47 protein-coding genes, 2 tRNA genes and 1 rRNA gene (1 of these 50 running past the window's edge) are annotated in these 57671 nt (G+C 61.5%); 20 read left to right on the top strand and 30 right to left on the bottom strand.

Annotation, left to right across the window (positions count from 1 at the left end):
* The 6 genes from ACSBQV_RS21620 to ACSBQV_RS21595 form a co-directional block, all read left to right on the top strand.
* Nucleotides 1-523 carry the 3' portion of an autoinducer 2 ABC transporter substrate-binding protein gene (locus ACSBQV_RS21620; RefSeq protein WP_033636379.1) on the top strand. 464 nt of this gene lie to the left of the window's left edge, so the window shows 523 of its 987 coding nt (coding positions 465-987); its start codon lies beyond the left edge, outside the window; the stop codon is at nucleotides 521-523.
* 105 nt (nucleotides 524-628) lie between these two features.
* Nucleotides 629-2128 (top strand): sugar ABC transporter ATP-binding protein, encoded by a 1500-nt coding sequence (locus ACSBQV_RS21615; protein WP_028128101.1) that lies wholly within the window; start codon nucleotides 629-631, stop codon nucleotides 2126-2128.
* Nucleotides 2121-3110, top strand: a complete 990-nt coding sequence (locus tag ACSBQV_RS21610; protein WP_015379367.1) for an ABC transporter permease — start codon at nucleotides 2121-2123, stop codon at nucleotides 3108-3110. Before ACSBQV_RS21615 ends, ACSBQV_RS21610 begins: the two co-directional genes overlap by 8 nt.
* A gap of 1 nt (nucleotide 3111) precedes the next feature.
* Nucleotides 3112-4065 carry an ABC transporter permease gene (locus tag ACSBQV_RS21605; RefSeq protein ID WP_016930441.1) on the top strand — a complete coding sequence of 318 codons (954 nt, stop codon included), beginning with the start codon at nucleotides 3112-3114 and terminating at the stop codon, nucleotides 4063-4065.
* Between the two features lie 10 nt (nucleotides 4066-4075).
* Entirely contained in the window at nucleotides 4076-5713 is a 1638-nt protein-coding gene (locus ACSBQV_RS21600; protein WP_042785537.1) for an FGGY-family carbohydrate kinase, read from the top strand.
* Nucleotides 5713-6312 carry a KpsF/GutQ family sugar-phosphate isomerase gene (locus ACSBQV_RS21595; RefSeq protein WP_099784602.1) on the top strand — a complete coding sequence of 200 codons (600 nt, stop codon included), beginning with the start codon at nucleotides 5713-5715 and terminating at the stop codon, nucleotides 6310-6312. The genes ACSBQV_RS21600 and ACSBQV_RS21595 overlap by 1 nt, the downstream gene beginning before the upstream one ends.
* Nucleotides 6313-6340: 28 nt before the next feature.
* On the opposite strand, the gene rsmJ is transcribed toward ACSBQV_RS21595, so the two are convergent.
* The 4 genes from rsmJ to ACSBQV_RS21575 form a co-directional block, all read right to left on the bottom strand.
* On the bottom strand, nucleotides 6341-7087 hold the full coding sequence (gene rsmJ, locus ACSBQV_RS21590; RefSeq protein WP_099784600.1) for a 16S rRNA (guanine(1516)-N(2))-methyltransferase RsmJ: 747 nt from the start codon (nucleotides 7085-7087) through the stop codon (nucleotides 6341-6343).
* Nucleotides 7088-7095: 8 nt separating this feature from the next.
* Nucleotides 7096-9138, bottom strand: coding sequence for an oligopeptidase A (prlC, locus tag ACSBQV_RS21585; RefSeq protein ID WP_033645356.1), 2043 nt, complete (start codon nucleotides 9136-9138; stop codon nucleotides 7096-7098).
* A 118-nt stretch (nucleotides 9139-9256) separates the two neighbouring features.
* On the bottom strand, nucleotides 9257-9718 hold the full coding sequence (locus ACSBQV_RS21580) for an HIT family protein (protein WP_033651785.1): 462 nt from the start codon (nucleotides 9716-9718) through the stop codon (nucleotides 9257-9259).
* 16 nt (nucleotides 9719-9734) lie between these two features.
* Nucleotides 9735-10139: an ASCH domain-containing protein gene (locus ACSBQV_RS21575; RefSeq protein ID WP_072626786.1), complete on the bottom strand. Its 405-nt coding sequence runs from the start codon at nucleotides 10137-10139 to the stop codon at nucleotides 9735-9737.
* A 134-nt stretch (nucleotides 10140-10273) separates the two neighbouring features.
* Between ACSBQV_RS21575 and ACSBQV_RS21570 the strand changes: the two genes are divergently transcribed.
* Both ACSBQV_RS21570 and gorA read left to right on the top strand, forming a co-directional pair.
* The gene (locus tag ACSBQV_RS21570) at nucleotides 10274-11116 is read left to right on the top strand and encodes a 23S rRNA (adenine(2030)-N(6))-methyltransferase RlmJ (RefSeq protein ID WP_033636386.1); all 843 of its coding nucleotides are present in this window, start codon (nucleotides 10274-10276) and stop codon (nucleotides 11114-11116) included.
* 130 nt (nucleotides 11117-11246) lie between these two features.
* Nucleotides 11247-12599, top strand: a complete 1353-nt coding sequence (gene gorA / locus ACSBQV_RS21565; RefSeq protein ID WP_047026523.1) for a glutathione-disulfide reductase — start codon at nucleotides 11247-11249, stop codon at nucleotides 12597-12599.
* A gap of 77 nt (nucleotides 12600-12676) precedes the next feature.
* Here the strand turns inward: gorA and ACSBQV_RS21560 are convergent, their stop codons facing one another.
* From ACSBQV_RS21560 to ACSBQV_RS21550, 3 genes are all read right to left on the bottom strand, one after another.
* Nucleotides 12677-13195 carry a DinB family protein gene (locus ACSBQV_RS21560; protein ID WP_099784598.1) on the bottom strand — a complete coding sequence of 173 codons (519 nt, stop codon included), beginning with the start codon at nucleotides 13193-13195 and terminating at the stop codon, nucleotides 12677-12679.
* A 67-nt stretch (nucleotides 13196-13262) separates the two neighbouring features.
* The gene (locus ACSBQV_RS21555) at nucleotides 13263-14114 is read right to left on the bottom strand and encodes a PhzF family phenazine biosynthesis protein (protein WP_099784596.1); all 852 of its coding nucleotides are present in this window, start codon (nucleotides 14112-14114) and stop codon (nucleotides 13263-13265) included.
* Nucleotides 14115-14144: 30 nt separating this feature from the next.
* Entirely contained in the window at nucleotides 14145-14777 is a 633-nt protein-coding gene (locus ACSBQV_RS21550; RefSeq protein ID WP_099784594.1) for a LysE family translocator, read from the bottom strand.
* Between the two features lie 149 nt (nucleotides 14778-14926).
* Between ACSBQV_RS21550 and ACSBQV_RS21545 the strand changes: the two genes are divergently transcribed.
* The 3 genes from ACSBQV_RS21545 (at nucleotide 14927) to ACSBQV_RS21535 (ending at nucleotide 18710) form a co-directional block, all read left to right on the top strand.
* Entirely contained in the window at nucleotides 14927-16294 is a 1368-nt protein-coding gene (locus ACSBQV_RS21545; RefSeq protein ID WP_099784592.1) for a PLP-dependent aminotransferase family protein, read from the top strand.
* Between the two features lie 140 nt (nucleotides 16295-16434).
* Nucleotides 16435-16929 (top strand): molybdopterin-dependent oxidoreductase, encoded by a 495-nt coding sequence (locus ACSBQV_RS21540; protein ID WP_033645359.1) that lies wholly within the window; start codon nucleotides 16435-16437, stop codon nucleotides 16927-16929.
* Nucleotides 16926-18710, top strand: a complete 1785-nt coding sequence (locus ACSBQV_RS21535; protein ID WP_099784590.1) for an ATP-binding response regulator — start codon at nucleotides 16926-16928, stop codon at nucleotides 18708-18710. Before ACSBQV_RS21540 ends, ACSBQV_RS21535 begins: the two co-directional genes overlap by 4 nt.
* On the opposite strand, the gene ACSBQV_RS21530 is transcribed toward ACSBQV_RS21535, so the two are convergent.
* The 4 genes from ACSBQV_RS21530 to ACSBQV_RS21515 all read right to left on the bottom strand — a co-directional run bounded on the left by ACSBQV_RS21530 (nucleotide 18700) and on the right by ACSBQV_RS21515 (nucleotide 27373).
* A complete protein-coding gene (locus ACSBQV_RS21530; protein ID WP_099784587.1) occupies nucleotides 18700-19551 on the bottom strand; it encodes a helix-turn-helix domain-containing protein in 852 nt (283 codons plus the stop codon). The two genes, ACSBQV_RS21535 and ACSBQV_RS21530, sit on opposite strands and share 11 nt — an antisense overlap.
* A gap of 456 nt (nucleotides 19552-20007) precedes the next feature.
* A complete protein-coding gene (locus ACSBQV_RS21525) occupies nucleotides 20008-23112 on the bottom strand; it encodes an autotransporter outer membrane beta-barrel domain-containing protein (protein WP_434991531.1) in 3105 nt (1034 codons plus the stop codon).
* Between the two features lie 118 nt (nucleotides 23113-23230).
* Nucleotides 23231-26254, bottom strand: coding sequence for an autotransporter serine protease (locus ACSBQV_RS21520; protein ID WP_099802983.1), 3024 nt, complete (start codon nucleotides 26252-26254; stop codon nucleotides 23231-23233).
* A gap of 480 nt (nucleotides 26255-26734) precedes the next feature.
* On the bottom strand, nucleotides 26735-27373 hold the full coding sequence (locus ACSBQV_RS21515; protein WP_033645365.1) for a TetR/AcrR family transcriptional regulator: 639 nt from the start codon (nucleotides 27371-27373) through the stop codon (nucleotides 26735-26737).
* Nucleotides 27374-27636: 263 nt separating this feature from the next.
* Between ACSBQV_RS21515 and ACSBQV_RS21510 the strand changes: the two genes are divergently transcribed.
* On the top strand, nucleotides 27637-28854 hold the full coding sequence (locus tag ACSBQV_RS21510) for a Tm-1-like ATP-binding domain-containing protein (RefSeq protein WP_099784581.1): 1218 nt from the start codon (nucleotides 27637-27639) through the stop codon (nucleotides 28852-28854).
* Between the two features lie 90 nt (nucleotides 28855-28944).
* Here the strand turns inward: ACSBQV_RS21510 and spy are convergent, their stop codons facing one another.
* Nucleotides 28945-29436 carry an ATP-independent periplasmic protein-refolding chaperone Spy gene (gene spy, locus ACSBQV_RS21505; protein ID WP_033645367.1) on the bottom strand — a complete coding sequence of 164 codons (492 nt, stop codon included), beginning with the start codon at nucleotides 29434-29436 and terminating at the stop codon, nucleotides 28945-28947.
* A gap of 542 nt (nucleotides 29437-29978) precedes the next feature.
* Here spy and pdeR point away from each other — a divergent pair.
* Nucleotides 29979-31973 (top strand): cyclic di-GMP phosphodiesterase, encoded by a 1995-nt coding sequence (gene pdeR, locus ACSBQV_RS21500; protein WP_033645368.1) that lies wholly within the window; start codon nucleotides 29979-29981, stop codon nucleotides 31971-31973.
* A gap of 16 nt (nucleotides 31974-31989) precedes the next feature.
* On the opposite strand, the gene ACSBQV_RS21495 is transcribed toward pdeR, so the two are convergent.
* On the bottom strand, nucleotides 31990-32856 hold the full coding sequence (locus ACSBQV_RS21495) for a crotonase/enoyl-CoA hydratase family protein (protein WP_033652699.1): 867 nt from the start codon (nucleotides 32854-32856) through the stop codon (nucleotides 31990-31992).
* Nucleotides 32857-33198: 342 nt separating this feature from the next.
* Between ACSBQV_RS21495 and yhjD the strand changes: the two genes are divergently transcribed.
* The 3 genes from yhjD (at nucleotide 33199) to ACSBQV_RS21480 (ending at nucleotide 36739) form a co-directional block, all read left to right on the top strand.
* Nucleotides 33199-34218: an inner membrane protein YhjD gene (gene yhjD, locus ACSBQV_RS21490; protein ID WP_099784579.1), complete on the top strand. Its 1020-nt coding sequence runs from the start codon at nucleotides 33199-33201 to the stop codon at nucleotides 34216-34218.
* A gap of 329 nt (nucleotides 34219-34547) precedes the next feature.
* Complete coding sequence (locus tag ACSBQV_RS21485) at nucleotides 34548-35870, top strand: MFS transporter (protein ID WP_016930463.1); 1323 nt, start codon at nucleotides 34548-34550, stop codon at nucleotides 35868-35870.
* A gap of 101 nt (nucleotides 35871-35971) precedes the next feature.
* Entirely contained in the window at nucleotides 35972-36739 is a 768-nt protein-coding gene (locus ACSBQV_RS21480) for a CDP-diacylglycerol diphosphatase (RefSeq protein WP_033652698.1), read from the top strand.
* On the opposite strand, the gene ACSBQV_RS21475 is transcribed toward ACSBQV_RS21480, so the two are convergent.
* Nucleotides 36740-38779 (bottom strand): AsmA family protein, encoded by a 2040-nt coding sequence (locus ACSBQV_RS21475; protein ID WP_099784575.1) that lies wholly within the window; start codon nucleotides 38777-38779, stop codon nucleotides 36740-36742.
* Nucleotides 38780-38870: 91 nt separating this feature from the next.
* Nucleotides 38871-39662 carry a cyclic-guanylate-specific phosphodiesterase gene (gene pdeH, locus ACSBQV_RS21470; protein WP_033645372.1) on the bottom strand — a complete coding sequence of 264 codons (792 nt, stop codon included), beginning with the start codon at nucleotides 39660-39662 and terminating at the stop codon, nucleotides 38871-38873.
* A 236-nt stretch (nucleotides 39663-39898) separates the two neighbouring features.
* Here pdeH and ACSBQV_RS21465 point away from each other — a divergent pair, with 236 nt between their 5' ends.
* Complete coding sequence (locus tag ACSBQV_RS21465) at nucleotides 39899-40834, top strand: sugar kinase (protein ID WP_099784572.1); 936 nt, start codon at nucleotides 39899-39901, stop codon at nucleotides 40832-40834.
* Between the two features lie 54 nt (nucleotides 40835-40888).
* Here ACSBQV_RS21465 and ilvC read toward each other — a convergent pair whose 3' ends face one another.
* Nucleotides 40889-42364: a ketol-acid reductoisomerase gene (ilvC, locus tag ACSBQV_RS21460; RefSeq protein ID WP_033636408.1), complete on the bottom strand. Its 1476-nt coding sequence runs from the start codon at nucleotides 42362-42364 to the stop codon at nucleotides 40889-40891.
* Between the two features lie 168 nt (nucleotides 42365-42532).
* On the opposite strand from ilvC, the gene ilvY reads away from it, so the two are divergent.
* Nucleotides 42533-43423, top strand: a complete 891-nt coding sequence (gene ilvY, locus ACSBQV_RS21455) for an HTH-type transcriptional activator IlvY (RefSeq protein WP_004929971.1) — start codon at nucleotides 42533-42535, stop codon at nucleotides 43421-43423.
* Between the two features lie 10 nt (nucleotides 43424-43433).
* On the opposite strand, the gene ACSBQV_RS21450 is transcribed toward ilvY, so the two are convergent.
* The 10 genes from ACSBQV_RS21450 to ACSBQV_RS21405 all read right to left on the bottom strand — a co-directional run bounded on the left by ACSBQV_RS21450 (nucleotide 43434) and on the right by ACSBQV_RS21405 (nucleotide 53808).
* Entirely contained in the window at nucleotides 43434-44135 is a 702-nt protein-coding gene (locus ACSBQV_RS21450; RefSeq protein ID WP_099784570.1) for a DUF2461 domain-containing protein, read from the bottom strand.
* Between the two features lie 21 nt (nucleotides 44136-44156).
* A complete protein-coding gene (locus ACSBQV_RS21445; RefSeq protein ID WP_099784568.1) occupies nucleotides 44157-44735 on the bottom strand; it encodes a hypothetical protein in 579 nt (192 codons plus the stop codon).
* Nucleotides 44735-45730 carry a hypothetical protein gene (locus ACSBQV_RS21440; protein ID WP_434991529.1) on the bottom strand — a complete coding sequence of 332 codons (996 nt, stop codon included), beginning with the start codon at nucleotides 45728-45730 and terminating at the stop codon, nucleotides 44735-44737. Before ACSBQV_RS21440 ends, ACSBQV_RS21445 begins: the two co-directional genes overlap by 1 nt.
* Before the next feature lie 112 nt (nucleotides 45731-45842).
* A complete protein-coding gene (ilvA, locus tag ACSBQV_RS21435) occupies nucleotides 45843-47387 on the bottom strand; it encodes a threonine ammonia-lyase, biosynthetic (protein ID WP_099784566.1) in 1545 nt (514 codons plus the stop codon).
* Between the two features lie 5 nt (nucleotides 47388-47392).
* Nucleotides 47393-49243 carry a dihydroxy-acid dehydratase gene (ilvD, locus tag ACSBQV_RS21430; RefSeq protein WP_033649965.1) on the bottom strand — a complete coding sequence of 617 codons (1851 nt, stop codon included), beginning with the start codon at nucleotides 49241-49243 and terminating at the stop codon, nucleotides 47393-47395.
* A gap of 107 nt (nucleotides 49244-49350) precedes the next feature.
* The gene (locus tag ACSBQV_RS21425; RefSeq protein WP_033645378.1) at nucleotides 49351-50277 is read right to left on the bottom strand and encodes a branched-chain amino acid transaminase; all 927 of its coding nucleotides are present in this window, start codon (nucleotides 50275-50277) and stop codon (nucleotides 49351-49353) included.
* 23 nt (nucleotides 50278-50300) lie between these two features.
* Nucleotides 50301-50558, bottom strand: coding sequence for an acetolactate synthase 2 small subunit (gene ilvM, locus ACSBQV_RS21420; protein WP_038874702.1), 258 nt, complete (start codon nucleotides 50556-50558; stop codon nucleotides 50301-50303).
* Entirely contained in the window at nucleotides 50555-52201 is a 1647-nt protein-coding gene (ilvG, locus tag ACSBQV_RS21415; RefSeq protein WP_099784564.1) for an acetolactate synthase 2 catalytic subunit, read from the bottom strand. Before ilvG ends, ilvM begins: the two co-directional genes overlap by 4 nt.
* Before the next feature lie 142 nt (nucleotides 52202-52343).
* Complete coding sequence (gene ilvL / locus ACSBQV_RS21410) at nucleotides 52344-52442, bottom strand: ilv operon leader peptide (RefSeq protein ID WP_013814970.1); 99 nt, start codon at nucleotides 52440-52442, stop codon at nucleotides 52344-52346.
* 133 nt (nucleotides 52443-52575) lie between these two features.
* Complete coding sequence (locus ACSBQV_RS21405; protein WP_033645380.1) at nucleotides 52576-53808, bottom strand: MFS transporter; 1233 nt, start codon at nucleotides 53806-53808, stop codon at nucleotides 52576-52578.
* A 341-nt stretch (nucleotides 53809-54149) separates the two neighbouring features.
* On the opposite strand from ACSBQV_RS21405, the gene ACSBQV_RS21400 reads away from it, so the two are divergent.
* A complete protein-coding gene (locus ACSBQV_RS21400; protein WP_099784562.1) occupies nucleotides 54150-55673 on the top strand; it encodes a YifB family Mg chelatase-like AAA ATPase in 1524 nt (507 codons plus the stop codon).
* Nucleotides 55674-55701: 28 nt separating this feature from the next.
* Here the strand turns inward: ACSBQV_RS21400 and ACSBQV_RS21395 are convergent, their stop codons facing one another.
* Entirely contained in the window at nucleotides 55702-56040 is a 339-nt protein-coding gene (locus ACSBQV_RS21395) for a DUF413 domain-containing protein (protein WP_004929946.1), read from the bottom strand.
* 119 nt (nucleotides 56041-56159) lie between these two features.
* Between ACSBQV_RS21395 and hdfR the strand changes: the two genes are divergently transcribed.
* Entirely contained in the window at nucleotides 56160-56987 is an 828-nt protein-coding gene (hdfR, locus tag ACSBQV_RS21390; RefSeq protein ID WP_033645382.1) for an HTH-type transcriptional regulator HdfR, read from the top strand.
* 269 nt (nucleotides 56988-57256) lie between these two features.
* Here the strand turns inward: hdfR and ACSBQV_RS21385 are convergent.
* The 3 genes from ACSBQV_RS21385 to rrf all read right to left on the bottom strand — a co-directional run bounded on the left by ACSBQV_RS21385 (nucleotide 57257) and on the right by rrf (nucleotide 57670).
* Nucleotides 57257-57332 (bottom strand) — tRNA-Trp (locus ACSBQV_RS21385).
* Between the two features lie 51 nt (nucleotides 57333-57383).
* Nucleotides 57384-57460 (bottom strand) — tRNA-Asp (locus tag ACSBQV_RS21380).
* A 94-nt stretch (nucleotides 57461-57554) separates the two neighbouring features.
* A 5S ribosomal RNA gene (gene rrf, locus ACSBQV_RS21375) occupies nucleotides 57555-57670 on the bottom strand.
* Nucleotide 57671: the final 1 nt, after the last annotated feature.

Below are 57671 nucleotides of genomic sequence, written 5' to 3'. Positions count from 1 at the left end.
GATCTACGTCGGCTCGCTGACTGTGCCGCTGCACAACGCCTGGGCCGATTCCGCCATCAAATACCAGAAAGAAAAATACCCGGACATGTTTGAAGTCACCTCGCGCTTGCCGGTGGCGGAAAGCATCGACAAATCCTACGCCACCACGCTGGATCTGATGAAAACCTATCCGCAAATGAAGGGCATCATCGGCTTCGGTTCGCTCGGCCCGATCGGCGCCGGCCAGGCGGTGGCCAAGAAACGCGCCAAGGACAAAATCGCGGTGGTGGGCATCGCCATGCCGGCGCAGGCCGCTCCTTACCTGATGCGCGGCGACATCAAGAAAGCGCTGCTGTGGGATCCGAAAGACGCCGGTTATGCGCTGGTGACGGTGGCCGACCAGCTGCTGCAGGGCAAAGAAGTGAATAAGGACCTGTCGATCGAGGGCCTCGGCAAAGCCGACGTCGATATGGAACACAAAGTGATTCGGTTTAATAAGATTTTGGAAGTGACCAAAGACAACGCCCAATCGCTCGGATTCTGATTTTTCGCGTAATTTCGCCACACCGGGAAAGTAGTTAAACCCTCGTAGGGGCGCAGCGTTGCTGCGCCCAGGGCTTCGGCCGCTACGCAAGCACAGGTTAACGTTATGACAGCCTCCCCCGCATTTATCACCCTGGAGAATATCAGCAAGCGATTCCCAGGCGTGCTGGCATTAGACCAGATCAACCTGACGCTGAATAAAGGCGAAGTGCACTGCCTGGCCGGACAAAACGGCTGCGGCAAAAGCACCATCATTAAAATCATCTCCGGCGTCTATCAGCCGGAAAAAGGCGCCAATATTTCGCTGGAAGGCAAACTCTTCCACGCCCTGACGCCGCAGCTGTCCGGTTATTACGGCATACAGGTGATCTACCAGGACCTGTCGCTGTTCCCTAACCTGACGGTAGCGGAAAACATCGCCATCCACCGTTACCTGCCCGGCGGCCACTTCTGGGTGCGCAAGCGGGTGATGCGCCAGACGGCGCTGGACGCCATGGCGCGGGTCGGCGTACACATCGATCCCGATAAAAAAGTGGAAAAACTGTCGATCGCCGATCGGCAGCTGGTGGCGATTTGCCGCGCCATCGCCGCCGAAGCGCGCTTGGTTATCATGGACGAACCGACCGCCTCGCTGACCCGCCAGGAAGTCGACGGCCTGCTGCGGGTGGTCAACGAGCTGAAAGCAGCCGGCATCTGCGTGGTGTTCGTCAGCCACAGATTGGATGAAGTGATGGAAGTCGCCGATCGCATCAGCGTGATGCGCGACGGCAAGCTGGTGGGCACCTGGCCGGCCAGCGAACTGGACAGCCATGAACTGGCGTTCCTGATGACCGGCCAACGCTTCCATTACAGCCCGCTGCCCCCGCTGCCGCCGGCCGAACAGGCGCCGCTGCTCGAGGTGCGCAACCTCAGCCGCGGCGAAAAATACCGCAACGTCAATCTGGCGCTGCGCGGCGGCGAGATCGTCTCTATCGTCGGCCTGCTCGGTGCCGGCCGCACCGAACTGTGCCTCAGCCTGTTCGGCATGACGCGGCCGGACAGCGGCGAAATCCGCATCGAGGGCCGGGCGGTGCAGCTGCACAACAACCGCGAAGCGGTGCGCCACGGCATCGGCTATGTGTCGGAGGATCGTCTGACGCAGGGATTGATCATGGAGCAATCGATCTACGACAACACCATCGTCACCGTCTTCGATCGGCTGCATACCTCGCTCGGGCTGCTGGATCACGCCAAGGCGACCGAGCTGGTTAACCGGCTGATCCGCGATTTGAACATCAAGGTGTCCGACAGCGCATTGCCGGTGAAAACCCTGTCCGGCGGCAACGCCCAGCGCATCGCCATCGCCAAATGGGTCGCGACCCAGCCGAAGATCCTGATCCTCGACTCGCCCACCGTCGGCGTCGACATCGCCAACAAAGAGGGGATCTATCAGATCGCCCGCGATCTGGCGCAGCTGGGCATGGCGGTGCTGATGATCTGCGACGAGATCCCGGAAGCCTATTACAACAGCCATCGGGTGATGGTGATGCGCAAAGGCGAGCTGATCGCCGAATTCGCGCCGCACCAGAGTACCGAACAACAGATCGCCGAGGTGGTGAATGGATAAGTCATTATTGGCCCGCCTGGCCGGGCGGCACGAGTTTTATCTCGGCCTGCTGGTGCTGCTGCTGGCGATCGGCCTGAGCGCCGGCACCGATGAGTTTCTGACGCTCGGCAACCTGACCGACGTCGCCACCAGCTACGCCATTCTCGGCATCCTGGCCTGCGGGCTGTTCGTGGTGCTGATCGCCGGCGGCATCGACATATCGTTCCCGGCGGTCACCGCCATCGCGCAGTATGTGATGGCCAGCTGGGTGATCCAGCACGGCGGCAGCTTCCCGCTGGCGTTCGCCCTGGCGATTGGCGTCGGCCTGCTGCTCGGGCTGGTGAACGGTTTCCTGGTGTACTGGCTGAAGGTGCCGGCGATCATCATCACCATCGCCACCCTTAACCTGTTCTACGGCCTGCTGGTGTACGCCACCAACGGCACCTGGCTGTACGGCTTCCCGGACTGGTTCATGAACGGCATCAACTGGTTCTCGTTCCAGGGCGCCGACGGTTACGACTACGGCCTGACGCTGCCGCTGCTGTGCCTGCTGGCGACCATCGTCGTCACCGGCGTGCTGATGAACCGCACCCGGCTGGGGCGCCAGATCTACGCCATGGGCGGCAACCGCGACGCGGCGTCGCGCCTGGGGTTGAACCTGCTGCGGCTGCACTTCTGCGTCTACGGCTATATGGGCATTCTGGCCGGCGTCGCGGCGGTGGTGCAGGCGCAGATCACCCAGTCGGTGGCGCCCAACTCGCTGCTCGGCTTCGAGCTGACGGTATTGGCGGCGGTGGTGCTGGGCGGCACCAGCATGAGCGGCGGCCGCGGATCGTTGACCGGCACCCTGCTCGGCGTGGTGCTGCTGGCCTTCCTGCAAAACGGGCTGACGCTGCTCAGCGTCTCGGCCTATTGGCACCAGGTATTCAGCGGCGCGATCATTTTGATCAGCATCAGCACCACCGCCTGGAACGAAAAACGCAAGCTGCTCAAGGAGATTTGACATGACGCAGTTAACTCGGTTGATCCCAAACGATCGGATCATTCGCCTGCAGGGCGCGATCATCATCGCGGTGGCGCTGCTGTTCGCCGGGCTGCTCGGATCGCGCTTCTTCAGCCTCGGCAACTTCCAGTCGATCGCCTCGCAGCTGCCGATCCTCGGCCTGCTGGCGCTCGGCATGGGCATCACCATGCTGACCGGCGGCATCAACCTGTCGATCATCGCCGGCGCCAACGCCTGTTCACTGGTGATGGCGGCGATCATCGTCAGCCATCCCGACCAGCCGCTGTTCCTGGCGCTGGCGCTGTTGGCCGGCCTGCTGGTGGCGGTGGCGATCGGCGCGCTCAACGGCGCGCTGGTAGCCTGGATAGGCGTCTCGCCCATCCTCGCCTCGCTCGGCACCATGACCCTGATCACCGGCCTGAATATTCTGCTGTCCAACGGCGCGGTGATCTCCGGCTTCCCGGCGGCGATTCAATTTCTCGGCAACGGCGCCGTGCTCGGCGTGCCGGTGGCGCTGATCCTGTTCCTGCTGGTGGCGGTGGGTCTGTGGCTGCTGCTGGAGCACACCACGCTGGGGCGCAGCCTGTACCTGATCGGCTCCAACGAGCAGGCCACCCGCTTCAGCGGCGTGAACACCGCGCGGGTGCAGATCGCGGTGTATATCCTGTCGGCGCTGCTCGGCTGGGGCGCCGCGCTGCTGATGATGGCCAAGTTCAACTCGGCCAAGGCCGGCTACGGCGAATCTTATCTGCTGGTGACCATTCTGGCCTCGGTGCTGGGCGGCATTAACCCGGACGGCGGCTTCGGCCGCATTCTGGGGCTGGTGCTGGCGCTGATCGTGCTGCAAATGTTGGAAAGCGGCCTCAATTTGCTGGGGGTCAGCAGCTACCTGACCATGGCTCTGTGGGGCGGCGTGCTGATCCTGTTTATCGCGTTACAGAATCGAAAAGCCTGAGGAGAAAATAATGGCGAGCTATTTTATTGGCGTAGATGTGGGCACCGGAAGCGCGCGCGCAGGCGTATTCGATCTCAATGGCCGCATGGTCGGCCAGGCCAGCCGGGCCATCGATCTGTACCGGCCGAAGGCGGATTTCGTCGAGCAGTCGTCGGATAACATCTGGCAGGCGGTGTGCAATGCGGTGCGCGACGCGGTCAACCAGGCCGACATCAACCCGATCCAGGTCAAAGGGCTGGGCTTCGACGCCACCTGTTCGCTGGTGGTGCTGGATAAAGAAGGCAAACCGCTGACCGTCAGCCCCTCCGGCCGCACCGAGCAGAACATCATCGTGTGGATGGATCACCGGGCGATCGCCCAGGCCGAGCGCATCAACGCCACCAAACACCGGGTGCTGGACTTCGTTGGCGGCATCATTTCGCCGGAGATGCAGACGCCGAAACTGCTGTGGCTGAAGCAACACATGCCCACCACCTGGGCCAACGCCGGTTACCTGTTCGATCTGCCGGACTTCCTCACCTGGCGCGCCACCCAGGACGCCACCCGCTCGCTGTGCTCGACGGTGTGCAAGTGGACCTATCTCGGCCACGAGCAGCGTTGGGACAAGAGCTACTTCCAGCAGATCGGGCTGGAAGACGTGCTTGAACACGACGCCGCCAAGATCGGCAGCGACGTTAAAATGATGGGCGAGCCGCTGGGCCACGGCCTGACTCAGCGCGCCGCCAGCGAGATGGGCCTGATCGCCGGCACGGCGGTGAGCGTATCGATCATCGACGCCCACGCCGGCACCCTCGGCACGCTGGGCGCCACCGGCGTCTCCGGCGAGGTGGCCGACTTCAACCGCCGCGTCGCGCTGATCGGCGGCACCTCCACCGGCCATATGGCGATGTCGCGCACCGCGCGCTTTATCGGCGGCGTCTGGGGGCCGTATTATTCGGCGATCCTGCCGGAATACTGGTTGAACGAAGGCGGCCAGTCCGCCACCGGCGCGCTGATCGACCACGTCATCCAGTCGCACCCGTGCTATCAGGATCTGCTGGCGCAGGCGAAAACTCAGGGCCAGACCATCTATGAGGTGCTGAACGCCATTCTGCGCCGCATGGCCGGCGAGCCGGAGAACATCGCCTTCCTGACGCAGGACATTCACATGCTGCCGTACTTCCACGGCAACCGCTCGCCGCGCGCCAACCCGACGCTGACCGGCATCCTGACCGGGCTGAAGCTGTCGCGCACGCCGGAGGACATGGCGCTGCACTACCTGGCCACCATTCAGGCCATCGCGCTCGGCACCCGCCACATCATCGAAACCATGAACCACAGCGGCTACAGCATCGACACCATCATGGCCAGCGGCGGCGGCACCAAGAACCCGATCTTCGTGCAGGAGCACGCCAACGCCACCGGTTGCGCCATGCTGCTGCCGGAGGAGAGCGAAGCGATGCTGCTGGGCGGCGCGATGATGGGCACCGTGGCGGCCGGCGTGTTCGACACCCTGCCGGAGGCGATGAGCGCCATGAGCCGCATCGGCAAGACGGTGACGCCGCAGACCAACCAGATAAAAAGCTACTACGATCGCAAATACCGGGTGTTCCACGAGCTGTACAACGACCACATGAAATACCGCCGGTTGATGCAGGAGGAGGCGTGATGCAGCAAGAGTGGCGGCAGGCCGTGCAGGGCTGGCAAACCTACAGCCAGGAGCTGGCGCAGCTGAGCGAGCGCCTCGACGCGCGCACCTGGCAACGGCTGCTGGCGCTGCTGGCCGACTGCCGCGGTAAAATCGCCGTCACCGGCGTCGGCACCTCGGGGATTGCGGCGCGCAAGATAGCCCATATGCTGGCCTGCGTGGAGCGGCCGGCGGTCTACCTCGACGCCACCGGCGCGGCGCACGGCGATCTGGGTTTTCTGCGCGCCGACGATCTGCTAATCCTGATCTCGCGCGGCGGCAATTCCGACGAGCTGACCCGCCTGCTGCCGACGCTGCAGGCCAAGGGGGTGACGCTGATCGCGGTGACGGAAAACCCGCATTCCGCCATCGCGCAGGCGGCGCAGCTGACGATCGCCACCGGGGTGCAAAAGGAGATAGATCCGCTGAACATGCTGGCCACCACCTCAATTGTGCTGGTGTTGGCGATCTTCGACGCCGCCTGCGCCTGCCTGATGACGCGCAGCGGTTACGATAAGGACACCTTGCTGGCGGTGCATCCGGGCGGCGGCGTGGGGAAAAGTTTGCGGGAGGAAAACTGAGGGCCCGACACCGCGGGCCCGGCAGACATTACAGCGGCATGTAGATGTCGAAACGGTGGCTTTTGGTCAGCGTGGCGGCGTGCGCCGGCACGTCGGCCAGCGGCGGCGCGTAGTCCGGGCGTTTCACCACCACGCGCTTGGTCGCCAAACGGCGCGCCGGTTCCAGCAGGCCGTCGGCGTCATCGTCGCTGCCCACCAGCGATTGGAACACCCGCATCTCTTTCTTCACCAGCGCGCTTTTCTGCTTGTGCGGGAACATCGGATCGAGATACACCACCTCGGGGCGCGGGCTGAGATCCGCCAGCGCCGTCAGGCTGGAGGCGTGCAGCAGCGTCAGGCGCTCGCGCAGCCACGGGCCGATTTCCGCATCCTGATAGCCGCGCTGCAGGCCGTCGTCCAGCAACGCCGCCACCACCGGATTGCGCTCCAGCATCCGCACCCGGCAGCCCAGCGCCGCCAGCACGAAGGCGTCGCGCCCCAGCCCAGCGGTGGCGTCCACCACGTCCGGCAGGTAGCTGCCCTTGATGCCGACCGCCTTGGCCACCGCCTCGCCGCGGCCGCCGCCGAAACGGCGCCGGTGCGCCATGGCGCCGGTGACGAAATCGACGTAGATCCCGCCGAGCTTCGGCTCGTCGCGCTTGCGCAGCTCCAGCCGCTGCGGGGTCAGTACCAGCGCCATCGGCGCGTCGTCGTCGGACGTCAGCCGCCAGCGCTGCGCCAAAACAGACAAGGCGCCTGGATCGGCGCCTGCTTCACACAATAAACACACGCTCACGTGTCGGGTTATCCTTTAATGCCGTAATGGCGCAGCATAGCATCCAGCTGCGGCTCGCGGCCACGGAAGCGTTTGAACAGCGCCATCGGCTCTTCCGAACCGCCGCGCGACAGGATGTTGTCGAGGAAGGATTTGCCGGTCTCGGCGTTGAAAATCCCCTCTTCTTCGAAGCGCGAGTAGGCGTCGGCCGACAGCACTTCCGCCCACAGGTAGCTGTAGTAACCCGCCGCGTAGCCGCCGGCGAAGATGTGGCTGAAGGCGTGCGGGAAGCGGCCCCAGCTTGGCGAAGGCACCACCGCCACCATTTTCTTCACTTCCGCCAGCGTCGGCAGGATCTGCGCGCCTTTCTCCGGGCTGTATTCGAAGTGCATGCGGAAATCGAACAGACCGAACTCCAGCTGGCGCAGAATGAACAGCGCTGCCTGGTAATTCTTGGCCGCCAGCAGCTTGTCGAGCATAGCCTTCGGCAGCGGCTCGCCGCTCTGGTAGTGGCCGGAGATAAACGCCAGCGCTTCCGGCTCCCAGCACCAGTTTTCCATAAACTGGCTCGGCAGCTCGACCGCATCCCACGGCACCCCGTTGATGCCGGAGACGCCGGCGGTATCGATCTGCGTCAGCATGTGGTGCAGACCGTGGCCGAACTCGTGGAACAGCGTAGTCACTTCGTTATGGGTGAACAACGCCGGCTGGTCGCCCAGCGGGCGGTTGAAGTTGCAGGTCAGGTAAGCGACCGGTTTTTGCAGCGTGCCGTCGGCCTTGCGCAGGCTGCCGACGCAGTCGTCCATCCAGGCGCCGCCGCGTTTGTTTTCGCGGGCGTACAGATCGAGGTAGAAGCTGCCGCGCAGCTCGCCGTCGGCGTCGAACAGATCGAAGAAGCGCACGTCCGGATGCCAGGTATCCACGTCTTTACGCTCTTTGGCGGTGATGCCGTAGATGCGTTTCACCACTTCGAACAGCCCTTCCACCACACGCTGTTCCGGGAAGTACGGGCGCAGCTGCTCGTCGCTGATGGAGAACAGGTGCTGCTTCTGTTTTTCGCCGTAATAGGTGATGTCCCAGGCGTCGAGCTCGTCCACGCCATAGTGCTGTTTGGCGAAGGCGCGCAGCTGCGCCAGCTCCTGCTCGGCCTGCGGGCGGGCGCGCTTGGCCAGATCGCTCAGGAAGCCAATCACCTGCTCCGGGCTTTCCGCCATCTTGGTCGCCAGCGACTTGTCGGCGTAGGTGTCAAAGCCCAGCAGCTGAGCCAGCTCATGGCGCAGCGCCAGCGTTTCCGCCATCACTTCGCTGTTATCCCATTTGCCGGCGTTCGGCCCCTGATCGGAGGCGCGGGTGGCGAAGGCGCGGTACATCTCTTCGCGCAGCGCGCGGTTGTCGGCGTAGGTCAGCACCGGCAGGTAGCTCGGCATGTCCAGCGTCAGCAGCCAGCCGTCCTGCTCTTTGGCCTGCGCCATCGCCTGGGCCTGCGCCAGGGCGCTTTCCGGCAGGCCGCTCAGCTCGGCTTCGTCGGTAATCAGTTTGCTCCAGCCCATGGTGGCGTCGAGCACGTTATTGCTGTAGGTAGAGCCCAGTTCGGACAGGCGCGCGACGATCTCGCCGTAGCGCTGCTGTTTGTCCGCCGACAGGCCGATGCCCGACAGCTCGAAATCGCGCAGCGCGTTGTCCACCGCCTTGCGCTGCGGCACGCTCAGCGTCTCGAACGCCGCGCCCTCTTTCAGGCTGCGGTAGGCCTGGTACAGCCCTTCGTGCTGGCCGACCCAGGTGCCGTACTCGGACAGCAGCGGCAGCGCCTGCTCATAGGCGGCGCGCAGCTCCGGGCTGTTTTTCACCGAGTTCAGGTGCCCGATCGGCGACCAGATGCGCGACAGGCGATCGTCCGACTCCGCCAACGGCTGACACAGATTGTCCCAGGTGAACGGCCCCGGCTGCGCGACCACGCGCTCTACCGCGGCGCGGCAGTCCGCCAGCGCGGATTGCACCGCAGGCACGATATCTTCAGGGCGGATCGCCGAGAACGGCGGCAGGGAAAACGGGGTCAGCAACGGATTTGTCATAGGGCAGTCCTGATTAGCGTTGGGGCCCGCCGCGAGGGCGAGCCTTAAAATGCGTATGAATCTCTAACATGGAGCCGGGCAACAGGAAAATCAATGCCCGGCGTTGATCGTTCGTGCCTTAAACGGCGCATTGGCGAATGCGGGCGGCCAGCGCCGCCAGCTGTTCGTCGTCGGCGCGCGCGGCGTCGTGGGAGGAAATGTAGCCTTCGTAACGCGTGAAAAACTTCGGCGAGGTCGATTCGATCGGCCGCCACTGCTCCAGCGACGCAGTGCCGTGCAGCGGGATCAGTTTGGCGTGCACATGGTCGACGCCGTAGCCCTCGAACACCATGCCGCAGCGGCCGACGTCGTCGAACGCGCGATCCAGCTGCTTTGCTACCCGCTTGGTCGCCAGCATCAGCGCGCTCAACACCTCGTCCGGCAGGTCAAACGCGTAGCTCGGGTGGTGCGCCTTGGGGATCACCACGCTGAAGCCGTCGGTGTTGGGAAAGATGGACAGGAACGCCAGATGGTCGTCGTCTTCCCAGATTTTATGGCACGGCGCCTTGCCCGCCACGATGTCGCAAAAAATGCAGCTCATCCTTTCTCCTTGTGATTCACAGCGTTTCAACCCGTTCGAATTCTTCGAATACCAGCCACATGTCCGGCGCAAAGCTCCCCTCGCGGGTAAAGAATGCCTGATGCCCCTCGCGCCAAAATGCCAGGCTTTTGTCGCCTTCGCCCTCTTTGGCCGCCATCTCGGCGGTCACCTGGTCGTAGCGCACCAGGCGCAGCGCCAGGGTTCTGATCACGCAGGCCGGTTCGCCGCGGCCATCAAGAACGATGCTGTAATCGCCGATCCTCGGGGTTTGTTCCCGACGATAGCTCGCATAGGAACTGCAGGTGGCGGTTTTATCCCCGCTCAACACCAACCCCAGCAGTTCGTCGGCTAACACGGGGCCGTCGCCGAACGCCCAGCGCGCCGCGTCGGGGTAATTCGCCAAAATCGCCTGTTTGCTCATCGTCCTGTCCCTTTCTGTGCGCGTCTGCAGTAACGGAGTCCGGTTTTTCCCGGCCAGACAGTTTATACTGTGCAGATTATAAGCCTTATTGCATTGAATGCTCCGTCTGCGAGCACAAGGAACCGCCACCCGTCATGTTAAGTTATCGCCACAGTTTCCACGCCGGCAACCACGCCGACGTGCTCAAACACACCGTTCAGAGCCTGATCATCGAGTCGCTGAAGGAAAAAGAGAAGCCGTTCCTGTATCTGGATACCCACTCGGGCGCGGGCCGTTATCAGCTCAGCGGCGAACACGCCGAGCGCACCGGCGAATACCTGGAAGGCATCGGCTTGCTGTGGCAACGCGACGATCTGCCCGAGGAGCTGGCGGCCTACATGAGCGTGGTGCACAACTTCAACCGTTCCGGCACGCTGCGCTACTATCCCGGTTCGCCGCTGATCGCCCGCCAGCTGCTGCGCCCGCAGGATAAAATTCACCTGACCGAGCTGCACCCGAGCGATTACCCGCTGCTGCGCAGCGAGTTCCAGAAAGACGAGCGCGCCAAAGTGCAGCGCGCCGACGGCTATCAGCAGCTGAAATCCCAGCTGCCGCCACCGTCGCGCCGCGGCCTGATCCTGATGGACCCGCCGTATGAAATGAAGACCGATTACCAGGACGTGGTCAAAGGCATTCAGGAAGGCTACAAGCGTTTCGCCACCGGCACCTACGCGCTGTGGTATCCGGTGGTGATGCGCCAGCAGATCAAACGCATGCTGCGCGATCTGGAAGCCACCGGCATTCGCCGCATCCTGCAGATCGAGCTGGCAGTGAAACCCGACAGCGATCAGCGCGGCATGACCGCCTCCGGCATGATCGTCATCAACCCGCCGTGGAAGCTGGAACAGCAGATGAAAAACGTGCTGCCGTGGCTGCACAAGGTGCTGGTGCCGTCGGGCATCGGCCACCATCTGGTCAACTGGGTGGTACCGGAATAATCCCCGGCAGGGCGCGCTTTGCCGCGCCCTGCGTCCGCCTATCGCAGCCATCGACGCAATCTTTGCGACAAACCCCGGTCAGGCGTTAAACTCTTACCCTCTTCAAATTCACAACTCATGGAAATCCCAGATGACGAAACATTACGATTATCTAGCAATTGGCGGCGGCAGCGGCGGTATCGCATCGATCAACCGGGCAGCCATGTACGGCCAAAAGTGTGCGCTGATTGAAGCCAAAGAGCTGGGCGGCACCTGTGTAAACGTGGGTTGTGTACCGAAAAAAGTCATGTGGCACGCGGCGCAGATCGCCGAGGCCATCCATCAGTACGGCCCGGACTACGGCTTCGACACCACCGTCAACGCCTTCGACTGGAAAAAGCTGGTCGCCAACCGCACCGCCTATATCGACCGCATCCACAACTCCTACGATAACGTGCTGGGCAAGAACAAGGTTGACGTGATCAAAGGGTTCGCGCGCTTCGTGGATGCGCACACCGTGGAAGTGAACGGCGAAATCATCACCGCCGATCACATCCTGATCGCCACCGGCGGCCGCCCGAGCCATCCGGCTATTCCGGGCGCGGAATACGGTATCGACTCCGACGGCTTCTTTGAGCTGGACGCCATGCCGAAACGCGTCGCCGTGGTGGGCGCCGGCTATATCGCCGTGGAGATCGCCGGCGTGCTGAACGCGCTGGGCGCGGAAACACACCTGTTCGTGCGCAAGCACGCGCCGCTGCGCACCTTCGATCCGATGATCGTCGACACCCTGGTGGAAGTGATGAACACCGAGGGGCCGAGCCTGCACACCGAATCGGTGCCGAAAGCGATCGTCAAGAACGCCGATGGCAGCCTGACGCTGCAGCTGGAAAACGGCAAGGCATTCACTGTCGACTGCCTGATTTGGGCCATCGGCCGCGAACCGGCGACCGACAACCTGAACCTCGGCGTGACCGGGGTGAAAACCAATGAGAAAGGCTACATCGACGTCGATAAGTTCCAGAACACCAACGTCAAAGGCATCTACGCGGTGGGCGACAACACCGGCGCGGTAGAGCTGACCCCGGTCGCCGTGGCCGCCGGCCGCCGCCTGTCCGAGCGCCTGTTCAACAACAAGCCGGACGAGCACCTGGACTACAGCAACATCGCCACCGTGGTGTTCAGCCACCCGCCGATCGGCACCGTCGGCCTGACCGAGCCGGAAGCCATCGAGAAATTCGGCGCGGACAACGTGAAGGTGTACAAGTCCTCCTTCACCGCCATGTACAGCGCCGTGACGCAGCACCGCCAGCCGTGCCGCATGAAGCTGGTGTGCGCGGGTAAAGAAGAGAAAATCGTCGGCCTGCACGGCATCGGCTTCGGCATGGACGAGATCCTGCAGGGCTTCGCGGTGGCGGTGAAGATGGGCGCCACCAAGAAGGACTTCGACAACACCGTGGCTATCCACCCGACTGCGGCGGAAGAGTTCGTCACCATGCGCTGAGGCGCAACTTCGCCGGGTTCCGGCGCGTAACAGGCCAGGCGCGAAAGCGTCTGGCTTTTTTATTTATCTCGCTCGCCTCACGGCGCCCGGCGGTAATGATCGCGCAGAAACACCGGCAAATCGTTCGCCGGTGAAGCAAAGGGCACCTGATAGAGCATATCGCCGACAAAACCGCGATGATAGGTCGCGTGGTTGACGACATGCAGCACGATTTCCTGCCGCGTCATCCGGCCTTCCCCCCCGCCGACGAACGCGAAATGCACCACCTGCGCCAGCGCCTCCGGCGACCAGCTGTCCACCTGTTCGATATACCAGCGATCCATCGCCTCCACCGCTCGCCGCAAGTCGTCAAGCGCCGGTGTCCGCTCGGTGTTGCGCGCCGTATAGCCGTGCTTGCGGCCTTGCAGATGGTGTCTGAAGATATCGTCCACCACGTACACGTGATTCAGAGTGTGCACCATATTGCCGAAACGGGTCGGGCGCGGCCGCAGCGCTTCGCCCTCCGGCAAGGCCGCCACGCAGTCAAAGGTCAAGGCATTCGCCCAGGCTTTGTAACGCACCAGCATTTTCAAGGTATCGATGGCCGTTGCAGACATACTGTTCACTCCTTATCGGATGAAAATCGAGATTCCGTTCAGCCGCACGCGGGTGCGGCGGCGCGTGCTACGCCGTGCCAATCCCATGCAGCCGACCTTCGACCTGAGTGCGCGTATTGCCGCCCACCCAAATCCGGCCGCTCTCGTCGCGGGTGACATGCACGCGCCCGTTGCGCCCACGACAGCGGCCCTGAGCGGCGATATAGCCGCCGCTGACCACGCCGCTTGCAAACAGCCACTGAGCCAGCGAGGCATTGAGGCTGCCGGTGACCGGATCTTCGACGATAGCGCCAAGGTGATCGCTCAAAAAAGCGCGAACTTCGAAGGCTGCGTCACCATCGGCATGTGGGCCGACGACGCCAATGTCCACTCTGCACGGCCAGCTTCTCGCCGGCGTCAGGGAAAGCACCCGTTCGGCGCTGGCCAGCCGGATCCCCAGCCACCCCGGACCGTTATCGATCCAGGCGGCATCGAGCGCCTCCTCAGGCGCGATCCCCAAAAACCGCAGCGCGTCGGCCAACGCCGCTTCTGAGGGCGCCCCGGAGCGAATCAACGGCGGCGCGGCAAAACACAGCCGTCCGGCCTCGCGGCGAATGCTCACCAAGCCCGCCCCGCACTCCTGGATGATCTCCGCCTCATTGCGCGGCATCCCCTCCGCAGTGAGCCAGGCATGACAACTGCCCAGCGTCGGGTGCCCGGCAAACGGCATTTCACGATCCAGCGTGAATATCCGCACCCGGTAATCCGCCTGGGGATGCGTCGGCGGCAGCAAAAAGGCCGTCTCCGACAGGTTGAACCAACGCGTCAAGCGCTGCATGTCCTCCGTCGACAACGCTCCGGCGCCCGTGATCACCGCCAACGGATTGCCGGCGAGCGGCCCGGCGCCAAAGACATCCACCATCTGCATGCCAAAAACCATCGCTTCTCTCCTCAGGTTAACGCCGGGCGTTCATGACCCCCGCGATATCAACAGCTCCAGGCCCGCCAAAGCGAACAGCAGCGCAAGCATTCCTTCAATCCAGCGCCTCACCCGGGTGTAAAACGCGATCATCGGCGCCGTTGAGAACAGCAGGGCATAACCCCCGAAAATCGTCACGCCGAGCAGCGCGCAGCCGCCGATAATCGCCGGTAAAACGTCTTCAGGCGCGCCTTGCCGCAATCCCAGCGACATGATCGCCATCCAGGACATGATGGCCTTGGGATTGCCGAGGTGCATCAGCACGCCCTGCCGATAAAGCGCCCGATAAGGCCGCGCATCGCGCCCTGCGGCCATGCCCGGCGTCGCGGCGGACGTCCGTAACGCCGACTTTCCGGCGCGCAGCGCCAGATACAGCATATACACGCCGCCAACGATTTTGATGGCCCACAGCGCCTGCGCATATGTGGCCAACACGGCGGAAAGGCCGGTCGCCGCCAACATCGCCCAGCACAGCGATCCGGTCATCACGCCGGCGGCCAGCACCAATGCGGGCCTGCGGCCTTCACGCATCGCCACGCCCATGATCGCCATGTTGCTGGGGCCGGGGCTGGCGGTAGCGAGGAGATAGGCGCCGTAAACCAACGCAAGCTGACTGACCATCATGGAAAAATCCCCTCTGTCGCCCCTGCGGGCGGACCGTTGCCGCAGTGGGTAAACGCCTGACACCAACATAATGTGTGTTACACTTTTCGCCTATTTAAATAGTGTCACGTGACACTATATTCTTTATATTCTTTCTCCGGAGTGCGACCATGCGGCTTCAATCCCCCTGGCAACCCCGCCTGGCCAACGTGGAAGCCACTACCGTCGAACGGCTGGTGCTGGCGTTGGCTGACGATATTATCGAGGGCAAGCTGCAAGGGGGCGATCGTTTGCCGGCTCACCGTCCCCTCGCCTGGCAATTGGCGATCGGTCTGGGCACGGTGACCAAAGCCTACGCCATCCTGGAACGACGCGGGCTGGTCCGCAGCGTGAAGGGGCGCGGGATGTTCGTGGCGATCCGCCGCGCCCGTGAAGAACGTGAAATCGATCTCTCGTCCAATGTGCCGCCGGCGATGCTGACTGACCGTTTGCTGGCGCGCACGCTGGCCGGCATCGCACGGAAAATGGATGCGGATCATCTGAACCTCTATTCCCCTCCGACCGGGCACTTGGAACATCGGCGTCTGTTGGCGCGCTGGCTGGAAAACGCCGGCGTCACGATCGATCCGTCGCATCTGGCGCTGACCAGCAATGCCCGTCAGGCGATTTCGCTGGCGTTTGACCTGGCCTGCGGGCCACGCGGCACGATACTGACCGAGAGGCTGACCTACCCCGGCGCGATCGCGCTGGCCCGACGTAAAGGCCATCGCCTGATCAGCGTGGAGATCGATGCGCAAGGCATGGTGCCGCAGGCGCTGGCGAGCGCACTCGAGCGTGTCTCCTCCGGCCATACCGCAGTCTATCTGACGCCGACGCTGCATAACCCGACGACCGCCACCATGAGCGCCGAGCGCAGGCAGGCTATCGTCGAGATATGCCGGCGGGCGAATGTCTGGATCATCGAGGATGGCGTCTACGCGCTGGGTCACTCTGCGGCGCCTGCGCTCGCGGCTTTAGCGCCCGAGCGGGTGTTCCATGTCAACGGTTTGTCGAAAACGCTCGGCCCCGGATTGCGGATCGGCATGCTCACGCTGCCGCCCGGTGCGCGCAAGGCCGCGGAGGAAGCTTTGCAGGAGATTCCCTTCGCCCCGTCGCCACTGTCTTGCGCGGTGGTAGAGGAGTGGCTGTCCAGCGGCGTGCTCGCCTCAGTGCCTCAGGCCCTGCGTCACGAGGCGCAACGCAGAGCGCAACTGGCCGCCTCTTTGCTCGGCACCCACCCATGCGTGCATCACCCCGACGCCTACCATGTCTGGCTGCCGATGCCGCGTGAGGCCGCCGAACGCCTGGCCGCCGCCGCCGCGTTGGCGGGCGTTAAAGTGACGCCACCGGCCGCGGTCATGGTCAATGGCGGCGAAAGTGAGTCGGGCATTCGCTTGTGCCTGGGCTCCCCCTCGCTCGCCATGCTGACGGAAGGCCTGACTCAGCTGGCGGGGCTGTTGGAAGATAGCCGGATGGCTGACGAATCGGGGGACGAGTGAGGCACATGACGCGATCGGGCCGACGGGTCTTTTTGTGCTCTTCACCATTCTCTTCGCACCCGCCCGCTTTTTCTGCCATTATTCTGCCTGATAAATTAGCGGGACTGATACAAACCTCCCCGCGCCTCTGGAGAACGCCGATGCTGTTCAAACTATGCAAAACCCTTGCGATGGCCTGCGTGGCCCTGATTATCGCCCAGAGCAGCGCGCTCAGCTTTACCCTGGAAGTGGCGGGCAAGATCGACAACGTGACCGATCCGGTCAAAAAAAGCTATCTGTTCACCGATAAACAGCTGTTGGCGATGCCGGTGCACAGCATCACGACCTCCACCTCCTGGACGCCGCAGAGGAAGTTTGAAGGGATTTCGGTGGCCGACATCCTGGAGCGCGTCGGCGCCAAGGGCGAGACGCTGACCTTCTACGCGCTGAACGATTATTACATCGACGTGCCGTTGTCCGACGTCAAGAAGTACAACATGATCCTGGCCTACAAGATGGACGGGGAGATGCTGAAGCTCAGAAACTTCGGCCCGCTGTTCCTGGTTTATCCGCGTGACGCCGCCGGGCCTGAGCTGAACTCGCCGTTGTACAACTCGCGCTTTATCTGGCAAGTCGACAGGATCGTGATCAAATGAAGCTGACGACCTTTAAGAACGGCAGCAGGCTGGCGATACCGGCCATCTTCGCCGCGCTGTTTCTGGTGGCTTCGACCGTCACGCTCTATTACTACAGCGCCACCCTGTCGAAGAAAGGGCTGTATGCCATCGCCGGCACGCAGGAGAACTACTCTTGGTCGATCGCCAAGTTCTCCATCAAGCTGGCGGAATTCGACACGTTCGTCGAGCAGCAGAGCCATGCGCCGCAGGTGGACAACGACAACCTGCGGCTGCGGTTCGAAATCCTCTATTCGCGCTTTTACGTGCTGGAAACCGTCTCCGAATCCACGCAACCGCTGTACGCCGAGCCGGGCTACCCGGAAGTGGTCAAGCAGATGCGCCTGCAGATGGATCGCATCGATAAACTGCTGGATAACCCGAAAATCGACTTCAATCAGGTTTTCGCGGCCATGAGGGCCATTAAGCCTTACGCCATCGAAATGGCCAACCTGACCGACCACGCCGAGGTGAAGCAGCGCACCGCCGCCTATGAGGACTACATCGAGAAACGGCACATCATTTTCTATGGGCTGGTGATTGTCATGTTCTCGGTGATCGCGCTGATCGCCATCACCCTGATCGTGTTCCGTCAGCAGCGGCTGACCATTCGCCAGCAGGCCAAGGCGATCGAGGCGGAGAAAGCGACCCGCACCAAAAATGCCTTCCTCGGCGCCATCGGCCACGAGCTGCGCACCTCATTGCAGAGCGTGATGTCGGCCATCGACGTGCTGGTGAATACCCGGGTATCGGCGGAGCATGCGGACACCTTCCAGCGGCTGGAGACCGCCGCGCAGCAGATCGAAAGCCAGATGAAAGATCTGACCGACTACGCGCACCTCGACAGCGGCATGATGGAGCTGCGCATCGTGCCGTTCGACGCGCAGAAGCTGATCGCGGAGACCGCCAACGAAATCGCTACTTTGACCCGCAAAGAGCAGGTCAAGCTAAGCTGTGAGGTGGAGTGCAGCCACCTGTTGGTGCATTCCGACCCGCTGCGCATCCGGCAGATTATCGTCAACCTGCTGACCAACGCCTACAAATACACCGAAAGCGGCAGCATTACGCTGCACAGCTGTCTACGCCGTCAACCCGGCGGCAGTTCGCTGATTATCGAAGTGACCGACACCGGCATCGGTATCGAAAAAGACCAGCTCGATCAGATCTTCAAACCCTTTACCCAGTTGGATCAGTCGCATACCAAGCAATATGCCGGCGTGGGGATGGGGTTGGCGATCGTGCACGGCCTGGTGACGCTGCTCGACGGCACCATCACGGTGTACAGCGAAATCAAGAAGGGCAGCACCTTTATCGTCAGTATTCCGGTGCAGATCAGTGAAGAAGAACGCGCCGACGAGCCCGCCGCCGCCAATACCTCTCTGCAGCAGAAACCGCAGCAGGTGCTGGTGGTGGATGACAACAAGTCGGTGGGTGACGCCTTTGCGGCGTTGCTGGATAAGCTGGGTTACCAGCACGAACTGTGCGACTCGCCGGAGCGCGCGCTGCAGAAACTGCTCAGACGCCCTTACGACGCGCTGTTGCTGGATCTGCAGATGCCGGGCATCGACGGCGCCGCCCTGGCCAGGCAGCTGCGCAATCGTCGCGGCCCCAACCGCCATGTGCCGATCATCGGCATCAGCGCCTACACGCCGGAGCAACTCACGGCGGATCAGCGTGCGCTGTTCGACAACTACCTGATGAAGCCGGTTCGGCTGGATGCGCTGTCGAACGCGCTGGCCGAGGTGTTCCCCGCTAAAGATTAAAACAGCGTTGCAGTGCGGCTTCGATCACATGGAGCCGCACCGGTTTTTCATAAGGGCCGAGCACATCGTACTCGCGCATCGCCTGAGCGATTTCCGATTCGCGTCGATCGGTGCCCAGCTCACCGGTCAGCACCAGTACCGGCGCGTCCGGGTTGTCGGAGGCGCGGATGGTGGCGATACAGCGATCCGCCGTTTCTTCACCGATCAGCCAGTCCACCACGTAACCGTCGAACAGGCTTTGCTGCAACGCCTGACAGAAGCTGTCGACGTCGTAAAACGCCACCGCGTTGAAACCGCAGCCGCCAAGATACTTGGCCAACTCATCGGCCGCCTGATGCGAATCGTCCAATACCGCAATGCTCAGACGCTCGTCGTCGCCATAGCCGGGCCGGATTTCGATCAGTTCGACGCTATAACGCGGCCCTGCCGGCGCCTCATCGGCGCGATAGATATGCCATTGCCCCTCGATGCGCAGCGCCACAAATTCCGCCGGCCGCCCGGCGGGAAGCTCGTCGCCGATGTGCCCGACGCAAGGCATCGCGACCCCTGCCACAAAAAAGATGGCATCGCGCGCCATGTTCGGTTCGGCCGCCTCGTGTTCGGCGCTCAAATCGGCGATCGCCGCCGGCGTTTCTCCGAGCGCGGCCGCGACGCTGTTGATCTGTTCCAGCGTCCAGGGGCTTTGCCCTTTCAATTTGCGGTGCGCATGTGAAAAACTCAGATCCAAGATGCGGCTGAGCTCTCGGGCATGCTGACGTTTTCCAATCCCGTAATGTAAAAACAGCTCTCTGACCCGATTGGCAATCGACTGTGAATCGAATTTTTGGTGATTGTTATCCATTTGTTCCTTCGATTTTTTTTACTGATTTATCAGTCGTTTTGATTATTTCTGCTGAAAAAGCCACATCTAAAACTAGCATCCCATGCAATTATGCGTTAAAAACGTTGCTTGACATACCATGTTGCATCGTCAAACATGGTATCAAAAGAGACATACAGCAATACACTATAAAAAAACAACACCAGCACGTTTTTTAATAATAACCATAGTAACACCAGGGAAAATTTGTTCCGTTGCCGCTACTGAGACGATGTCCACATCGCTCGGACTGCATAAGCAAAACGGGGCTTGAGCCTTTAGCGCTAATCTGTTTTACCCACTTTTGAGCCGGGATCCGTCAGGGTCCCGGTTTTTTATTGTCCTGACGCCGCGCCATCATACGTTCTCCCCCCACCGCCGCAAATAAAAACGGAGCCGGCATGCCGGCTCCGTTGTCGTTGTAATGACCGCTGAACGTCAGAAGCGCCAGGTGAAGCCGGCGTTGACGCTATTATCCTGATGGTGCTGCGACAGCAGCCCGCCGTAGCCCAGCGACAGCGAGGCGTTTTCGTTCACCGCCACTTCCGCCCCCGCCTTCAGCACCATGCCGTCACGCGATACCGGCACGCTGTCCACCACGAACGGCGCGTTGCCGCCGTTGAACCGCAGTCCGGTGCCACGCGCCAGCCCGCCGTACTGGTGTTGCCACCCCAGCTCGCTGCGCAGCGCCACCGTCGTGCCCGGGGTCACCTGCCACGCGGTGTCCGCGCGCAGCCCCAGCGTCGACACCGTCGCGTCGGTGTGCTGCTTGTCGCCGCGCAGCGCCGCCGCGCCGCCGCTTTCCGCGATGCCGTTGTTTTCGAAGTTCACGTACGCCAGGTTGACGAACGGCTCCAGGTTCAGCCACTCGCCCTGCACGCTGTAGCCCGCTTCCGCGAACAGCTGTTCGGTGCGCGCACTGTACTTCGCCGTGTCACGGTCCGCCTGCATCCCGTAGTTCACCGACCGTTTGGTGTCGATGCGGTGCCAGGTGTAGCCCGCCCCGCCACGCAGCGCCAGCGCCCCGAACTGCTTGTCGCCGTACGCCGCCAGGTGGTAGTTGTCGCTGTCCGCCTTCGACCCGTAGCCGCCGTGCAGCGAGGTGCGGGTGTAGCCGGTCGCTACCCCCAGCCGCCAGTCGGCCGCCGCCGCCGAGTCCAGCCCCACCAGTACCCCGTAGGTCGAGGCCTGATAACCCGTGGCGTTGGCGTCGCCCGACGCGTGGTCCCACGCCCCCAGCAGCTGCGCCCAGGCGCCGTCCTCGTCCGCCTTGATGGCCGACGAGCTCGCCAGCCCTTCCGCCTGACGCAGCCGCCCGTTCAGCGCCTCACGCAGGTAGCGGCTGTCGTTCACCAGCGCCGACGCGATATCCGCATGGATTTGCCCCGACAGCTGACGAAACGCCTGCCGCGCCTCGCCCGCCGTGCCGCTGTTGAGAACGCTTTCGTACACCGGGTTGCCCGCCGCCAGCGCATCCGCCGCCGCCGCCACCGCCCGCTCGTTCGGCGTCTGCGCCACGCTGGCGAAGCTTGTGCCGTTGCGCCCGACGCTCAGCGTCACTCCGGCCGGCTGGTAGCTCAGCCCGGTGCCGAGGAACAGGTAGTTCGGCGCCACCGAGTCAAACTGCCCGCTCACCCCCTGCTGCGCGCTCAGGATGGTGTACTGCTGGCCCAGCAGGCTGCGCACCTCGCTTTGCGTCAGCAGGTTGGCGCTGTTCTCCAGCGTCACCGCCACCTCGCCGCCGCCGATCGTCGCCGATCCGCTGCTCTGGATCCGATCGCTCTGGCCGTTCGGCCCCACTTCCACCGCGTAGCGCGAGCCCGGCTCGAAGCTGACGTTGCCCGCCACGTTCAAGGTGCCGATCGAGTTGCCCGGCGCCACGGTGCCGCCGCGGCGGGCGATCAGCGAACCGACCGTGCCGCTGCCGCCGACGATGCCGCCGCTCTGCACGCTGACGTCCGAGGTGACCGAGCCGTTGATCGCCAGCCGCCCCTGATTGACCAGCGTCGGGCCGGAATAGGTGTTGGCGCCGGTCATGACCAGCGTGCCCATCCCTTCCTTGGTCAGGCCGCCGTGGCCGGAGATGTTATTGGAGTAAACGTCCAACTCACAGCTGATATCGTCACACTTCCTGGCATGCAACGTACCGGCATCCACCTCGGCGCCCAGTCCCGGAATATTGACGACAAACTGGGTCGGGCCGTAGGCCACGCCCGTCGGATCCGGGATGCGGAACTCTGCGGGAATATCCTCGACGGTATAGAACATGCCCGGGCCGTTGATGGCCTTGCCCAGGTTGATCATCCCCCAGCCGTAGAGCGCGTCGATGCCCGGCGCGCCCATGTCGGTGGCGGTGGTTTTCAGCACGTCGGCAATCTGCGCCGAGTTCATGTACGGGAAGCGCTGCAGCAACACCGCCACTGCGCCGGTGACGTGCGGGGTCGCCATCGAGGTGCCGTTTTTATTGCCGTAGTCCGACACCAGATTGGCCGGATCGGAACCGTTGGCCACGGTGCTGTAGATTTTGCTGCCCGGCGACGAGACGCAGAAGCTGGCGGTATAGCCGCAGCGGGACGAGAAGCTGCTGATGGTGTAAGGCACGCTGTTGGCCGATGCCGCATCCTGCGCCACGCTGGCGACCGACAGCCAGTTCGGTGCGATGTCCGGCACGAAGTAGGCCAGCCCGCTGATCACATCCGGTTGGTTGTAATTGCCGTCGTTACCGGCGGCGAACAGCACCAGAATATTTTTGCGCGCCGCGTCGATGGCGCCCTGATAGCCTGCGCCGGCCAGGCTACCGAGCAGCGGCTTGACCTGATCGAATTGCTCCTGCGCATCCTTCAGCTCGAAGTGCAGCGCGTTAGGATCGCGGCCGCCGTCGGACAGGAAATCGGGAATGCTGACGCCCCAGCTGTTGTTGATCACCCGCACGCCGCTCTTGATCATCGCCTGCCAGCCGGCATTGGTGACGGCGCCGTCCAGGCCGAGGAATTCGCCGTACGCCGGGCCATCGTTGTCGTTATCGACGCTGATCACCTGCGAATCGAAGGCCACGCCGTGCATGCCGACGCCGTCGCGATTCGCCGCGCTGATCCCCGCAACATGCACCCCGTGATTGCTCAGCATGCCCTGCGAACCGCTGTAGAAGTGGAAGGTGCCGTCGAAGTAAAAGCGATCGCCGGCGTTAATTCCCGGCCGGTGCGGATCGGTATAGGCGCGGTAGCCCTCGGTGACGACGTTGATCAGTTTGCCGTCGCCGGCGAATTCGGGATGGCGGTTAACCGGAGTGTCGAAAATGCCCACCTTTTGCCCTTTGCCGGTGTAGCCGGCGGCGTAGGCCTCATCGGCGTGGATCGCCCCCAACCCCCAGTTGGCGTTGAATTCAGCGCTGCGCCAGCTGGCCGGATCGCCGGGTTGGCCATTCACCTCGTGCGGCGCCGCCTGCGCATACCCTGCCAGCGCCATGCAGCAGACCAGCGCGTTCAGCCGCCACGGCGAGCGACGAACGTTTCCTTTGCTATCAAAACCCATTGTTGTTGTCATTTCCTTACCTTTTGCTTGTTATTGGCCGACGCCCCAGGTGCGCCGGGTTCTCATTAGCAGGATGTGAAAAAGGAACCGCCCGCAGGCGGTTCCCGTACAAGGATTGAGTCGATGTTGCTTAGAAGCGCCAGGTGAAGCCGGCGTTGACGCTATTATCCTGATGGTGCTGCGACAGCAGCCCGCCGTAGCCCAGCGACAGCGAGGCGTTTTCGTTCACCGCCACTTCCGCCCCCGCCTTCAGCACCATGCCGTCACGCGACACCGGCACGCTGTCCACCACGAACGGCGCGTTGCCGCCGTTGAACCGCAGCCCGGTGCCACGCTCCAGCCCGCCGTACTGGTGTTGCCACCCCAGCTCACTGCGCAGCGCCACCGTCGTGCCCGGGGTCACCTGCCACGCGGTGTCCGCACGCAGCCCCAGCGTCGACACCGTCGCATCCGTGTGCTGCTTGTCGCCGCGCAGCGCCGCTGCGCCGCCGCTTTCCGCGATGCCGTTGTTTTCGAAGTTCACGTACGCCAGGTTGACGAACGGCTCCAGGTTCAGCCACTCGCCCTGCACGCTGTAGCCCGCTTCCGCGAACAGCTGTTCGGTGCGCGCACTGTACTTCGCCGTGTCACGGTCCGACTGCATCCCGTAGTTCACCGACCGTTTGGTGTCGATGCGGTGCCAGGTGTAGCCCGCCCCGCCACGCAGCGCCAGCGCCCCGAACTGCTTGTCGCCGTACGCCGCCAGGTGGTAGTTGTCGCTGTCCGCCTTCGACCCGTAGCCGCCGTGCAGCGAGGTGCGGGTGTAGCCGGTCGCTACCCCCAGCCGCCAGTCGGCCGCCGCCGCCGAGTCCAGCCCCACCAGTACCCCGTAGGTCGAGGCCTGATAACCCGTGGCGTTGGCGTCGCCCGACGCGTGGTCCCACGCCCCCAGCAGCTGCGCCCAGGCGCCGTCCTCGTCCGCCTTGATGGCCGACGAGCTCGCCAGCCCTTCCGCCTGACGCAGCCGCCCGTTCAGCGCCTCACGCAGGTAGCGGCTGTCGTTCACCAGCGCCGACGCGATATCCGCATGGATTTGCCCCGACAGCTGACGGAACGCCTGCCGCGCCTCGCCCGCCGTGCCGCTGTTGAGAACGCTTTCGTACACCGGGTTGCCCGCCGCCAGCGCATCCGCCGCCGCCGCCACCGCCCGCTCGTTCGGCGTCTGCGCCACGCTGGCGAAGCTCGTGCCGTTGCGCCCGACGCTCAGCGTCACCCCGGCCGGCTGGTAGCTCAGCCCGGTGCCGAGGAACAGGTAGTTCGGCGCCACCGCGTCAAACTGCCCGCTCACCCCCTGCTGCGCGCTCAGGATGGTGTACTGCTGGCCCAGCAGGCTGCGCACCTCGCTTTGCGTCAGCAGGTTGGCGCTGTTCTCCAGCGTCACCGCCACCTCGCCGCCGCCGATCGTCGCCGATCCGCTGCTCTGGATCCGATCGCTCTGGCCGTTCGGCCCCACTTCCACCGCGTAGCGCGAGCCCGGCTCGAAGCTGACGTTGCCCGCCACGTTCAAAGTGCCGATCGAGTTGCCCGGCGCCACGGTGCCGCCGCGGCGGGCGATCAGCGAACCGACGGTGCCGCTGCCGCCGACGATGCCGCCGCTCTGCACGCTGACGGCCGAGGTGACCGAGCCGTTGATCGCCAGCCGCCCCTGATTGACCAGCGTCGGGCCGGCATAGGTGTTGTTACCGGTCAGCACCAACGTGCCGATGCCCTGTTTGGTCAGGCCGCCGTGGCCGGAGATATCGTTGCTCCAGACGTCCAGCCCGCACAACACATCGCTGCAGACGCGCTCGGTCGGTTTGCCCTTGTCCAGCACCGCGCCGACGCCCGGCAGATCCACCACGAACTGGGTCGGGCCGTAGGCCACGCCCGCCGGATCCGGAATACGGAACTCCGCCGGAATATCCTCGGCGGTCACCAACATGCCTGGCCCGTTGATAGCCTTGCCCAGGTTGATCATCCCCCAGCCGTAGAGCGCGTCGATGCCCGGCGCGCCCATGTCGGTGGCGGTGGTTTTCAGCACTTCCGCCACCTGCGCGCCGCTCAGATACGGGAAACGCTCCATCAGCACCGCAACGCTGCCGGCCACGTGCGGCGCCGCCATCGAGGTGCCGCTGTATTTGGCGTAGCCGGTCGTCAGATTCTCCACGCTGGTGCCTTCAATCACCGAGCTGTATACCCGGGTGCCCGGCGCCGAAACGCAGAAGCTGGCGGTGTAGCCGCAGCGGGAAGAGAAGGTGCTGATGCTGTAGTCGCCGCTATTAGAGGGGTCCTGCAAGCTGGCGACCGACAGCCAGTTCGGTGCAATCTCCGGCACGAAATAGGCCAGGCCGGCCATGGCGTCCGGGTTGTTGAGGTTGTAATCGTTACCGGCAGCGAAGATGGTGACCACGCCGCTGCGCGCCGCGTCGATCGCGCCCTGATAGGCGCCGCCGGGCTTGGTGCCGAGGATCTGTTTGATCTGATCGAACTGCTTTTGCGCATCGTCGACGGTGAAATGAGGGTAAGCGGGATTCTTGCCCCCCTTGGCGAATTTATCGGTAATGCCGATACCCCAGCTGTTGTTGATGATGCGCGCGCCGCTGGCCACCAGCGCATCCCAACCGGCCTGGTACACCGCGCCGTCGTTGCCGAGGATGATGCCGTCCTCCGGGCCGGGATCGCCGTTTTCGGCGCTGATGATCTGCGCATTGAACGCCACGCCGTGCATGGCGCCGCCGTCGCGGCTGCCGGCGGCGATGCCGCCCACGTGGGTACCGTGCGAACCGAGCGTGCCATCGGAATCCACGCTCGGCGTACCGTCATAGCGGAAAGTGTCGCCTTTTTTCACCGGAATATAGGGATCGGTGTATTCGCGGATGCCTTCGGTAACCAGATTGATCACCTTATTCTCACCGGCAAACTCCGGGTGCTTGGCGTAGACCGGCTGATCGAAAATGCCAAGTTTGATGCCTTTTCCGGTATAACCGGCGGCGTAGGCCTGGTCGGCGTGGATCGCCCCCAGCCCCCATTCCGCGTTGAACTCACTGCTGCGCCAGCTGGCCGGATCGCCCGCTTTGCCGTTCTCTATATAGCTGGAGGCCTGCGCGCCGCCGATCGCCGTCAGGCAGATCAGCATCGCGCTCCATTGTGCGCGATGAACGCCGATTTCAGGCCAGCCGAAGGCCGCCCGAGCGGATTTAACTCCTCTAAGTTTCTTCTCCATCCCAGATACCGTCCGTTGTTGTTTGCAAATGTTTTATAAGATTTTTTGTGTAACAGTTTGGTAACACCAAATAAATAAAGCACAACAATCTCAAGTGCGCTTAATGTGTCACTCGGCAGTTCGGTGGGCGGAGAGAACGTTTCAGGGATGAATCAGACGGGGGACGATAAGGAAAGAGAATGATCTCGCTCAGCGCTGAGGCAGTATTTATTCGCAGAGGATAATTAAATTAATACAATGATAAATAATGACATTTAATTAAAAGGCAACCAAAGAAAGCGTCGCCTGAAAAGTGCTTAACAGGCGCTTTTTATCACTTTTAATTATAACTTTTGCCAATATTTACTCAGTGAATTATGCTGGTTTTTCACTCAGACAGCGGCAAAAATTGGATTATCCTGCTGATGTTTTTTTGCTGTTCATCGCATCCTCTTCCGCCTGACGCAGGATGGCTTTGGCCATCCATTGCGTGACATCCTGGATACCCTCAAGCTCCAGCCCCCAGATATCTTTCAGCACCAGGAACACCTCAGAACCGTAAATCAGCGAGAAAGCATGAATCACTCTCTGTAAAGAATCTGGCGGCAGTTTACCCTGCAACGGCTCTACCGCCAGCGCCAGCAGCCGCTTGCGGTTGCCGCGCACGAACTTTTCGCCCGGCGTGGCGTGCGCCCACTGCTGCAAAGAGAGCTGCAATGCAGCGCGCAGCGCCCCTTCGTGTCGCTCCATCTGAGGATAGGCCAACGTCAGCAACTGCTGGATGCGCTTCAGGGCATCATCGTCCTGCGGGCGCCACGCCAGAATAGGCCCCAGACTTTCCGCCACCACCGCAGTAATTAATGCGCTTTGGGTCGGGAAATAGCGGTAGGCGGTCGCGCGCGATACCTGCGCATGCGCCGCCAGATCGGTGATCGATGGAAACGCGCCCTCGCCATACAGCGTCATTGCGCTGGCCAGCAACAAACGATGTGTTTTCGCCCGGGCGGAGGTCAGAGAAAGGTCGGACGGGGTGGGAAAAGCATTTATCGGCACTTAAACCTCATACATCTGTACACGCTTGCGCGACAGGCGAGACGCCACTGCCGACAGGTTGACGACAAAGGGTTGGCCGCGCAAAAAGCTCAAAAATGAGACAGGAGTCCCATTTTGCACTGAGCTGCCCTTGCAAAAATGATACTGCCGTCTCATTATATAAATACATTAATCAATTTAATTTAAATGCCAACACCAGGGCACCCAAAAAAAAATAATATATTAATTTTTAAATAAAAATTAGAAACACCCCGGAAAAATCCATGAAAGATACTTCAAATTTTGTCTATATTGCTACCACAGCAGATACGAAAGGACAAGAGTTGGAGTATGTGCGGCGGCTGATTGCCAGCCTGAATTTACCCACGCGAACCGTCGATCTCTCCACCCGAAGCTTGCCGTTTGACTCCCCGGCCGATATCGGCCCAGAAGAGGTCGCTCGCCACCATCCGGCGGGCGCAGGCGCGGTCTTTCTAGCCAGCCGCGGCCAGGCAATCGCCGCCATGGCGACCGCTTTCGAACGTTTTATCCTGACGCGCCGCGATATCGCCGGCCTGCTTGGCCTGGGCGGCTCCGGCGGCACCGCCATCATCACGCCGGCAATGCAGCAGTTGCCGATTGGCCTGCCGAAATTGATGGTCTCGAGCATGGCGGCGGGAGACGTTTCCGCCTATGTCGGCGCCAGTGATATCAGCATGTTGTATTCGGTCACCGATCTCGCTGGCCTGAACCGTATCTCGCGCCGGGTGCTGGGCAATGCGGCGCGCCAGATAGCCGGTGCAGTCCGCTTCGCCGCCGTCGATCATCACGACGACAAGCCCGCAATCGGCCTGACGATGTTTGGCGTCACCACCCCCTGCATTCAGGCGCTGGTTGCCGACCTTGCACCGCAATGGGACTGCCTGACGTTTCACGCGACCGGCAGCGGTGGCAGAGCGCTGGAAAAACTGATCGATAGCCGGCAACTGCACGGCGCCATCGATTTGACCACCACCGAAGTGACCGATTACCTGTTTGGCGGTGTGCTACCCTGCAATGCAGATCGTTTCGGTGCTATCGCGCGTACCGGCATCCCGTGCATACTCTCCTGCGGCGCGATCGACATGATCAACTTCGGCGCGCTGAATACGGTGCCGGCTCGCTACGCGAACCGCCTGCGCCATCATCACAATCCGCAAGTGACGCTGGTACGCACCAGCCCGCGGGAAAATGCGCTAATCGGACATTGGATTGGCGAGAAAATCAACGCCTGCGCGGGCGAAGTGCGCTTCGTGATCCCGGCGGGCGGCGTGTCGGCGCTGGATGCCCCTGGGCAACCGTTCTGGGATCCCGCAGCGCTGGCCGCCTTTACGCAAACGCTGGAGGAGACGGTGCACGCCACCCATAAGCGCCGGTTAATAAAAACGCCTTACCATATTAACGATCCGCACTTTGCACAGGCCGTTGCCGAACAGTTCCGACATATTGCCGGTGGGGAATGATAATCACTCGCTGCCGGGCCTGCCGGTGATAACGCCGAAAAAAAAGCCAGACAAATAGTCTGGCCCTTTTTTATTTACCGCGAGCGTATATTACTGACCGGAGGACATCTGCTCCTTCATTTTATTCATATGGTCCATCATCTTTTGCTCACGTTTCTGATAATTCTCATTGTATTGTTTTTTCTGCTCAGGGGTCAGCAGGTTATACATTTTATTTTCCGCCTTGGCGCGTTCCAGCATGCGTTCGGATTGCGCTTTGCCGATCGCGTCAATTTGCGCCTTCGCCTTCGCTTCATCGAAGCTGTCGGAAGCGACCAGATTATGCAGCGCCTGGCGTTCCTCTTTCATGCCCGGACCGCGTTTCGAGTGCGACTCTTTCATGATATCGCGCATTTGCTGGCGCTGCTGCTCGGTCAGGTTCAGCCCGGCGAACGGGCCGCCTTTACCTTCACCCTTGTGATGCATCATTTTCATCGGCGCCGCATCCGCAGCCGGGGCCGCCGTCGTATCAGCGGCGAATGCCGCAGAAGCAGAACCCAGAGCCAGCGTGGAAGCAATAAATAAAGCCGTCAATTTACGCATAATCATTTCCTTAAAAATTTTTCTTCATCAGGAGCGCTGTACGTTAACAGGCTCATTCGTTCGTCGAAGATAATAATAGGCTGATAAAATTCAAGTAATGCGAGGGTGTGTAAACTTTTTAAAACCCGTCACGGGTTTATTCACCAATTATGAGAAAACTATGAAGAAGGCGTTTATTTGATGGAAATTTTAATTTCCCGGCAAAAATCTCCCCGACAGGGTTATTTTTCAGCCGCCCTCTCACCGCTATAATTTACTCGCCCACAAGACAACCTTGCATCAACCGTTTTTCGTTAGCGGGGAGGCCGGTACAAACTTCGCACGACCCGATGTTCTCCTCCTACACTTTAAGGCAACCGGTCGCCGGGCGGCGCGTACACCGCAAAACTAATCATTGCTTATAGAATAGTTTCCATTACCCGCCCCGCCTGTGAAAACCTGTTATATGATGCACAGACGCGCACGGCGACCACTTTCGGGCCCACAGGCCGCCAGCGGTTCTTCGTGCTGACCGGCCGCCCGTGCTCTTTTGAGGAATCATCATGTCCGCAGACCAAGGCCCTGAGCTTCTTAACGCCCACTTCGGCACCCAGAGCCCCCACTGGCGGCTGGCGTTTGACAGCAATGCCCTGGAGCTGTCCGCCGTTAAGGGCAAAGCCCACGTCGCGGTGGCGCTGAGCGCCATGGACGCGGCGAAAATTCGCCGTTTGACCGGCGTGACCGCCAGCCTTGAACTCACCATCACGCTGGCCGGCGAACCGCTGCATCTGCATCTGGTCGGGCGCCGCGTCAATAACCTCGAATGGGCGGGCACCGCGTCCGCGTTCAGCGATACCCAATCCGTGGCGCGCGATCTGGTGCATGGGCTCTCCTTCGCCGAGCAGGTGGTGTCCGAAGCCAACTCGGTGATCGTGATCGTCGACCAGCACGGCCGCATCCAGCGCTTCAATCGGCTGAGCGAGGAGTACACCGGGCTGCACGAACACGAGGTGATCGGCAAGAACGTTTTCCAGCTGTTTATGAGCCCGGAAGAAGCCGCCGCCTCGCGGCGCAACATCGCCGGCTTCTTCCGCAACGGCTCTTCGTATGAGGTGGAACGCTGGGTAAAGACGGTCAAGGGCGAGCGGCTGTTCCTGTTTCGCAATAAGTTCGTGCACAGCGGCAGCGGCAAAAACGAGGTGTTTCTGATCTGCTCAGGAACCGACATCACCGAAGAGCGTCGCGCGCAGGAACGGCTGCGGGTGCTGGCCAACACCGATATCATCACCGGCCTGCCGAACCGTAACGCCATCCAGGACAAGATCAACCACGCCATCGCCACGCGCGGCGAAGAGAGTTTCGGCCTGGTGTACCTCGATCTCGACAACTTCAAAAAGGTCAACGACGCCTACGGCCATATGTTCGGCGATCGGCTGCTGGTTGAGGTCTCGCTGGCGATCCTCGGCTGCCTGAGCCCGGATCAGGTGCTCGCCCGCCTCGGCGGCGACGAATTTTTGGTGCTGGCGCCTCAGACCGATCGCGAACGTTTGCAAACGCTGGCGCAGCGCATCATCGATCGGCTGAAGACCCCTTTTCGCATCGGCCTGATCGAAGTGTATACCGGCTGTTCGATCGGCATCGCGCTGTGCCCGGAGCACGGCAACGATCTCGACAGCCTGATCCGCAGCGCCGATACCGCCATGTACGTCGCCAAGGAGCACGGCAAACGCACCTATACCGTCTTCTCGCCGGAGATGAACAAGCGCGTCGCCGAATACATGTGGCTGGACACCAACCTGCGTAAAGGGTTGGAGCAAAATCAGCTGGTATTGTATTACCAGCCTAAAATCGACGCGCGCAGCGGTGAAGTGCACAGCGTGGAAGCGCTGGTGCGCTGGGATTCGCCGGAGCGCGGCCTGATCCCGCCGCTGCAGTTCATCTCCTACGCCGAGGAGTCCGGCCTGATCGGCCCGCTGGGCCAATGGGTGTTGCAGACCGCCGCCTGCCAGGCGGCGCAGTGGCGAGAGCGGGGATTGAATCTGCGGGTGGCGGTCAATCTCTCCGCCCGGCAGCTGGCCGACGACGGCATCGTCAACGATCTGCTCGGGGTGCTGCGCCGTCACCGCATGGCCCCTTGTCTGCTGGACTTCGAGTTGACTGAAAGCAGCCTGATTGAAGACGAAAACCGCGCGCGCGTGCTGATCACCCGGCTACGCGAGCTGGGCGCGCAGGTGCATCTCGACGACTTCGGCACCGGCTATTCGTCGCTGGCGCAGCTGGCGCGCATTCCGCTGGACGCCATCAAGCTGGATAAAAGCTTCGTGCGCGGGGTGAATTTCAACCCGGTTTCGCAATCGCTGGTGCGCGCGATCGTCGCGGCGGCGGAGGCGCTGGCCTTCCGCGTGATCGCCGAAGGGGTGGAGACCGAGAGCGAAAATCAGTTCCTCGACGAGGTCGGCGTGGACGAAAAGCAGGGCTTTCTGTTTGCGCGGCCAATGCTCCCGGAACAGCTGGAGCATTGGCTGCAGTCCTATCGCCCGCGCTCACCTTCCGCGTGAGGCGGGCGCGTTAACGTTAGCCGGCACGACGCAGGTTCAGGGTGTGGCGATCCTGCAACATCACCAGCCGCTCGATGTAGGCGCGATCTTTTTCCTCAATGGTGAAGGCCGAGTGCACCCAATCCTCGGTAATGTCCATCAGCTCGGAACGCGTCAGCTGCAGCACGCGCTGACGCGCCCGCAACATGGCGCGCATGCCGTTGAGCTTCGGCCGGATGGTATCGATGAAAGTGCGCGTCGCCATGTAGGCGTCGCCGGGCTGGAACAGCTGATCCACCAGCCCACGGCTCTCGAACCACTCTGCGGTGTGCGACTCGCCGCCCCAAATCAGTTCTTCGGCCAAGCGCATGCCCGCCTTGCGCGCCACCAGCGAGTAACCGCCCATGCCGGGAAACAGGTTGAACGCAATCTCCGGGAACCCCATGCGCGCATTGTTCTGCGCCAACACGAAATGGTGCGCCAGCGCCGCTTCAAAGCCGCCGCCCAGCGCGCTGCCTTCGACCATCGCAATGCTGACCGCGCCGGTATCGAAACCGCGCGCCGCCGCATGCACGCAGTCGATGCAGGCACGCGCGTAGGCCATCATCGCCTCGCGTTTGCGGTTCTTGATGGCTTCGGCGAAGAACTGCAGATCGCCGCCGACGTTAAACATGTTCGGCACCAGCGAGCCGGTGACCCAGAAATCGAACCGCAGCGAAGACTCTTTCGCCGCCTGCGCCAGCGTCATGATGTCTTCGATCAGCGCCTGATTAAAGCAAGGACGCGGCGCAGCGCGCAGCAGCATCCACATGATATGCCTCTCCTCTTCATAGTAGGCGGAAAGCTGCGACAGATTGCCCGCTTCGGTAAACGGACGGCAGGTGGGGTGATTAAGCAATTTCATAAGACCTTCCAGTTTTTCTGTTGATGACGGGTGAGACCGTTCCAGCCCCTACGGCTGCAGCGGAACGGGCGCTCGGCAACGCGTGGCGCCACATCATGAGTAAACGCTTTCTCGCCGACGAAACAGATAAAAATTGGAGGTAGGGAAGTGAAAAAAACCGAGGCGCGGCGGGGTTTTCATAGGAATTTTACCTATCGACCGCCTCCTGGCATTTCATGCCGGGCGCTAACGCGTTAAGCTCGGAAAATGACCGTTTGCCGCCCCGGCGCTCAAAACGCCGCGGGGCTTTGGCTATAATCAACGCGGATACATGCCGTTTAACGTTAAGGAAATCGTGAAGTAATGCCTACAGGACCAGACCAGGAACGCCGCCAGCCCGCACAAGACACGCCGCCGAAGCCGCTTATCGCCATCAAGACCGGCCATGAAACGCTCGACCGCCGCATCAGCGGTTTTTCACGTCTGATTGAACGCATCAAAGCCTGGCCGAGCGTTGCGCACCTGCTGCGCGCCGCCGAACGCTTTAACGATCGGCTGGGCAGCCAGTTCGGCGCCGCCATCACCTATTTTTCATTCCTCTCGCTGATCCCGATCCTGATGGTGTCGTTCGCCGCCGCCGGTTTCGTGCTGGCTTCCAATCCGGATCTGCTGGCCCGTTTGATCAACCGGATCGTCGGCAGCATCAGCGATCCGACGCTGGCCAGCACGCTGAAGAACACCGTCAACACCGCCATTCAGCAGCGCACCACCGTGGGATTGACCGGCCTGGCGCTGGCGCTCTATTCCGGCATCAGTTGGATGGGCAACCTGCGCGAAGCGATCCGCGCGCAATCGCGTGACGTCTGGGAGCGCAATCCGCAGGATCAGGAGAAAATCTATTTCAAGTACACCCGCGACTTCATCTCGCTGACCGGCCTGGTGGTCGCACTGATTATCACGCTGTCGCTGACCTCGGTCGCCGGCTCGGCGCAGGCGGCGATCGTCAACGCGCTGGGGCTGGACGGCATCGAATGGCTGCGGCCGGCGCTGACGACGATCGCGCTGTCGATCTCGATTTTCGCCAACTATCTGCTGTTCCTATGGATTTTCTGGATGCTGCCGCGCCACAAACCGAAGAAAAAAGCGCTGCTGCGCGGCACCTTGCTTGCGGCTATCGGCTTTGAGGTGATCAAGTTCGTGATGACGATGACGCTGCCGCAGGTGGCGAAATCGCCTTCCGGCGCGGCCTTCGGCTCGGTGATCGGGCTGATGGCGTTCTTCTACTTCTTCGCCCGCCTGACGCTGTTTTGCGCCGCCTGGATCGCAACGGCCGACTACAAAGGCGACAAAGCCTTGTCGGAACGCGAGCCGCCGGCACGCTGAAGCCATGCAATCGTGCCGGTGTTATCGCACGCGCCGGCACTTTCCTCTGGTTAATAAGCAGAAAACCAGTCAATCCCTCTAAATCATGCGGCATGGCATTCGAAAAACCAGCATAACAAACTACCCAGTCACTTTTCTTTCCCGTTTTTACAGCCATTCACACTGTATGAACCCCATTTCTCAACGTTTAACGCTACAGAAAAGAAACCAGGTAAAACATTAGTCTTTTTAACCGGTTAGCGGCGGCGCTGCCCAGAGTTCCAGCGTTGAAAAGGCGGAATGCTGTCACTAAGATGGATTTTTACCCCCTCCAACAATAAGAAATAGATATGCAAGCCACCATCGCACCCCCACTCGACGCCGACGACGCGTCTACACCGGTGAATTCCCGCGGGAAAGTCATCGTCGCCTCGCTGGTCGGCACCGCCATCGAGTTCTTCGACTTTTACATCTACGCCACCGCCGCGGTGATCGTGTTCCCGCACATCTTCTTCCCGCAGGGCGACCCGACCACCGCGACGCTGCAGTCGCTGGCCACCTTCGCCGTCGCCTTTGTCGCGCGCCCTATCGGCTCTGCGCTGTTCGGCCACTTCGGCGATCGCGTGGGGCGCAAGGTGACGCTGGTCGCCTCGCTGCTGACCATGGGGATTTCCACCGTGCTGATCGGCCTGCTGCCGAGCTATGAAACCATCGGCATCTTCGCCCCTATCCTGCTGGCGCTGGCGCGCTTTGGCCAGGGGCTGGGGCTGGGCGGCGAATGGGGCGGCGCCGCCTTGCTGGCGACGGAGAACGCGCCGGCCAAAAAACGTGCGCTGTACGGCTCCTTCCCCCAGTTGGGCGCCCCGATCGGCTTCTTCTTCGCCAACGGCACCTTCCTGCTGCTCTCGTGGCTGCTGAGCGACCAGCAATTTATGGAATGGGGCTGGCGCGTGCCGTTCATCCTCTCCGCCGCATTGGTGCTGATTGGCCTGTACGTCCGGGTGTCATTGCATGAAACGCCGGTGTTCGCCAAAGCGGCCAAGGCCGGCAAACAGGTGAAAGTGCCGCTCGGCACGCTGCTGAGCAAGCATCTGAAAGCCACCATCCTCGGCACCTTCATCATGCTGGCGACCTACACGCTGTTTTATCTGATGACGGTCTATTCGATGACCTACGGCACTGCGCCGCAGCCGCTGGGGCTCGGTTACTCCCGCAACAGCTTCCTGTGGATGCTGATGGTGGCGGTGATCGGTTTCGGCGTGATGGTGCCCATCGCCGGCCTGCTGGCGGACGCTTTCGGCCGTCGCAAGACCATGATCGCCATTACCCTGCTGATGATCGGCTTCGCGTTCCTGTTCCCGACCCTGCTGGGTTCCGGCAACCAGGCGCTGGTGATGGGCTTCCTGCTGTGCGGCCTGAGCATCATGGGGCTGACCTTTGGCCCGATGGGCGCGCTGCTGCCGGAGCTGTTCCCCACCGAAGTGCGCTATACCGGCGCATCGTTCTCTTACAACGTCGCGTCGATTCTCGGCGCGTCCGTGGCGCCTTACATCGCCACCTGGCTGGCGGCCCACTACGGGCTGTTTTACGTCGGCATGTACCTGGCGGCGATGGCCGGGCTGACGCTGCTGGCCCTCCTGCTGATGAAAGAAACCCGCCACCAGTCGCTGTGATCCTCTGCGGCCCCCTCACTGCGGGGGGCCGCACGCGTTGTTCGTTTCCTGTCATAAAACCGGGCTATGCTGGATGTTTATCTCGGTAACAGGATCGGCCGATGTCTCTGCGTCGTGGGGTATTTGTCTGCGTGGCGCTGCTGGCGGCTCTCGCCATCGCGCTCTATTACGGGTTGAAACCCGACCATCCCGATGCGCTGTGGCGCATCGTCAGCCAGCAATGTCTGCCCAATCAGCAGGCGCATGACAACCCGGCGCCCTGCGCGCAGGTGGATGTGCAGGCCGGTTTCGTGGTGTTTAAAGATCGCAACGGGCCGCTGCAATACCTGCTGATGCCCAGCGCCAAAATCACCGGTATCGAAAGCCCGGCGGTGCTGGACGCCGCCACGCCGAATTTCTTCGCCCAGGCCTGGCGCGCGCGCCACGTGATGGCGGAACGCTATGGCAAACCGATCGACGACGGCGATATTTCATTGGCGATCAATTCGGAATATGGCCGCACGCAAAACCAGCTGCACATTCATATCTCCTGCCTGCTGCCGGCGGTAAAACAGCGGCTGGCGCAGATCGGCCCCCATTTCATCGAGCAATGGCAACCGCTGCCCGGCGGCCTGTTGGGGCATGACTATCTGGGGCGGCGGGTAACCCCTGCCGAGCTGGAGCAACAGGGCGCCTTCCGCCTACTGGCCTCCGGCCTGCCGCGCGCCGACGGGCGCATGGGCAGCTTCGGCCTGGCGATGACCGCGCTGCCGGACGGGGATTTCCTGCTGCTGGCAACCGAGCGCAGCCTGCTGCCGTTCACCCTGGCCTCGGCGGAAGAGATCCAGGATCACGACTGCCGGCTGCTCACGCCGCCGCCGCGCGCCTGATTATTTTTTGCCTTTCATCTCCCGCAGGATCTGCCCGCACTGGTTCTCCTCGCCGCCTTCACTGGGCGAGACCAGCGCCAGCAGCGCCGCCGCCGGCGTCAGCACCGCCCCCAACGCCACCGCCGCCGCGCCGCGCGCGATCAGCGGCCCGGCTTTGACCCCAGCGTCCGGATGCTTGAAGGTGCCTTTCACGTACAGCGGCGATCGCAGGGTCAGCACGCGCATGCCCTTGCTTTCCGGATCGATGGATAAATCCAGCCGCTCTGTGGCGAGGTTAGTGTTACCGGTGATGTTGATCACCGCGTTTTCGGTGTCGAACACGAACAGTCGCGGCGCGGCGACGCCGCTGCGGATGCCGACGTCCGCCGCCGCGCAGTTGATGCCCACCACGTCGTCACCGAACAGCTGCGCCACCAGATAGTTACCAACGTTCAGACCGAGGATCTCCATCAGGCTACGGCTGATCACCCCGTTATTGATCAGCAGGCGCAGATCGCCGTTGCTGGTCGCCAGCAGCTCGGCCACCGAATTGCCGCTGCCCGTCAGCCTGGCGTCGCCGTTCATCTGCCCGAGGCTGCGCTTCATCGCCTCCACGTTCGGCAACAGCTGTTTAAGCTGAAGTTTGCGTGCATGCATATCCACCTGCCCGCGCATCGGCTTTTTGCCGCCGTCGAGGCGCACGACGGCGTTCAGGCTGCCGCCCGCCATGCCGAAGCGCAGCGGATCCAGGCGCAGTTCGCCATTGTTCAGCTTCAGGTGCGTGGCCAGATCGCTCAGCGGCAAATCGCTGCCGCGTTCAATGCGCGCGGCGGCAAACTTCACGTCCGCATCCATCTTGCTCCAGCTTTGCGTATCGAACTGTTCGACCGGCAGCACCTTATCCGCCGGCTGACGGCTTTTCTCGCCGCGCCCGGCTTTGGCGGCGTTGGAGTCGGCGCCGATCAGCGGCGCCAGATCCGCCAACCTCAGCTGCCGGGAGTTCACTGCGCCGCTCAGCGTGGGCCGCGGTTTACCGGCAACGTACTTCAAACTGCCGTGAATGTCGCTGTCGCCGATTTTTCCGTCGAATTTCTGGTACTCAAACACCGCGCCGCCCGGCTGATGCAGACGGGCGGTCAGATGGCCATCGGTCGCATACGGCGGGGTATTCGGCAACAACACGCCGGTCAGGCCATAGAGGTTGCTCAGGCTTTCACCGGAAAATTTCAGCTGTACATCCAGGCCGCCGAGGTTCAGCGGATCGGACAAGGTGCCCGCGACCACCACCCGGGTGCTGCCGGAGCGCACATCGGCCTGCAGCGGGAACGGCAAATCGGCGCTCTGCAGCGACAGCATGCCGCCAATCTTGCCGCTGCCGCTCAACGGTTCGCCGTTATATTTGCCCTTCACCTGCCAGCCGAAAACGTAATCGGGGGTCGCGGTCTTGTCGCCGCCCTGTTTGCCGGTCACTTCACTGAACGGCAACGGCTTGCCGAGCGGATCGACGACGGCGCGGAAATCCGCCTTCAGCGTGGCGTCTTTAAAGGCGATCTGCCCCTTGTCGAATACGATGTCGTGAACGGTGAACGACCAGTCGGAAGGCGGCTGCTTGGGATCCTGGCCGGCGGCCAGGTCAAACGTCCAGTTGTTGTCGCCGTTGGCCAGACGTTGCAACGAAGCATTCGGCTGCTTCAGCCAGATGCGCGGGATCAGCAGCTCTTTACCCAGCAGCGCCAGCGGCGCAATGCTGGCGTCGACGCGCTGCAGCGTCACCATGCTGTCGCCGGGCATGTTTTTCGGGTTACCCAGCCACACGTCTTCGGCGTGAATATGCGGCCAGGGCACCCAGGCGCGCCAGCCGCCCTCATCCGGATTGCGCGACCAGTCGACGCCCAGATCGCCGCGAATGGCGAACGGTCGCCGCAGTTCGGCCGACACTTTGTCGTTGATGGTGGGCTTGAGTCGATTCCAGTCGAAGGTAGCAATGAAGATCGCCAGCGCGACGATCAGCAGCAGCACAATGCCGCCCAGCCAGCTGAAAACCTTTCCTGTTCTTGTCATAGCGGCTCCCTCAGCGCATAAATCGGGCTGCCGAATGAAAGGAAAAGGAGTTAGCAGCCCCGTTTAAGCCTAGCTGAGGATAGGCCGGAGTTCACGCCGGCGTGCCGGGCGCGGCGAACAGCGTCGGCACGCTGTGCAGAGTTTCAAAGCACGCCGGGCGGGAAAGGTAGTAGCCCTGGGCAGCCAACGCGCCGGAACGCTGCACCAGCCGCCACTCTTGTTCGGTTTCCACACCCTCGACGATCACCCCGTCGCTGTGCTGGTTCATCATCTTGATCAGGGTGCCGAGCAGCTGGACGCCCTCTTCCGACTGTTTGAGCAAGGTAAACAATTCGCGCGCCACCTTGATGTATTGATAACGCCAGGCGCCGACGGCGGAGAAGTTGGCCAGCCCGCTGCCGAAATCGTCCAGCCACAGCCGCTCGCCGCCGACGATCTGCTGCAGCGGGCGGTTTGACGCCGTTTCGGCGTGCTCCACCAGCTCGAAGCGCAGATAGGGCATCTCGGCGATCTGCCGTTGCAACGCGCTATGGCGCTGCAACGCTTGCAGCGCGATGCCGTCGATATTGACCGACACCATCACCGCGTGACGAATGAACAACGCCTGCCAGCGCTGCAACAGCGCCAGCTGTTCCTGGATCACCTGCAAACGCTGGGCGACGCCGAGCGAGGAAAAATAATGCTCCGGGGATTGCCGCTTGTCCGGCTCATTCGGGTGATACACCGCCGTCAGCAGTTCCACCGCCAGCAGCGCGCCGCTGGTGCGATAAATCGGCTGGAAGGTATACAAGCGCCGGCATTGCCGCCAGTAGCGCCGCGATTTGGCGCAGGCATAAAGGGCAAAACAAGGCGCCAGCAGACCAGAGATCAGATTGGTTATCATCGGTACTATCGCCGTGGCGAGGAAATGAGAGCGCTGCCGCTGTTTCTTTACCCAGCTTATCGGCAACGCAGCGTAAAACTTTAAGCCGAATTGCCGCCCGTTTCGCCTCCGTCCTGCCCGCGTTCGCCGATCGCGATCATAAAAAATTAAAACGCCGTTTTAATTTATTGACTCCCTGACCGCCTTGCGTGGAGACTGACAGCTATTGCTTCTTCTTTAGCCAGGGCTTATTGACGATGACTATCCGAAATCTCGCCGTGATCGGCGAATGCATGATCGAGCTGTCGCAGCAGGGCGCACAGCTGACGCGCGGCTTTGGCGGCGATACCCTCAACACCGCCGTCTACCTCGCCCGCCAAATGCCGGAACAGACGCTACGGGTGCATTATGTCACCGCACTCGGCACCGACAGTTTCAGCGGCGAAATGCTGCAGGCCTGGCGGCAGGAGAAGATCGAGACCGGGTTGATTCAGCAATTCGACAACAAGCTGCCGGGCCTGTACCTCATCGAAACCGACGCCGCCGGCGAACGTACTTTCTACTACTGGCGCAATGACGCCGCCGCCCGGTATTGGCTTGCGGGACCGCAGGCCGACGCACTGTGCGAACGGCTGGCGCAGTTCGATTACTTGTACCTCAGCGGCATTAGCCTGGCGATCCTCGCGCCTGCCGATCGCATGAAACTGCTGGCGCTGCTGCGCCGCTGTCGCGCCAACGGCGGCAAGGTGATCTTCGACAACAATTACCGTCCGCGCCTGTGGCAAAGCCGTGAGGAAACGCAGCAGGCCTACCGCGAGGTGCTGGCCTGTACCGACATCGCTTTTCTGACGCTGGATGACGAAGAGTTGCTGTGGGGAGCGCAGCCTATCGAACAGGCGGTAGCTCGCACGCAGACGCTCGGCGTCGGCGAGATCGTCATCAAACGCGGCGCGCACGCCTGCCTGGTGTTCAGTATGGCAGGGGAGAAGCTTGAGGTGCCGGCGATCGCGCTGCCGCCAGAGCGTGTCGTCGACACCACCGCAGCGGGCGATTCTTTCAGCGCCGGTTACCTGGCGGCCCGCCTGAACGGCGGCAGCGCCCAACGGGCGGCGCAGCGCGGCCATCTGCTGGCCGCTACGGTGATCCAGCATCCCGGCGCCATCATTCCCGCCGCAATGATGCCGGAGGCATAAAAAAAGCCGGCATCGCTGCCGGCTCTTTCTCTTTGTGCTTTGCCTTGCGGAAAATCAGCCCGCGACGGCGATGCGTTTCATATCGGTCATGTAGCCGCGCAGTTTACGGCCGACGGTTTCGATAGGGTGGCTGCGCACCGCTTCGTTCACGTCGCGCAGCTGCGCATTATCCACCGCCGTACCCGCCACGGCTTTGCCCAAATCGCCCGCCTGCAGGGTGGTCATGAAGTCCTTCAGCAGCGGCACCGCCGCGTTGGCGAACAGGTAGTTGCCGTACTCTGCGGTATCGGAGATGACCACGTTCATTTCATACAGACGCTTACGCGCAATGGTGTTGGCGATCAGCGGCAGCTCGTGCAGCGACTCGTAGTAAGCCGACTCTTCGATGATGCCGGCATCGACCATGGTTTCGAACGCCAGCTCTACGCCCGCTTTCACCATCGCCACCATCAGCACGCCGTGATCGAAGTACTCTTGCTCGCTGATTTTGCCTTCAAACTGCGGCGCATTCTCGAATGCGGTTTTGCCGGTCTCTTCGCGCCAGGTCAGCAATTTCACGTCGTCTTCCGCCCAGTCGGCCATCATGCCGCTGGAGAACGCGCCGGAAATGATGTCGTCCATGTGCTTCTGGAACAGCGGCGCCATGATGGTTTTCAGCTGTTCGGACAGCGCATAGGCGCGCAGCTTGGCCGGGTTGGACAGGCGATCCATCATCAGGGTGATGCCGCCCTGCTTCAGCGCTTCGGTGATGGTTTCCCAGCCGAACTGAATCAGTTTCTCGGCGTAAGCCGGATCGGTGCCCTCAGCAACCAGCTTGTCGAAGCACAGCAGCGAACCCGCCTGCAGCATGCCGCACAGAATGGTCTGCTCGCCCATCAAATCGGATTTCACTTCGGCGACGAAGGAAGACTCCAGCACGCCGGCGCGGTGGCCGCCGGTCGCCGCCGCCCAGGCCTTGGCGATCGCCATGCCTTCGCCTTTCGGATCGTTTTCCGGGTGAACCGCAATCAGGGTCGGCACGCCGAAGCCGCGCTTGTACTCTTCACGCACTTCGGTGCCCGGGCATTTCGGCGCGACCATCACCACGGTGATGTCTTTACGCACCTGCTCACCCACTTCAACGATGTTGAAGCCGTGGGAGTAACCCAGCGCCGCGCCGTCTTTCATCAGCGGCTGCACCGCACGCACTACGGAAGAGTGCTGCTTGTCCGGCGTCAGGTTGACCACCAGATCCGCCTGCGGGATCAGGTCTTCGTAGGTGCCGACCTTGAAGCCGTTTTCGGTCGCCTTGCGCCAGGAAGCGCGCTTCTCGTCGATCGCTTCTTTGCGCAGGGCATAGGCGACATCCAGACCGGAATCGCGCATGTTCAGACCCTGGTTCAGCCCCTGGGCGCCACAGCCGACAATCACCACTTTTTTACCTTTCAGGTAGCCGGCTTCGTCAGCAAATTCGTCGCGCGCCATAAAGCGGCATTTACCCAATTGCGCCAACTGCTGACGCAGGTTCAATGTGTTGAAATAGTTAGCCATGGTGGTACTCCGGTTTGATGTTGTCTTGCATTGTTATTTTCATTCCCCGCCCTGTCTGTGCGGAGATTCGTTAAACTCAATGTATAACAGGAAATGCGTTGCTTAAATTGATATATTGAGAACGTGATATTGCAATTTTTGCAACACTCTCACTGCGAGCGTATCGATATGGATTTACGTGATTTAAAGCTGTTCCTGCATCTGGCCGAAAGCCATCACTTCGGGCGCACCGCCAAGGCGATGCACGTCAGCCCGTCGACGCTCTCCCGCCAGATCCAGCGGCTGGAAGAGATCCTCGGGCAGCCGCTGTTCCTGCGCGATAACCGCACCGTGCAGCTCACCGACGCCGGCGAACAGCTGAAAGAATTCGCCCAGCAAACGCTGCTGCAATATCAGCAGCTCAAGCACTCGCTCGGCCAGCACGGCCCTTCGCTGAGCGGCGAACTGCGGCTGTTCTGCTCGGTGACCGCCGCGTACAGCCACCTGCCGCCGATCCTCGACCGCTTCCGCGCGCAGCACCCGCTGGTAGAGATCAAGCTGACCACCGGCGACGCCGCCGACGCGGTCGACAAGGTGCAGTCCAACGAGGCCGATCTCGGCATCGCCGGCCGGCCGGAAACGCTGCCCGCCAGCGTGGCGTTCACCAAAATCGGCGAAATTCCGCTGGTGCTGATCGCGCCGGCGCTGCCCTGCGCGGTGCGCAGCCAGGCGTTCGCCGACAAGCCCGACTGGGCCGAGATCCCCTTCATCTTGCCGGAGCACGGCCCTTCGCGAAAACGCATCGAACTGTGGTTCCGCCGTCACCGCATCAGCAATCCGCTGATTTACGCCACCGTCGGCGGCCACGAAGCCATCGTGTCGATGGTGGCCCTGGGCTGCGGCATCGCGCTGATCCCGAGCGTGGTGGTGGACAACAGCCCGGAACCGGTGCGCAACCGCATCTCGCAGCTGGATAACATCTCGATGGTCGAACCGTTCGAGTTGGGGGTCTGCGTCCAGAAAAAACGCCTCAGCGATCCGCTGATCGACGCCTTTTGGCGATTGCTGCATCCCCGCTGACGCGGGGTTTTTACAGGTCGGCCGGATCGACCTGCTTCATCGCCTCCACCTGCATCAGCCAGTGATAGAGCGGCTCAAGCTGCAAAAATGCCCCGGCCAGCAGCGGCGCCAGATCGGCGTTGAACAGCTTTTCCACCGCGCTGTCGCTGACCATTACCGCGAACGATTTGCGGTTGTACCAGGTGGCGATCTCCGCCTCCTGCTCCTTGACCAGCGGACGCTTGTAGCTCTCGCCCACCAGCTCGAACGGCGGCCGGCAACAGGCGGCCACCTCCAGGAAAAGCTGCGGCCGCTGTTTCAGCGTATGGCGGAACAGATCCATGGTCGGCTTGTTGGCGCTGTAGTAACCGAGCCCATAGCGCAGCATGTCCGGCCCCAGTTCAAAAAAGTAGACCGGCGCATCTTTCCAGTCTTTGCTCGGGCGCTTGAACGTCAGCCACATGCGGCTGCGGTAGCGCGACTTGTCGTGAGAAAACCGCGTATCGCGATGAATGCGCGACAGCGTTTTGCCGATCGCCGGGCGAGTCTCGAACTGCGGATCGATCGCCAACATGCTGGGAGCAAGCTGCTCCACCAGCGCGCGAAACGGCGCCAGCAGCTCGCGATCGTAGATATCGCGGTTGCCGTCGAACCACGCCTTATCGTTCTCGATCCGCACCTGCTGCAGGAAATTCAGGCCCTGCTGGCTAAAGCCGGAGAAAGGTTGCGTCATAAGTTTTTCCGTTCTGACGGTTTATCGGGTATTGCGCAGATCTTCCCTCTGCCAACGGCGTTTGATAAACACGCGCCGACGCGTGCGGAAATAGGCGACATACAGGTAGAACGCCGCCCGGTTGCTGAACAGCGCCCCGCCAACCGCGCCCCCCAGCAGCAGGGCGCCGGTGGCGATGCCGGTCATGCCCGCCGCCCACGCCGCCGCGGCGCCGAGGCAACACAGACCGAGCATGCCAAGGTAATATTGCAGCAATACCACCCCGCTGTTTTTACCCTGCACCAGTTGGAACAGGATCAGCGTCATCCACACCGCCACGATCGCGCCGCTGCCCATCAACACGGCGGCAGAGGTCTTGCCGCTCCAGGCGGCCGCCACATCCGTGACCAGACCCATCACGCCCGCCAGGCCCAGCATCAGGCACACCATCAGCAGCATGACGTTGCCGACGCCCGGTGGTGACAGCCGCTGGCCCGGCGTCATGAAATGCTGCTCGAGCTGCGCATCCACGCCGGCGAAAAGCGCACGATCACGCGCCGCGATTTGGCTTTCCATCTCCCGGCCCTGCACGATCAGGCGTTTAATCATCCAGTCCGCCATTACCTCACCATCTGCGGCAATTTCTGCATAATGCCCACAAAATACTGCCCGGTGGTTTTCACATTCACCGGTGCAGACAGGGTGCCGCTGATGCCGCTGCCCACGAACGTCAATGAGTTATTGAGCGCCGAATGCAATTGCTGACGCAGCCCGTTTTGGATCGCTTCCGTCGGATAGCGCTTCGGGTATAAACCGTTCTTCACCATCTCTTTCAAGACGTTATTGGAAATCCCCGGGTTTTCCGCCCGAATGATGTTTTCGGTCAGCCGCTTCCTTTCGCTGCGGGGCATGCTTTTCAGCCATTCCGTCGCCTTGCGCGCCGAAATGCGGCGCATGGCGCGGTAGGTCATCGTCGCTTCCTTCAGGGCGGCCCCCGCGCTGGCCAGCGAGATCACATCGAGTACGGTGCTGGTGGCGATATACCACTGCTCTGAATCGAGCTGAGCCAATTCATCCCCTTTCCCGTCATAAAGCTTGTTGACGCGGTACAGCCCATTGCCGCACTGCAGCGCGCTGGCGGCCATGCCGGCATAGCCCAGATAAGCCACCGCTGAGCTGATGCCGCCGGTAAACGGCACGGCGACGCTGCCCGACGCCAGTAAAAAGACCGATACCAGCAGCGTTCCACACGACAGCGCGGCCGAGGCCAGCTCTTTGCTGACGCTGGGTTTGCTCAGCGCTTCCGACAGCGTATTGGTCGCGGCAACGCGCGAGGTATGAGCCACCGTTTTGCTGATGACCACGTGGGTAACCTGCGAAGCGTTGGAATAACCGGTGTGCTGCGTCGGGCGGACTAAAAATGAGTTTTGCCCGTCGGAAAAAATAATCCCCACGCCATGAAAGGCGAGGCTGCAGTCCAGAGAGTCCTGCAGGGCTTGCAGATTAATATCGCGATAGAATTCTTGTACGCCGGTATTGCCCAACAGGCGGGCAAATTCGGCGTTGGTCAAATCGTCTTCGGGAGAACCGAACGGCGTAGAAAAAGCAGTTTTCATTGTCGTGCATCCCTATACGTCAGAAGTCTTGGCAGTATAAAAATGCACGACAAAATCACAACCACGCAACCCATAAACTGACTAATGCGTCACGGTTACTTATCAATCCGGCTCACCCCTGCAAAAAGAAGCGGAACGCCGGGTTGTCGGTTTCATCGTGGCAATCGTAGCCCAGCGCCTGCAGGTGCCGCTCGAATTCCGGCTCGCTTTGCGCCAGTTCGAAGGCCGCCAGCACCCGGCCGAAGTCGGTGCCGTGGCTGCGATAGTGGAACAGCGAGATGTTCCAGTGCGTGCCCAGCGTCTGCAGGAACTTCAGCAGCGCGCCCGGCGACTCCGGAAACTCAAAGCTGTACAGCCGTTCGCGCAGCGGCTTCGACGGACGCCCGCCCACCATGTAGCGCACGTGCAGTTTAGCCATCTCGTCGTCCGACAGATCCACCACCTGATAACCGTCGGCGTTGAGTTCGTCGATGATCTCCCGCCGTTCAGCGTGGCCGCGCGTCAGCCGCACGCCGACGAAAATGCAGGCGTTGTCGGCATCGGCGTAGCGGTAGTTGAATTCGGTCACCGAGCGCCCGCCCAGCAGTTGGCAGAACTTGAGGAAGCTGCCCTGCTGTTCCGGAATGGTCACCGCCAGCAGCGCTTCGCGCTGTTCGCCCAATTCGCAACGCTCGGAAACATAGCGCAGCCCGTGGAAGTTGAGATTGGCGCCGGACAGCACGTGCGCCAGCCGCTCGCCCTGAATGTTGTGCTGCTGGACGTACTTTTTCAGCCCCGCCAAAGCCAGCGCGCCGGAAGGTTCGGCAATGGCGCGCACATCCTCGAACAGATCTTTGACCGCCGCGCAGATGGCGTCGCTGTCCACGGTGATCACGTCGTCCAGATACTCACGGCACAGGCGGAAGGTTTCGTCGCCGATGCGCTTCACCGCCACGCCTTCGGCGAACAGCCCGACGCGCGCCAGATCCACCGGATGGCCGGCATCCAGCGCCGCGCGCAGGCAGGCGGAGTCTTCCGCTTCGACGCCGATCACTTTGATCTGCGGCATCAGCTGTTTGATCAGCACCGCCACCCCGGCGGCCAAGCCGCCGCCGCCGACCGGCACGAAAACCCGATCCAGATGCGCGTCTTGCTGCAGCAGCTCCATCGCCAGCGTGCCCTGCCCGGCGATCACCGTCGGGTGATCGAAGGGCGGCACAAAGGTCATGCCCTGCTGCTGGGAAAGCTCGATCGCCTTCGCTTTGGCCTCGTCGAAATTGGCACCGTGCAGCAGCACTTCACCGCCGAAGCCGCGCACCGCATCCACCTTGATGTCCGCGGTGGACACCGGCATCACGATCAGCGTTTTGATCCCCAGCCGTTTACCGGAGAAGGCGACGCCCTGCGCGTGGTTGCCGGCCGAAGCCGTCACGATGCCGCGCGCCTTCTGCTCTTCGTCCAGCCCGGCGATCATCGCATAGGCTCCGCGCAGCTTGAAGCTGTGCACCGGCTGGCGATCTTCGCGCTTCACCAAAATGGTGTTGCCGAGGCGCGAAGAGATTTTGCTCATGGCCTGCAACGGGGTGACCTGCGCCACCTCGTAGACCGGCGAGCGCAGTACCGCTCGCAGATATTCCGCGCCGCAGGGGGCGCTGGGTAGGGGTTGAGAGACCGCCATACTGCTTATCCCCCCAGTTTGCTCTTGTCGCGCACCGCGCCTTTGTCGGCGCTGGTGGCCAACGAGGCGTAGGCGCGCAGCGCGAAGGACACCTGACGTTCACGATTTTTCGGCGTCCAGGCCGCGTCGCCGCGCGCCAGTTCCGCCTCATGCCGCGCCGCCAACTCCTGCTCGCTGACATCCAGCTGGATGCCGCGATGAGGAATGTCGATCGCGATCATGTCGCCGTCCTGCACCAGGGCGATCAGGCCGCCGTTAGCCGCTTCCGGCGAAGCGTGGCCGATGGACAACCCGGAGGTGCCGCCGGAGAAACGCCCGTCGGTGATCAGCGCGCACGCCTTGCCCAGCCCCATCGATTTCAGGTAGGTGGTTGGGTAAAGCATTTCCTGCATGCCCGGCCCGCCTTTCGGCCCTTCGTAGCGAATCACCACTACGTCGCCCGCCACGACTTTACCGCCGAGGATCGCTTCTACCGCATCGTCCTGGCTTTCATACACTTTGGCCGGGCCGCGGAAGGTGAGGATTTCCTTGTCGACGCCGGCGGTTTTGACGATGCAGCCGTTTTCCGCCAGGTTGCCGTACAGCACCGCCAATCCGCCGTCCTGACTGTAAGCGTGCTCACGGGTGCGGATGCAACCTTCCTTGCGGTCGGTGTCCAGCGAATCCCAACGGCAATCCTGGGAGAATGCCTGCGTGGTGCGGATACCGGCCGGCCCGGCGGAGTACATTTTCTTGACGCTTTCGTCGCGGGTCAGCATCACGTCGTAGGCTTCCAGCGTCTGCGGCAGGGTCAGCCCCAGCACGTTGTTCACCTCGCGGTTCAGCAAGCCGGCGCGATCCAGCTCGCCGAGGATACCGATTACGCCGCCGGCGCGGTGCACGTCTTCCATGTGATATTTCTGCGTGCTCGGCGCCACCTTGCACAGGTGCGGCACTTTGCGCGACAGGCGATCGATGTCCTCCATGGTGAAGTCCACCTCGCCTTCCTGCGCCGAAGCCAGCAGGTGCAACACGGTGTTGGTCGAGCCGCCCATGGCGATGTCCAGCGTCATGGCGTTTTCAAACGCCGCCTTGTTGGCGATATTGCGCGGCAGCGCGCTTTCGTCATCCTGCTCGTAATAGCGTTTGGTCAGCTCGACGATGCGCTTGCCGGCGTTGAGGAACAGCGCTTTGCGATCGGCGTGGGTGGCCAGCAGCGAACCGTTGCCCGGCTGCGACAGGCCCAGCGCTTCGGTCAGGCAGTTCATCGAGTTGGCGGTGAACATGCCGGAGCAGGAACCGCAGGTCGGGCAGGCGGAACGCTCGATCTGCTCGCTGTCGGCGTCGCTGACGTTTGGGTTCGCGCCCTGGATCATCGCGTCCACCAGATCCAGCTTGATGATCTGGTTGGAGAGTTTGGTTTTGCCGGCTTCCATCGGGCCGCCGGAAACGAAGATCACCGGGATGTTCAGGCGCAACGCCGCCATCAGCATGCCCGGGGTGATCTTGTCGCAGTTGGAGATGCACACCATCGCGTCGGCGCAGTGGGCGTTCACCATGTATTCGACCGAGTCGGCGATCAGCTCGCGCGACGGCAGGGAATAGAGCATGCCGCCGTGGCCCATGGCAATGCCGTCATCCACCGCGATGGTGTTGAACTCTTTGGCCACGCCACCGGAGGCTTCGATCTGTTCGGCGACCAGTTTGCCCAGATCGCGCAGATGCACGTGGCCCGGCACGAACTGGGTAAAGGAGTTGACCACGGCGATGATCGGCTTGCCGAAATCGGCGTCGGTCATCCCGGTCGCGCGCCACAATGCGCGGGCACCCGCCATATTGCGGCCGTGGGTGGTGGTGGCGGAACGGTACTTAGGCATGCTCTTTTCACTCCAAATGTATTTATGGCAGGCGGCGAACGAACCGCCTGGATATTTCTTATCTTGTCTGTCTTGTCGTCCGCCACGCTGCGCGGCGAGCCTTGTCGTTACGGGTTTACCGGATCCAGCCAGCCGTATTTGTCTTCTGTCTTGCCGCTGAACAGGCCGAAGAACGCCTGTTGGATCTGTTTGGTCACCGGGCCGCATTTGCCGATGCCGACCTGAATGCCGTCCACGCTGCGCACCGGCGTGATTTCCGCCGCGGTGCCGGACATGAACACTTCGTCGGCCAGGTACAGCGATTCGCGCGACAGTACCTGCTCGCGCACGTCGAAGCCCATGTCTTTCGCCAGCTTGATGATCGCGTCACGGGTGATGCCCGGTAGCGCCGACGAGGTGAACGGCGGGGTATAGAGCACGCCGTCTTTCACTTCAAACAGGTTCTCGCCCGCCCCTTCGGAAATGTAGCCGTGCACGTCGAGCGCGATGCCTTCCTGATAGCCGTGGCGGCGCGCTTCGCTGCCCACCAGCAGGGAGGAAAGATAGTTGCCGCCGGCCTTGGCCGCAGTGGGGATCGTGTTTGGTGCAACGCGGTGCCAGGAGGAGACCATCGCATCGATGCCTTGATCCAGCGCTTCTTCACCCAGATAAGCGCCCCAAGGAAACGCCGCGATAATCACGTCCGTTTTATACCCGGCCGGCGGGTTGACGCCCATGCCGACATCGCCGACGAACACCAGCGGGCGAATGTACGCGCTGACCAGATTGTTCTTGCGCAGCGTGGCGCGGCAAGCTTCCATCAGCTCGTCGACGCTTTGCGACACCGGCATGCGGTAGATTTTCGCCGAGTCGTGCAGGCGCTGCATATGTTCGCGATGACGGAACACCACCGGCCCTAAATGCGAGTCGTAGCAGCGCACCCCTTCAAACACCGACGTGCCGTAATGCAGCGCGTGCGACATCACGTGCACTTTGGCCTCGGCCCAAGGAACCATCTCACCATTGAACCAAATGTAATCGGCTTTCTTAGTCATTGTTATTTATCCTTCTCGGCGCCTCAGGCGCGTATTTGTTGTGATGTTGGCTGCTGGATCTCGACGCAGGAGACGTCCAGCAGTTTGCTTAACTGAGATGACAACAGGGCAACCGGGCGCGGGCTGGCAACGGTCAATTCGATATTGATGCTGTCGGCATTGGCCGGGGAAACCATATTCATAGCACAAACCTGAAAGCCGCGATGACGCACGACCCGCAATACGCGTTCTAACATTTCGGGGCGAAAACGCGCCTGGATCGAGAGTTGATGCTGCATCATGATATTTCCTCCAACATGGTTTCGTTGCCGGCGCCCGGCGGCACCAGCGGCCAGACGTTTTCGAGTTCGTCGATAGAGACCTGCAGCAGATAAGGGCCTTCGGTGTTGAACAGCGCCTCGAGCGCGCCCTCCACCTGATCCTTGCGGCTGATGCGCTGGCCGGGAATGCCGAAGGCGGCGGCCAGCATCAGGAAGTCGGGGTTATCGGACAGGTTGGTTTCGCTGTAGCGGCCGTCGAAGAACAGCTGCTGCCATTGACGCACCATCCCGAGGCGCTGGTTGTCCAGCAGCACGATCTTCAGCGGCAGCTGTTTGCGCTTGATGGTGCCCAGTTCCTGCACGTTCATCATGAAGGAGCCATCACCCGAGACGCAGATCACCGTATCTTGCGGGCGCGCGATCTGGGCCCCTACCGCCGCCGGCACGCCGAACCCCATGGTGCCGAGGCCGCTGGAGGTGATGAAATTCTCCGGGCGTTCGAACGTCATGTGCTGCGCGCTCCACATCTGGTGCTGACCGACGTCGGTGGTCACCACGCTGTCGGCCGGCTTACGGGCGGACAGCTGGCGCAAGAACAGCGGCGCGTAGATCGGCTGGCCGGGGTGATCGTAGCGACAGGCGTGATCGGCTTTCAGCGCCGTCACCCGTTGCCGCCAGGCGGCGATGTTCAGCGGGCGCTGCAACGCCGGCAGCAACGCTTTCAGATCGCCCTGCAGAGCCACATGCGCCTGGCGCAGCTTGCTCATCTCCGCCGGGTCGATGTCCATGTGGATCACTTTGGCGTGCGGCGCGAAGGCATTCAGCTTGCCGGTCACGCGGTCATCGAAACGCGCGCCGACGGCGATCAGCAGATCGCACTCCTGCACCGCCAGGTTAGCGGCCTTGGTGCCGTGCATGCCCAACATGCCAAGGTACAGCGGATCTTGCGCATCCGGCGCGCCCAGCCCCTTCAGGGTGGCGACGTTCGGCATGCGGGTCACGGCGATGAACTCGCGCAGCGCCGGCACCGCCTGCGCCATGCCCACGCCGCCGCCGACGTACAGCATCGGTTTATGCGCCTGCGCCAGCAGCTCAGCCGCCTCGGCCAACGCCGCCGTCGGTAACGCCGGCGCTTCATCGACCGGCATCAAATGCGGATGCAGGTCGCCTTGCGCCAGCTGGATGTCTTTCGGGATATCGATCAGCACCGGGCCAGGACGGCCGCCGGCGGCGATGGCGAAAGCTTCCGCCATGATGCCCGGCAAGGCATCCAGCGATTCCACCAGGAAGCTGTGCTTGGTGCAGGCCAGAGACAGGCCGAGAACATCGATCTCCTGAAAGGCATCAGTGCCGATCAGCGCGGACCCCACCTGACCAGTGATGGCGACAACGGGAACGGAATCGAGCAGCGCATCCGCCAGCCCGGTGATCAGGTTGGTGGCGCCGGGACCGGAAGTGGCGATACAGACACCGACTTTGCCGGTGGCGCGGGCGTAACCGATGGCGGCCATGGCGGCGCCCTGTTCATGGCGGCACAGCAGGTGTTCCACGCCGCCGTCGTACAGCGCATCGTACACCGGCATGATTGCCCCGCCCGGATAGCCGAATACGGTATCCACACCCTGCGCACGCAACGCTTGAACTACCCACTGAGCGCCATTCATAGTTATTTCCCCGCCTTACTTCGACAACCGCAGGATTTTGTTCTGTTTTTCATGCTCTGCCCCTTGCTCCACTTTTCTCTTGCCAATAAAAAACCCCCGGACCTGACGGTGCGGGGGTTCTCTTGCGATTCCGGCTTGTTTGCTAAGCCTTTCTTCGTCCAAGTGCAGCCCCGCACGGTGGGATAATAATCACCACCACGCTAATCACGACTAGGCTAATCACTTGGGCAAAGGCTTTCATAATGGGTTTGTTCACTGTGCTCATTCAGAACTAATGCTTACAGAGGTACCACAGCCGCGCGCGACATGACAACACTTTTTTTGCGTTATTATTCGGCGCAATCTGGTCATACCTCACGCGAATCGCCCGGATTTCACACGTTGGCGCGCATACCTGGATTTTTCACCGCGCCGGTGATGGCCTTGCCGCGCGTATCCTTGCCGAAGAACACCAACAGAGCGATCGCCACCGCCACCGTCCCGGCAACCATGGCCATCGCCAGGCCGTAATTATGCCCATGATGCTCGGCGAGGGTGGCTTGCAGCGTGGCGTTGACCGAAGCGATCAGGTTGCCCAGCTGATACACGAACCCCGGCAGCACCGCGCGGGTGTTGGCCGGTACCAGCTCGGTCAGGTAGGTCGGCACCACACCCCAGGCGCCCTGCACCATGAATTGCATCAGGAAAGCGCCGATCCCGAGCATCAGAGAACCGCTGGAAAATGCCCACAGCGGGATCACCGGTAACGCCAACAATGCGGCGATGATAATCGCTTTTTTTCGGCCGATTTTTTCCGATAACGAACCGAAGAAAACGCCGCCGATAATTGACGCGATATTGTAGCTAATGGCGATGATACTGACGGTTTTCGGATCGAAACCGTGCTGAACTTTCAGAAATACCGGATACAGATCCTGCGTGCCGTGAGAGAAGAAATTGAACGCCGCCATCAGCAGCACCAGATAGCAGCACAGCTTCCAGTGGCTCTTCAACACCGGCAGCAAGGCGCTGCTTTCTTTACGTTCACGCGCCGCCAGCCACACCGGCGACTCCTGCACGCAATAATAAATAAACGGCAGCAGCAGGATCGGCGCCGCGCCGATGACGAACATGCCGCGCCAGCCGACCGTTTCGAACAGCAGGCCGTACACCACCGCCGCCAGCAGATAACCGAACGGATAGCCGGCCTGGAAAATGCCCGACATCAAGCCGCGCGAGCGGTCCGGTATGGTTTCCATCGCCAATGATGAAGCCACGCCCCAGATACCGCCCATCGCAACGCCGTACAACACTCGTAACAGCAAGAAGACCGTCAGCGAGGGCGCGGCGGCGGAGAGCAGCTCAAACACCGAGAAGAAGACGATATTCAGCATCAGGATCGGTTTGCGGCCATATTTTTCCGCAGCGCGCCCGAAGATCAGCGCGCCGATCGGCCGCACCGCCAGCGTGAGCAGAATCGCCAACGTGACCTGTTCCAGGCCGACGTGAAAGGATTGTGCGATGTCGCTGAGTAAGAATACCAGCACGAAAAAATCGAAAGCGTCGAGCGTCCAGCTTGAAAAACTGGCGATTGCCGCATTGCGTTGCAGCGGGGTCCAACCAAACATAGTGTTATCCCTACCGTAGAGTACGAAGTCAGGAGATTTAGCGGCTGCCGGGCAGACTGCGGCGGCGGTCGGAGTGTGTTAAAGAAGTGATTTTTCTTTTAATCAATTGTTAAATACACCCATCAAGCCTATGGCTGCAATGCGTACAGGTCGCTAATGTGTTGCAGGCTTCAGCGAATTGTTAATGGGTATTGCCATAGGCTGCGAGGCGGTTCGCACAATTTCGTTCAATTCGATGAAAATCAGTGATTATGCTGCGAGTTTCATGGAAAAAATGCCAAGAACGCCGCGCGGCACCTGGATAAATCGCGCATCATGCCGCCCTCAGCAAGGAGAGCGATATGTCACTGGCGGTAATCTATAGCCGCGCCATCATCGGCGTTCAGGCCCCTTCCGTAACGGTAGAGGTGCATATCAGCAATGGCCTGCCCGGCCTGACGCTGGTTGGCCTGCCGGAAACCACGGTAAAAGAGGCGCGCGATCGGGTGCGCAGCGCCCTGATCAACAACGGTTTCACCTTTCCCGCCCGCCGCATCACCGTCAATTTGGCACCGGCCGATCTGCCGAAAGAAGGCGGGCGCTACGATCTGCCGATTGCGCTGGCGATCCTCGCCGCCTCCGAGCAACTGCCCCTCGCCCCGTTGGCACGCTACGAGTTTCTTGGCGAACTGGCGCTGTCCGGCGCGCTGCGCGCGGTCAGAGGCGCCATCCCGGCGGCGCTGGCGGCGGCTAACGCCGGACGACAATTGGTCCTCTCGACGGACAACGCCGCCGAGGTCGGCCTGATTGCGCAGTCACAATCCCATACTGCCCAACACCTGTTGGAGGTCTGTGCCTTTTTGCTCGGTCAGGGCGAGCTGCCGGTAGCCATCACGCCTCCCGCGGCAGACAACCCGCATGAAAACGCCGATCTGCGCGACATCATCGGCCAAGAGCAGGCCAAGCGGGCATTAGAGATCGCCGCCGCCGGCGGGCATAACCTGCTGCTGATTGGGCCGCCGGGCACCGGTAAAACCATGCTGGCCAGCCGACTGACGGGCTTACTGCCGCCGCTGACGGAACCTGAGGCGCTGGAAAGCCTGGCGGTCGCCAGCTTGCAGCATCCTGTTCTCACCGCTTTGCCATGGCGCCAGAGGCCATTTCGCGCACCGCATCACAGCGCATCGATGGCGGCGTTGGTCGGCGGCGGCTCACTGCCGCGCCCGGGTGAGATATCTATGGCGCATAACGGCGTGCTGTTTCTGGATGAGCTGCCGGAATTCGAGCGTAAGGTGCTGGATGCGCTGCGTGAACCGCTGGAATCCGGCGAGATCGTGATTTCACGTGCCAACGCCAAGGTCTGCTTCCCGGCCAAGGTGCAATTGATCGCGGCGATGAATCCCAGCCCAACCGGGCATTACCAGGGTATGCATAATCGCGCCTCGCCGCAGCAGGTGCTGCGCTACCTGGCCCGGCTGTCAGGGCCTTTTCTCGATCGTTTCGATCTGTCTATCGAAGTGCCGCTGTTACCTCCAGGTACGCTCAGTAAGCGGCAAACTCAGGGAGAAAGCAGCGAGCAGGTGCGGGAAAGAGTGCGACAGGCACGCACCCGGCAGCTCGAACGCGCCGGTAAAATCAACGCGCTGTTAAACAACCGTGAAGTGGAACGGGATTGCGTGTTGCAGGCGGCAGACGCCGAGTTTTTGGAAGCGACATTAAACGCGTTGGGGTTATCGGTCCGCGCCTGGCAGCGCATCTTGAAAGTGGCGCGCACGCTGGCGGATTTGGCGGGGGATGCCGAGATCGGCAGGCGCCACCTGAGCGAAGCGCTGAGCTATCGCAGTATGGACCGTCTGCTGTTACAACTGCATCGTAGTCTGGAATAGAAAATGGGGCCCGAAGGCCCCATCGTCTTTAGTCTTCGCTGTCGCTGTAATCTTCTACTGCGTCAGCCTGCGGCTTACCGCCGGACAGCGTATGGAATTTCTTCGGGCGACGTGTGCGCGCCAGATATTTAGCCCATACTTTTTCCTGCTCGGTAGCCGCTTCGCGCTCACCGCGGCACACTGCGACGAACAGCTGTTCTTCTTCAGTGGCCGGCTGGCGTTTGCCCGAGTCCAGCTCGTTAAACGCGTAGCCGAAGCGCTCTAGCAATTGCGCCTCTTTAATGGTGAAATCGCCGTGACGGGAGAACCCGCGAGGGTAATGTTTATTATCAAAAAAACGATTGGTCGTGGTGAAGCTATCCGCCATCTGACACGCTCCTAATTCTCTTATGGCCGTGCTGTTTATGGCGCGGAGTATTAGATAGGCTTGACAGCGTGTAAAACAAAACATTTAAATCTTAACGACAAATTTTTTTGGAGATAGGTGTGGATACCGAATTACTGAAAACCTTTTTGGAGGTCAGTAGAACGCGTCACTTTGGCAGAGCCGCAGAATCTTTGTACTTAACGCAGTCCGCGGTCAGTTTCCGCATCCGTCAGTTAGAAAACCAGTTGGGCGCAAATTTATTTACCCGTCATCGCAATAACATCCGCCTGACGCCTGCCGGCGAGCGGCTTCTGCCCTATGCCGAAAGCCTGATGAACACCTGGCAGTTGGCGAAGAAAGAGGTCGTGCGTTCACTGCAACATACCGAGCTGTCGATCGGCGCGACTGCCTCGTTGTGGGAGGCTTATTTGACCCCCTGGTTGCAGTCTCTCTATCAACAAAGAGAGGCGCTGCAGCTCGAAGCCAGGGTGGCCTTAAGGCACTCTTTGGTAAAGCAACTGCATGAAAGGCAGCTCGATTTACTGATCACCACTGAGCCGCCAAAGATGGACGAACTGGCCAGCCAGCAGCTGGGCAATTTCTCATTACGCTTGTTCTCATCCGCGCGTCGTGACAAGCAATCCCCCATGCCGTACATCAAGCTGGAATGGGGGGCCGACTTCCACCAACAGGAAAACCGCATGTTGGAAGGTGATAACGTGCCGGTACTCACGACCACCTCGGCACACCTGACGCGTCAGTTGCTGGAAACCACAGGCGGATGCGCTTTCCTGCCCAGCCAGTGGGAAAAAGAGTATCCGCAGTTGCTTGCCGCCGCCGAGATCCCGCCGATTGTCCGCCCACTGTATGCCGTCTGGTTGCAAAATAGCGATCAACAGCCTTTGATTCGGCAATTACTTAAAATACCTTTAAATACCGCAGCCTAAAGCGCTATGGCGGCCTTAAAAGCCGCCACCGTGGTCATGGCTGACTATCATGCCAAAAGCCGCCCATCGCCTTCTGAGAGAAGAAAATGCAAAACGGTAGGAGAATCAGGAGGTCTGCTGGGGTAAAGATCGAAAGATCATAAGGCAACTCGGATCAGATAGACATCAGCATAGAGCAGCCAATGCGCTCTTTTCCAAAGCGGGAATGCTCCAAGGGAAGGGATAGTAGGTAAAAAAAAACCCTTTGCTTTCGCAAAGGGTTCTTAATATGGCAGGGGCGGAGAGACTCGAACTCGCGACACCCGGTTTTGGAGACCGGTGCTCTACCAACTGAGCTACGCCCCTAAATCTCGCTTAACATTATGCCTGCTAAAAAAGCAGGCACAATTAAATAAGTGGCGGAACGGACGGGGCTCGAACCCGCGACCCCCTGCGTGACAGGCAGGTATTCTAACCAACTGAACTACCGCTCCACCGATTCTTTTACGTTGTATCTTTCGATACCGGCAATATCGCGCTCTGCGACTTGCGCATTACCAGTCGTCACACTGATAACGTTTATTTGATGCCTGGCAGTGTCCTACTCTCGCATGGGGAGACCCCACACTACCATCGGCGCTACGGCGTTTCACTTCTGAGTTCGGCATGGGGTCAGGTGGGACCACCGCGCTATTGCCGCCAGGC

The sequence above is a fragment of the Serratia sp. B501 genome (assembly GCF_051172315.1).
Taxonomy (GTDB): Bacteria; Pseudomonadota; Gammaproteobacteria; order Enterobacterales; family Enterobacteriaceae; genus Serratia; species Serratia ureilytica.
Note: the sequence above shows the minus strand (reverse complement) of the source record. Positions and strands in the feature narration are given on the sequence as shown.

Coding starts and splice junctions, on each gene's coding strand:
- ACSBQV_RS21615 (WP_028128101.1), top strand. CDS start 629: ATGACAGCCTCCCCCGCATTTATCACCCTGGAGAATATCAGCAAGCGA.
- ACSBQV_RS21610 (WP_015379367.1), top strand. CDS start 2,121: ATGGATAAGTCATTATTGGCCCGCCTGGCCGGGCGGCACGAGTTTTAT.
- ACSBQV_RS21605 (WP_016930441.1), top strand. CDS start 3,112: ATGACGCAGTTAACTCGGTTGATCCCAAACGATCGGATCATTCGCCTG.
- ACSBQV_RS21600 (WP_042785537.1), top strand. CDS start 4,076: ATGGCGAGCTATTTTATTGGCGTAGATGTGGGCACCGGAAGCGCGCGC.
- ACSBQV_RS21595 (WP_099784602.1), top strand. CDS start 5,713: ATGCAGCAAGAGTGGCGGCAGGCCGTGCAGGGCTGGCAAACCTACAGC.
- prlC (WP_033645356.1), bottom strand. CDS start 9,138: ATGACAAATCCGTTGCTGACCCCGTTTTCCCTGCCGCCGTTCTCGGCG.
- ACSBQV_RS21580 (WP_033651785.1), bottom strand. CDS start 9,718: ATGAGCTGCATTTTTTGCGACATCGTGGCGGGCAAGGCGCCGTGCCAT.
- ACSBQV_RS21575 (WP_072626786.1), bottom strand. CDS start 10,139: ATGAGCAAACAGGCGATTTTGGCGAATTACCCCGACGCGGCGCGCTGG.
- ACSBQV_RS21570 (WP_033636386.1), top strand. CDS start 10,274: ATGTTAAGTTATCGCCACAGTTTCCACGCCGGCAACCACGCCGACGTG.
- gorA (WP_047026523.1), top strand. CDS start 11,247: ATGACGAAACATTACGATTATCTAGCAATTGGCGGCGGCAGCGGCGGT.
- ACSBQV_RS21560 (WP_099784598.1), bottom strand. CDS start 13,195: ATGTCTGCAACGGCCATCGATACCTTGAAAATGCTGGTGCGTTACAAA.
- ACSBQV_RS21555 (WP_099784596.1), bottom strand. CDS start 14,114: ATGGTTTTTGGCATGCAGATGGTGGATGTCTTTGGCGCCGGGCCGCTC.
- ACSBQV_RS21550 (WP_099784594.1), bottom strand. CDS start 14,777: ATGATGGTCAGTCAGCTTGCGTTGGTTTACGGCGCCTATCTCCTCGCT.
- ACSBQV_RS21545 (WP_099784592.1), top strand. CDS start 14,927: ATGCGGCTTCAATCCCCCTGGCAACCCCGCCTGGCCAACGTGGAAGCC.
- ACSBQV_RS21540 (WP_033645359.1), top strand. CDS start 16,435: ATGCTGTTCAAACTATGCAAAACCCTTGCGATGGCCTGCGTGGCCCTG.
- ACSBQV_RS21535 (WP_099784590.1), top strand. CDS start 16,926: ATGAAGCTGACGACCTTTAAGAACGGCAGCAGGCTGGCGATACCGGCC.
- ACSBQV_RS21530 (WP_099784587.1), bottom strand. CDS start 19,551: ATGGATAACAATCACCAAAAATTCGATTCACAGTCGATTGCCAATCGG.
- ACSBQV_RS21525 (WP_434991531.1), bottom strand. CDS start 23,112: ATGACAACAACAATGGGTTTTGATAGCAAAGGAAACGTTCGTCGCTCG.
- ACSBQV_RS21520 (WP_099802983.1), bottom strand. CDS start 26,254: ATGCTGATCTGCCTGACGGCGATCGGCGGCGCGCAGGCCTCCAGCTAT.
- ACSBQV_RS21510 (WP_099784581.1), top strand. CDS start 27,637: ATGAAAGATACTTCAAATTTTGTCTATATTGCTACCACAGCAGATACG.
- spy (WP_033645367.1), bottom strand. CDS start 29,436: ATGCGTAAATTGACGGCTTTATTTATTGCTTCCACGCTGGCTCTGGGT.
- pdeR (WP_033645368.1), top strand. CDS start 29,979: ATGTCCGCAGACCAAGGCCCTGAGCTTCTTAACGCCCACTTCGGCACC.
- ACSBQV_RS21495 (WP_033652699.1), bottom strand. CDS start 32,856: ATGAAATTGCTTAATCACCCCACCTGCCGTCCGTTTACCGAAGCGGGC.
- yhjD (WP_099784579.1), top strand. CDS start 33,199: ATGCCTACAGGACCAGACCAGGAACGCCGCCAGCCCGCACAAGACACG.
- ACSBQV_RS21485 (WP_016930463.1), top strand. CDS start 34,548: ATGCAAGCCACCATCGCACCCCCACTCGACGCCGACGACGCGTCTACA.
- ACSBQV_RS21480 (WP_033652698.1), top strand. CDS start 35,972: ATGTCTCTGCGTCGTGGGGTATTTGTCTGCGTGGCGCTGCTGGCGGCT.
- ACSBQV_RS21475 (WP_099784575.1), bottom strand. CDS start 38,779: ATGACAAGAACAGGAAAGGTTTTCAGCTGGCTGGGCGGCATTGTGCTG.
- pdeH (WP_033645372.1), bottom strand. CDS start 39,662: ATGATAACCAATCTGATCTCTGGTCTGCTGGCGCCTTGTTTTGCCCTT.
- ACSBQV_RS21465 (WP_099784572.1), top strand. CDS start 39,899: ATGACTATCCGAAATCTCGCCGTGATCGGCGAATGCATGATCGAGCTG.
- ilvC (WP_033636408.1), bottom strand. CDS start 42,364: ATGGCTAACTATTTCAACACATTGAACCTGCGTCAGCAGTTGGCGCAA.
- ilvY (WP_004929971.1), top strand. CDS start 42,533: ATGGATTTACGTGATTTAAAGCTGTTCCTGCATCTGGCCGAAAGCCAT.
- ACSBQV_RS21450 (WP_099784570.1), bottom strand. CDS start 44,135: ATGACGCAACCTTTCTCCGGCTTTAGCCAGCAGGGCCTGAATTTCCTG.
- ACSBQV_RS21445 (WP_099784568.1), bottom strand. CDS start 44,735: ATGGCGGACTGGATGATTAAACGCCTGATCGTGCAGGGCCGGGAGATG.
- ACSBQV_RS21440 (WP_434991529.1), bottom strand. CDS start 45,730: ATGAAAACTGCTTTTTCTACGCCGTTCGGTTCTCCCGAAGACGATTTG.
- ilvA (WP_099784566.1), bottom strand. CDS start 47,387: ATGGCGGTCTCTCAACCCCTACCCAGCGCCCCCTGCGGCGCGGAATAT.
- ilvD (WP_033649965.1), bottom strand. CDS start 49,243: ATGCCTAAGTACCGTTCCGCCACCACCACCCACGGCCGCAATATGGCG.
- ACSBQV_RS21425 (WP_033645378.1), bottom strand. CDS start 50,277: ATGACTAAGAAAGCCGATTACATTTGGTTCAATGGTGAGATGGTTCCT.
- ilvM (WP_038874702.1), bottom strand. CDS start 50,558: ATGATGCAGCATCAACTCTCGATCCAGGCGCGTTTTCGCCCCGAAATG.
- ilvG (WP_099784564.1), bottom strand. CDS start 52,201: ATGAATGGCGCTCAGTGGGTAGTTCAAGCGTTGCGTGCGCAGGGTGTG.
- ilvL (WP_013814970.1), bottom strand. CDS start 52,442: ATGAAAGCCTTTGCCCAAGTGATTAGCCTAGTCGTGATTAGCGTGGTG.
- ACSBQV_RS21405 (WP_033645380.1), bottom strand. CDS start 53,808: ATGTTTGGTTGGACCCCGCTGCAACGCAATGCGGCAATCGCCAGTTTT.
- ACSBQV_RS21400 (WP_099784562.1), top strand. CDS start 54,150: ATGTCACTGGCGGTAATCTATAGCCGCGCCATCATCGGCGTTCAGGCC.
- ACSBQV_RS21395 (WP_004929946.1), bottom strand. CDS start 56,040: ATGGCGGATAGCTTCACCACGACCAATCGTTTTTTTGATAATAAACAT.